34 protein-coding genes are annotated in these 44,464 nt (G+C 37.7%); 4 read left to right on the forward strand and 30 right to left on the reverse strand.

What is annotated here, in order from left to right; translation table 11 throughout:
• Window positions 1-523 precede the first annotated feature (523 nt).
• The 5 genes from AB3I12_RS12680 to AB3I12_RS12700 form a co-directional block, all read right to left on the reverse strand.
• Window positions 524-2,023, reverse strand: coding sequence for a HAMP domain-containing histidine kinase (locus AB3I12_RS12680; protein WP_010719635.1), 1,500 nt, complete (start codon window positions 2,021-2,023; stop codon window positions 524-526).
• Complete coding sequence (locus AB3I12_RS12685; RefSeq protein ID WP_005875038.1) at window positions 2,020-2,706, reverse strand: response regulator transcription factor; 687 nt, start codon at window positions 2,704-2,706, stop codon at window positions 2,020-2,022. The genes AB3I12_RS12680 and AB3I12_RS12685 overlap by 4 nt, the downstream gene beginning before the upstream one ends.
• Before the next feature lie 187 nt (window positions 2,707-2,893).
• Window positions 2,894-4,315, reverse strand: coding sequence for an NADP-dependent phosphogluconate dehydrogenase (gene gndA / locus AB3I12_RS12690; RefSeq protein ID WP_063626846.1), 1,422 nt, complete (start codon window positions 4,313-4,315; stop codon window positions 2,894-2,896).
• A gap of 209 nt (window positions 4,316-4,524) precedes the next feature.
• A complete protein-coding gene (gene rpmF / locus AB3I12_RS12695) occupies window positions 4,525-4,704 on the reverse strand; it encodes a 50S ribosomal protein L32 (RefSeq protein ID WP_010719637.1) in 180 nt (59 codons plus the stop codon).
• A gap of 56 nt (window positions 4,705-4,760) precedes the next feature.
• Window positions 4,761-5,330 (reverse strand): DUF177 domain-containing protein, encoded by a 570-nt coding sequence (locus tag AB3I12_RS12700; protein WP_010719638.1) that lies wholly within the window; start codon window positions 5,328-5,330, stop codon window positions 4,761-4,763.
• A gap of 505 nt (window positions 5,331-5,835) precedes the next feature.
• Here AB3I12_RS12700 and AB3I12_RS12705 point away from each other — a divergent pair.
• Window positions 5,836-6,738 (forward strand): LysR family transcriptional regulator, encoded by a 903-nt coding sequence (locus AB3I12_RS12705; RefSeq protein WP_010719639.1) that lies wholly within the window; start codon window positions 5,836-5,838, stop codon window positions 6,736-6,738.
• Between the two features lie 255 nt (window positions 6,739-6,993).
• On the opposite strand, the gene pyk is transcribed toward AB3I12_RS12705, so the two are convergent.
• From pyk to dnaE, 3 genes are all read right to left on the reverse strand, one after another.
• On the reverse strand, window positions 6,994-8,778 hold the full coding sequence (gene pyk, locus AB3I12_RS12710; protein WP_010719640.1) for a pyruvate kinase: 1,785 nt from the start codon (window positions 8,776-8,778) through the stop codon (window positions 6,994-6,996).
• A 120-nt stretch (window positions 8,779-8,898) separates the two neighbouring features.
• The gene (gene pfkA, locus AB3I12_RS12715; RefSeq protein WP_010719641.1) at window positions 8,899-9,861 is read right to left on the reverse strand and encodes a 6-phosphofructokinase; all 963 of its coding nucleotides are present in this window, start codon (window positions 9,859-9,861) and stop codon (window positions 8,899-8,901) included.
• Between the two features lie 167 nt (window positions 9,862-10,028).
• Window positions 10,029-13,343, reverse strand: a complete 3,315-nt coding sequence (gene dnaE / locus AB3I12_RS12720) for a DNA polymerase III subunit alpha (protein WP_063626844.1) — start codon at window positions 13,341-13,343, stop codon at window positions 10,029-10,031.
• Window positions 13,344-13,567: 224 nt separating this feature from the next.
• Between dnaE and AB3I12_RS12725 the strand changes: the two genes are divergently transcribed.
• Window positions 13,568-13,756 carry a YjzD family protein gene (locus AB3I12_RS12725; protein ID WP_010719643.1) on the forward strand — a complete coding sequence of 63 codons (189 nt, stop codon included), beginning with the start codon at window positions 13,568-13,570 and terminating at the stop codon, window positions 13,754-13,756.
• A gap of 272 nt (window positions 13,757-14,028) precedes the next feature.
• On the opposite strand, the gene AB3I12_RS12730 is transcribed toward AB3I12_RS12725, so the two are convergent.
• Both AB3I12_RS12730 and AB3I12_RS12735 read right to left on the reverse strand, forming a co-directional pair.
• Window positions 14,029-15,225: a multidrug efflux MFS transporter gene (locus AB3I12_RS12730; RefSeq protein ID WP_010738119.1), complete on the reverse strand. Its 1,197-nt coding sequence runs from the start codon at window positions 15,223-15,225 to the stop codon at window positions 14,029-14,031.
• Between the two features lie 352 nt (window positions 15,226-15,577).
• Entirely contained in the window at window positions 15,578-17,014 is a 1,437-nt protein-coding gene (locus AB3I12_RS12735; RefSeq protein WP_034700533.1) for an NCS2 family permease, read from the reverse strand.
• Window positions 17,015-17,324: 310 nt separating this feature from the next.
• On the opposite strand from AB3I12_RS12735, the gene AB3I12_RS12740 reads away from it, so the two are divergent.
• Window positions 17,325-18,134, forward strand: a complete 810-nt coding sequence (locus AB3I12_RS12740; protein ID WP_010738121.1) for a Cof-type HAD-IIB family hydrolase — start codon at window positions 17,325-17,327, stop codon at window positions 18,132-18,134.
• 71 nt (window positions 18,135-18,205) lie between these two features.
• Here the strand turns inward: AB3I12_RS12740 and AB3I12_RS12745 are convergent, their stop codons facing one another.
• The 6 genes from AB3I12_RS12745 to AB3I12_RS12770 all read right to left on the reverse strand — a co-directional run bounded on the left by AB3I12_RS12745 (window position 18,206) and on the right by AB3I12_RS12770 (window position 27,310).
• Complete coding sequence (locus AB3I12_RS12745) at window positions 18,206-20,359, reverse strand: penicillin-binding protein 2 (protein ID WP_010738122.1); 2,154 nt, start codon at window positions 20,357-20,359, stop codon at window positions 18,206-18,208.
• Between the two features lie 259 nt (window positions 20,360-20,618).
• Window positions 20,619-21,467 carry a MurR/RpiR family transcriptional regulator gene (locus AB3I12_RS12750; protein ID WP_034700537.1) on the reverse strand — a complete coding sequence of 283 codons (849 nt, stop codon included), beginning with the start codon at window positions 21,465-21,467 and terminating at the stop codon, window positions 20,619-20,621.
• A gap of 360 nt (window positions 21,468-21,827) precedes the next feature.
• Complete coding sequence (locus AB3I12_RS12755) at window positions 21,828-22,682, reverse strand: hypothetical protein (RefSeq protein WP_063626843.1); 855 nt, start codon at window positions 22,680-22,682, stop codon at window positions 21,828-21,830.
• A gap of 274 nt (window positions 22,683-22,956) precedes the next feature.
• The gene (gene thrS / locus AB3I12_RS12760; RefSeq protein ID WP_034700539.1) at window positions 22,957-24,897 is read right to left on the reverse strand and encodes a threonine--tRNA ligase; all 1,941 of its coding nucleotides are present in this window, start codon (window positions 24,895-24,897) and stop codon (window positions 22,957-22,959) included.
• 326 nt (window positions 24,898-25,223) lie between these two features.
• A complete protein-coding gene (locus AB3I12_RS12765; RefSeq protein ID WP_002287649.1) occupies window positions 25,224-25,403 on the reverse strand; it encodes a 2-hydroxymuconate tautomerase in 180 nt (59 codons plus the stop codon).
• A gap of 113 nt (window positions 25,404-25,516) precedes the next feature.
• Window positions 25,517-27,310 (reverse strand): heavy metal translocating P-type ATPase, encoded by a 1,794-nt coding sequence (locus AB3I12_RS12770; RefSeq protein WP_063626842.1) that lies wholly within the window; start codon window positions 27,308-27,310, stop codon window positions 25,517-25,519.
• A 198-nt stretch (window positions 27,311-27,508) separates the two neighbouring features.
• On the opposite strand from AB3I12_RS12770, the gene helD reads away from it, so the two are divergent.
• Complete coding sequence (helD, locus tag AB3I12_RS12775; protein ID WP_063626841.1) at window positions 27,509-29,788, forward strand: RNA polymerase recycling motor HelD; 2,280 nt, start codon at window positions 27,509-27,511, stop codon at window positions 29,786-29,788.
• A 111-nt stretch (window positions 29,789-29,899) separates the two neighbouring features.
• On the opposite strand, the gene AB3I12_RS12780 is transcribed toward helD, so the two are convergent.
• The 14 genes from AB3I12_RS12780 to AB3I12_RS12845 all read right to left on the reverse strand — a co-directional run.
• Window positions 29,900-30,538 (reverse strand): hypothetical protein, encoded by a 639-nt coding sequence (locus AB3I12_RS12780; RefSeq protein ID WP_010719653.1) that lies wholly within the window; start codon window positions 30,536-30,538, stop codon window positions 29,900-29,902.
• Between the two features lie 295 nt (window positions 30,539-30,833).
• A complete protein-coding gene (locus tag AB3I12_RS12785; protein ID WP_063626840.1) occupies window positions 30,834-31,553 on the reverse strand; it encodes a YebC/PmpR family DNA-binding transcriptional regulator in 720 nt (239 codons plus the stop codon).
• A 282-nt stretch (window positions 31,554-31,835) separates the two neighbouring features.
• Entirely contained in the window at window positions 31,836-32,990 is a 1,155-nt protein-coding gene (locus tag AB3I12_RS12790; RefSeq protein ID WP_010738126.1) for a nucleotidyltransferase, read from the reverse strand.
• A gap of 373 nt (window positions 32,991-33,363) precedes the next feature.
• Window positions 33,364-34,104: a class I SAM-dependent methyltransferase gene (locus tag AB3I12_RS12795; RefSeq protein WP_010719656.1), complete on the reverse strand. Its 741-nt coding sequence runs from the start codon at window positions 34,102-34,104 to the stop codon at window positions 33,364-33,366.
• Between the two features lies 1 nt (window position 34,105).
• Window positions 34,106-34,429 carry a ribosome silencing factor gene (gene rsfS, locus AB3I12_RS12800; protein ID WP_010719657.1) on the reverse strand — a complete coding sequence of 108 codons (324 nt, stop codon included), beginning with the start codon at window positions 34,427-34,429 and terminating at the stop codon, window positions 34,106-34,108.
• A 56-nt stretch (window positions 34,430-34,485) separates the two neighbouring features.
• Window positions 34,486-35,073 carry a bis(5'-nucleosyl)-tetraphosphatase (symmetrical) YqeK gene (gene yqeK, locus AB3I12_RS12805; protein WP_063626838.1) on the reverse strand — a complete coding sequence of 196 codons (588 nt, stop codon included), beginning with the start codon at window positions 35,071-35,073 and terminating at the stop codon, window positions 34,486-34,488.
• Complete coding sequence (locus tag AB3I12_RS12810; RefSeq protein WP_010738127.1) at window positions 35,063-35,710, reverse strand: nicotinate-nucleotide adenylyltransferase; 648 nt, start codon at window positions 35,708-35,710, stop codon at window positions 35,063-35,065. Before AB3I12_RS12810 ends, yqeK begins: the two co-directional genes overlap by 11 nt.
• Window positions 35,711-35,722: 12 nt before the next feature.
• The gene (gene yhbY, locus AB3I12_RS12815; protein ID WP_010719660.1) at window positions 35,723-36,034 is read right to left on the reverse strand and encodes a ribosome assembly RNA-binding protein YhbY; all 312 of its coding nucleotides are present in this window, start codon (window positions 36,032-36,034) and stop codon (window positions 35,723-35,725) included.
• A gap of 15 nt (window positions 36,035-36,049) precedes the next feature.
• Window positions 36,050-37,159, reverse strand: a complete 1,110-nt coding sequence (gene yqeH, locus AB3I12_RS12820) for a ribosome biogenesis GTPase YqeH (RefSeq protein ID WP_010738128.1) — start codon at window positions 37,157-37,159, stop codon at window positions 36,050-36,052.
• Window positions 37,156-37,683 carry a YqeG family HAD IIIA-type phosphatase gene (locus tag AB3I12_RS12825; protein WP_010719662.1) on the reverse strand — a complete coding sequence of 176 codons (528 nt, stop codon included), beginning with the start codon at window positions 37,681-37,683 and terminating at the stop codon, window positions 37,156-37,158. Before AB3I12_RS12825 ends, yqeH begins: the two co-directional genes overlap by 4 nt.
• A 276-nt stretch (window positions 37,684-37,959) precedes the next feature.
• Complete coding sequence (locus AB3I12_RS12830) at window positions 37,960-38,694, reverse strand: amino acid ABC transporter ATP-binding protein (protein ID WP_063626835.1); 735 nt, start codon at window positions 38,692-38,694, stop codon at window positions 37,960-37,962.
• 13 nt (window positions 38,695-38,707) lie between these two features.
• Entirely contained in the window at window positions 38,708-39,397 is a 690-nt protein-coding gene (locus AB3I12_RS12835; protein WP_010719664.1) for an amino acid ABC transporter permease, read from the reverse strand.
• 12 nt (window positions 39,398-39,409) lie between these two features.
• Window positions 39,410-40,237 carry a transporter substrate-binding domain-containing protein gene (locus tag AB3I12_RS12840; protein ID WP_010719665.1) on the reverse strand — a complete coding sequence of 276 codons (828 nt, stop codon included), beginning with the start codon at window positions 40,235-40,237 and terminating at the stop codon, window positions 39,410-39,412.
• 980 nt (window positions 40,238-41,217) lie between these two features.
• Window positions 41,218-44,464: BspA family leucine-rich repeat surface protein (locus AB3I12_RS12845; RefSeq protein ID WP_368015663.1), on the reverse strand; the 3,247-nt coding region annotated here is incomplete at its 5' end.

The raw sequence follows: 44,464 nt of genomic DNA on the forward strand, positions 1-44,464 counted from the left end.
ATTTTTCTTTCAACAACTCTTATATCTTAACATTTTCTTAAGGTTTTGTCAATAACTTTTTTCAAGTTTTTTGACTGAGTTGTTTGCCGTGTTCTTAACGACTTGATTATCATATCATTTAAATTGTTATTTGTCAACAACTTTTTTCATTGATATTTCAATCTTTTCGTCACTTCTTAATCAAGCGACTTCGTTATTATAACATGGTGATTTTTCATCGTCAATATGTTTTTTCAACAAATTTTAAAGTGAAATTCATCACGCTTTATCAGAACAAATAATAATATATCAAGGACTGTCGAAAAATGCAATAGAAAAAAACATATTTTTCACTATAATTTTTAAAAGCGAATATTCCTCTCGATAATTAGTATTTTGACGTTTTTTTATAGTTTTTTCAGCGCGTTTAACACCAATTTAGATACAAAAGTTCGGTTCCGCGTATTTACGTTTTTTATAAATTCGAGCACTTCCCTATATTGTTTGTTTTTTGAATAAAAAAAACAAGTAAAGTTAACCCCCTTTACTTGTTTTCTTCTTTTACAATCGGAATAAAGATCCTAAAAATGGTACCCTGCCCAACGACACTTTCTGCATTGATTCTTCCTTTATAATTTTCAACCAATTGCTTAGCGATGGATAAGCCTAACCCATTACCACCTTTTGTTCGTGCTCTGGCTTTGTCGACACGATAAAAGCGATTGAAAATCTTATTAAGGTCTTCTTGTGGTATGCCTTCTCCAAAGTCTTGAATCGCAATTTCAAATTCGCTCAATGTAGAAGAAATCGAAATATGCACTTCTTTTCGATTGGTTGAATACTTCACTGCATTATCCAAAATAATAATGATTAGCTGTTCAAAGTGGTTACGATAAATTTGCAGAGTCACTTCTTTTGCTAAATCGTCATCTAAAGTAATGACATAATCTGGATATAGTATTTTGAAGTTATTGTAAACCTGGTAAGTGACTTCTTTCGCTAATGTCGTTTCATTCGCATAATGCATATCCACTTGTTCTGCTCTGGAAAGATCAAGCATTTCCTGAACCAAACTCTTCATTCGGCTAATTTCCTGCATGCTTGCAGCTAGTGATTCTTCTAAGATTTCAGGATCATCTTTCCCCCAACGATTCAATAAACTCAAGTGTCCCTCAATGATTGCTACTGGAGTTCTTAATTCATGAGAAACGTCTTCCACAAATTGTTCTTGCTGTTCAATATAAAGACGCATGCGATCAAGCATCTCATTGAAGATTTCAGCAAGATCAGCTAGTTCATCATTCGTATCGATTTCCGGCATATGAATATCTGATTGTGGGTCTTTACGAATCGTATCCATCGTGTCTCGTAAGACCTTTAATGGTTTTAAGAAATAAGAGGATAAGAAAAACCCGAGTATACTACTTAAAATCAAGGAAACAACTTCTAATACGATGAGTGTCAATAATAACTTGTTCCGAATATCATAAAAAGATGAAAGTTCATAAAAACTTTGAGCATAACCAATCTTTTCTCTCGTTTCTTTAGAATAGATCGGCTGGACAGAAAGAAAACCAGTTTTGCCATCTAACGTAACGATCGTTGGCACTTTTCTAGTTGTTTGGATCAATGAACGATCTTTTTCATGCGTTTTAAAAATTAATTTTTCATCTAAGTTATAGACATATAGATCCATTGAAGATTGTCCTAATTCAGAAATGAACGAATCGATTTTCATCAAATTCCCTTCAATGATTGATGTGTCACTGATGCTCGTATTATTTTCTGCATTTGTTAAGTTGCGGTAAGTGTTGACTAATGTCAGCTCTTCATTTGCATTGGCTAATCGTGAAGCGACTTCTGAGATCGTTCGTTCGTCATTGTTTCGCTCTTTTGCCACGATTAGATTGATTGAAGACTTATACGTAATGACCGCAAAAATGGTAAAAACAACGAATATAAAGAAAGAACTTGCAAAGGCCCACTTGATTGTCAAGGAGGGACCTTTAAGTTCTCTTTTTTCAGAATTTTTCGGTTTTATCACGAGCGCATCACATAGCCTGTTCCACGGACAGTTTGGATATAACTTTCTTCTCCAGGAACATCAATTTTATTACGAAGATAACGAATATAGACATCCACAACATTCGTTTCGACTTCTGTTTCGTATCCCCATACTTTGTTTAGTAAAACATCACGGGCTAATACAACATTTACATTTTCCATCAAAGTAAGTAACAATTCATATTCACGTTTTGTTAACTCAATGACTTCACTGCCACGTCGTACGACACGATTTTCTTTTTCGATCGTTAGGTCACGATAGGTGATCGTTGTTTGTTTCGCTACATTCTTGTCTCCTTCAATGTCGATACGACGTAATAAGGCACGTAAACGAGCTAATAATTCTTCAATCGCAAAAGGTTTAACGATATAGTCATCTGCACCATGATCTAATCCTGAGACACGATCAATTACTGAGTCTCTAGCAGTCATCATAATGATTGGTGTATTTTTTACTTGACGGACACGACGGCATACTTCTAGTCCATTTAATTCTGGTAACATCAAGTCTAATAAAATAGCATCCCATTCATTGTTTAACGCTGCATCTAATCCTGTACGGCCATTGTAATGTACTTCTGCATTGTAGCCTTCATGCTTTAATTCTAACTCGACAAACCGAGCTAAGTTTTTCTCATCTTCAATGATTAGAATATTACTCATCAATTTTTTTCCTTTCTATTCTACGGGCTTTTCAAAACTCTATTATTATACCGATAATCTACTTAAAAATCTATAACCATTTTATCATGGATAACAATTTTTAAAAAGAGCTGAAGTCTTCTCTTTTCAGTTGACTCCAGCTCTCATGTCATCTTTTATTTTTCTTCATCTTCATGAAGCGAAAAGATTACTCTTCATGATACCATGAATAATGGAAGATTCCTTCTTTATCTACCCGTTCATAGGTGTGCGCACCAAAATAATCACGTTGCGCTTGGATAATATTTGCCGGTAAGCGTTCTGCTCTATAAGAATCGAAATAAGCAATCGCAGAAGAAAAAGTTGGTACTGGAACGCCTGCTTGGACAGCTAGTGCGACTACATCTCTTACTGCTTGTTGGTATTTATTGGTGATGTCGACAAAATAATCATCTAATAAAAGATTTTCGATATCAGAATCCTTGTCATACGCATCAGTGATTTTTTGTAAGAAACGAGCACGAATGATACACCCAGCGCGCCAGATCTTAGCAATTTCACCAAATGGCAGATCCCAACCATATTCTTTAGAAGCAACACGTAATTGAGCAAAACCTTGTGCATAACTCATAATTTTGCTGAAGTACAATGCTTCACGGATTTTTTCGATCAGCTCTTTTTTATCTCCAGTAAATGAAAACTCATTCGTGCGGGTTAGCACTTTGCTTGCTTGGACACGTTCGTCTTTGTACGCTGAAATGTAACGAGCAAAAACAGATTCTGTGATCAATGGTAAAGGAACACCTAGGTCTAACGCACTTTGGCTCGTCCATTTTCCTGTTCCTTTGTTACCAGCAGCGTCCATGATGACATCAACGATTGGTTTCCCAGTTCCTTCATCATCTTTTCTTGTTAGGATATCTGCAGTGATCTCAATCAAGTAACTGTCTAACTCACCTTGATTCCATTCTTTAAAGATGTCAGCCATTTCTTCAACTGATAAGCCTAAGATGTTTTTCATCAAGTCATAAGACTCTGCAATCAATTGCATATCGCCATATTCGATGCCGTTATGAACCATTTTGACATAATGACCAGCACCATTAGGACCGATGTAAGTCACACAAGGGGCCCCGTCTTCTGCTTTAGCAGAGATTTGCTCTAAGATTGGCGCAACCAATTCATAGGCTTCTTTTTGCCCACCAGGCATGATTGAAGGTCCTTTTAAGGCTCCTTCTTCCCCACCTGATACACCTGTGCCGATAAAGTTGATACCAGAGTTAGCTAGTTCTTCATTCCGACGAATCGTGTCTTTGAAGAAAGTATTTCCTCCATCGATTAAAATATCTCCTTTATCTAAATGCGGAAGTAATTCTTGGATGGTTGCATCCGTTGCCGGACCAGCCTTTACCATTAGAAGGATTCGACGTGGTTTTTCGATCGAATCGACAAATTCTTCGATTGAATAAGTTGCTTTAAATTTTTTGTCTGGGTGTTCTTCCACCACAGCAGTTGTCTTTGATCCAGTACGGTTAAAGAGGGCAACTGAATACCCACGACTTTCAATATTAAGGGCTAAGTTTTTACCCATTACGGCCATACCGACAACGCCGATTTGTTGTTTTGACATATGAACTCCTCCTACATATGGGATGTTCTCCCTAATCTCTATCATTATAGCTTAACATGGCGCTATTGCAAACCAAAGAAGCATATATTTTTATGACGTTGTTTCAATATTAATGGACGAGCTAGGAAAGTTTTAAAGTATCACAAAAAAATAAACCTCAAGGCTCCATGGTTAGCCTTGAGGTTTTTACATTTTCTAATTAAAATGTATTAAGCTTCTTTAGACATTACGTCCTTACCATCGTAGTAACCACAATTTGCACATACGTGATGGCTTTTTTTCATTTCACCACAGTTTGCACATTCGTTTAAACCTTTGATTGTCAATTTGTAGTGTGTACGACGTTTTGCTTTTTTAGCTTTTGATGTTCTTCTAGCTGGTACTGCCATTTTGCTACACCTCCTTGTAAAGTCTTGCACCTTAATTGATGCAATATATTCCAATCTTACGCTTTATCATCTTCATTTGATGGTTCATCAAAAAGTTCCGATAATTTTGCAAGACGAGGATCTACTTTTGTCTTGGCATCTTCTGATTTTCTACGCTCATATTCTTCTTCGGAAACGACTTCCCAATCTGTTCCTTTCGGTAGGTCAGTTGCGAGTTCTTCTTCCTCTGTTAATACGCGCATCGGAATTGCCAATAAAATGTTGTCTTCAATTGATTCTGTCAGGTCAAGTTTTGCATCTTCGATTAACAAAATCTCTTCTGCAGACAATTGGTCATCTCTGAGTTGATATTGTTCTTTTGTCATAAACAATTCGTCAACAGCAAAGTCCATCGGTAATTCAACCGGTTCTAAAGAACGCGTAGATGGAACAGTCAGAGTCGTCTGCACAGTGTAATGAACCAGATAGCCTTTTTTATCAACTGAGACTAACCCTTGGACTGCAACAGGCGCAACATCTAGTATTAAATTGTCTCGCTCCATGAGTTCCGCTTTAAGATCAAGGGTCTCATGAAATGTTAACGGTGTCTCTTGGTATTTTCTCAATTCGAGTAAGGACCATTTCATTTTTCATCACTCCTAAGCAACAAAAGCAATTATACAGGGCAAAAAGGTCCTTGTCAATGAAATTTTCTTGACACCTTACACTTCATTAAAAAACATTTTTTTTATTTATTCGTTATGTTGTCTTATTTTTATTTACGAACAAATTTCCATGGCAACTCGCAACAAATAGAGAAGCCATTTTTTTAACTAAACTTTTTCTCTATTACGTGAAAGACTCTCTGTAAATTTTGACTTTTTCTCCTTATTGTTTCGTAAACTATATGTTTACCCCAAAAATTAACTGATGATTTTTAGAATAACATTCGATCATTCCTACAGAAGAACGATTTTTACTAACCAAGAATGATAACTAACGATATAAAAACAGCAGTTTTGATCGTTTATCCGGCTAAATTCTTCTACAAGTTGTTCTGTGGCGTACATACTTGATGGTTTCTATTTGCTCAAGTATTCAAGATGAACTACAATAAACAATATTTATAAGAAAAAGGAGCAGACGCTTGTTATGAACACACGAGATATCGAATATTATGTTCAAATCGTCAAGCAAAAGAATTTTACCAAGGTAGCCAAGTACTTTCAAGTTAGTCAACCGACGATCACTTACGCACTTAAGCGCCTGGAAAAAGAACTTGACGCAGTTCTTATCACAAGAGATCGTTCACACCACGAATTAGTGATTACCCCTGCTGGCAAACAGTTATTTATCCATGCACAATCTATCTTGCAAGAGATCAAGATGGCAAAAGCAGAGATTACGCAATTACAGAAAAAGAAATTACGATTTGGAATGCCACCAATCATTGGCAATGAATATTTTCCGAAATTATCCAGTTATTTTATTAAATCTCAGCTAATGGACCAAATTGAGATTACAGATGGTGGCTCTAGAGATTTGTATGGCATGATCCACCAAGGAAGAATCGATTTAGCGATCCTAGGCTCCACCCAACCAATTATCGATCAAAAATTAGAGATCGAATTACTTTTAGACAAGCGTTTCATGATTGTTGTTGCTCCTACTCATCCTTTCGCTGACCGACAAATGATTTCTTTTAGCGACCTAACAGCTGAACAATTCGTTTTATTGAACGAGCATTACGTTCATCCTGCAGCTTTTAAAAAGTTAGCTAAACAGGCACATATTGAACCTAAAGTTGTTTACCAAAGCAATGACTTAGCCATATTGAAAAGCATGATTCGAGAAAATATCGGGATTGGTTTTTTAACTGAAATTGCTATTCACCCTGAAGATCATCTCGTATCGATCCCACTTTCCGATCAGCTCCAGCCGCACTTTCTGATTTCACTTGCTAAGCGTACTCAGCAAATTCCGACTCCTTTACAAGAAAATGTGGTTGAGGTCATCCAACAATTTATGAAAACTCAAAAGAAGAACAAATCTTAATTGAATGGCTATTAATAGAAATGAATAATAATTAACACTTTTGAATAAACAATAAATTATGATTGGACGGTAGTCTGCTGGTCCTCTCTAATTGACACCTTAGGTAACATCAGAAAAATTTCGTTTTAAACCCGTAGACTAAACACTAGAACGATCATTCTGCCACAATGAATGTTGTCTCATGATCCCTCTAAAAATCAACAAAAAAAGGATAAGACCTAGGTCTTATCCTTTTTTGATGATCAGCGGAGTCAATTAGATTGCTGTTGTTTCGCCACGGTATACAATACCACGACGTGAGTCTACAGTTACTAACTCGCCATCAGTGATTGTTGAAGTTGCATCTTGTGCACCAACGATTACAGGAATGTCTTGTGCAATTCCTACAACTGCTGCGTGTGAAGTCAATCCGCCTTCTTCAACGATAACTGCTGCTGCTTTTTCAATTGCAGGCATATATTCTTTATCAGTTGTTGGAACAACTAAAACCATGCCGTCTTTTGCTTTTTTGATTGCTTCTTCAGCTGATGAAGCAACAACTGCATTTGCAACGACTGATTTTTGACCAACGCCTTGAGCTTCTAATAATTTTGAACCAATCATTTGAATTTTCATTACGTTAGTTGTTCCACGTTCACCAACTGGTACACCAGCAGTGATCAAGATCAAATCGCCTTCTGAAGCAAAGCCTAAGTCAACTGCTTTTTGAGCAGCTAATTCAAACATTTCGTCAGTTGTTGTTGGTTTTTCAGCAACTGTTGGGTAAACACCCCAGTTAAGCATCAAACCACGTTTTGTACGTTCGTCAAAAGTAACAGCCAAGATGTCAGCATCTGGACGGTATTTTGAGATCATTTTAGCTGTATAACCAGATTCAGTTGCAGCTACGATTGTTTTAACGCCTAAGTTTTTAGCAGCGCGTGCTACAGATAGACCGATTGTTTCAGTCACATCAGTTTTATCAAATTCGTTTAATTGGAAAGTACCTAATTCTGATAATGCATTTTCAGCTTGTTGGTCAATACGAGCCATTGTTGCAACAGCTTCTACAGGGTAGTCACCGTTTGCTGATTCTCCTGATAACATTGTTGCATCAGTTCCGTCAAATACGGCATTGGCAACGTCAGAAGCTTCTGCACGTGTTGGACGTGGGTTTTCTTGCATTGATTCCAACATTTGTGTTGCTGTGATTACTGGGATACCAGCTGCATTACATTTTTTGATAATACGTTTTTGAACCATTGGAACTAATTCGGCAGGAATTTCAACACCCATGTCACCACGAGCGATCATTACACCATCAGAAACTTTGATGATTTCGTCGATGTTGTCGATTCCTTCTTGTGATTCAATTTTAGGGAAGATTTGAACGTGTGTCATATCTTTTTCTTCTAAAATTTCACGAATATCTAAAACGTCTTGCGCTTTACGTACAAAACTTGCAGCGATAAAGTCGATATCGTTATCTAGACCAAAACGAATATCATCTGCATCTTTAGGAGTAATCCCTGGTAAGCTGATTGAAACGCCTGGTGCATTAACCCCTTTACGAGATCCTAGCATTCCAGCATTTTTCACTTCTACAACTAATTCACGAGTTGCTTCGTCTTTTTCAATGATTTCCATATCGATCAAGCCATCATCGAATAAAATGTGTCCACCTACATGAACGTCTTCAAATAGTCCAGGGTAAGTAACAGCGATTTTTTCTTTTGAACCTACATGTTCAGGATCCATTGAGATACGAGTTTTATCTCCTACTTCAAATTTGATGTATCCTGCACGACCAAAATCAGCTTCAGTTGTGCCTTGAACAGTTGTACGAATTTCAGCACCTTTTGTATCTAAAAGGATACCTACATCTTTACCTGTTTTTTTAACTGCTTCACGGACCATTGTCATACGTGATAATTGTTCTTCATGATCACCATGTGAAAAGTTAAAGCGGAAGACATTTGCCCCAGATTCAATCAATTTAGAAATAGTTTCTACTGAATTACTTGCTGGTCCTAATGTACTAACGATTTTGGTTTTTTTCATTTTACAAAACTCTCCCATTCAATTTTGTTTATTTAAAGCTGGTTAAAGCCTAAATACAAAGATAACAAGCTATACCTATTTTTAACTATAGCTTAAATTTCAAATAACAGGCTTTCAATCTTAGAATGAAAGTGAGTTATTTAAGTCATAAAGTGATAAGTCTGGTTTGTGTTTGTTGCTTTCTAGTGTTTCGATGATATCTGCAGCGACCATTTCATTGTCGCGGATACCCACACATAGACCACCTTTACCTGCACGAAGCAAGTCAACAGCATAAGCACCAAATTTGCTTGCTAACACACGGTCACGTGCGCTAGGTGAGCCACCACGTACTACGTGTCCTAAAATGGATACACGTGTATGGTAATCACCATATTCAGAAAGTTTTTCGGCAAATTCATTTCCGCCCATTACGCCTTCTGCTAAGATGATCAAGCAATGTTTTTTACCACGATCGCGGCCTTCTTGGATTTTTTTAGCCACAGATGCCATATCAAAATCATGTTCAGGAATGATAATTTCATCTGCGCCACCGGCAACACCTGACCATAATGCGATATCGCCAGCGTTACGTCCCATTACTTCAATAACAAACGTACGAACGTGTGAAGTTGCTGTATCACGAATACGGTCGATTGATTCTAAAACTGTGTTGATTGCTGTATCAAAACCGATTGTGAAATCAGTTCCTGGAATATCGTTGTCAATCGTTCCTGGAACACCAACAGCTGGAAATCCACGTCTTGTCAATGCCATTGCTCCATGGTAAGAGCCATCTCCACCGATAACAACTAAACCTTCGATACCGAATTTTTTCAATTGTTCGATCCCTTTTAATTGACCTTCTTCAGTCGCAAATTCAGGGTAACGTGCAGAGTACAAGAATGTCCCACCACGTTGGATTTTATCACCCACATCTGCAACATCTAGACGACGAATATCTCCTGCAACTAATCCAGCAAATCCATAGTTGATTCCATATACTTCGAGCCCTTCATAAATCCCTTTACGAACAACGGCACGAATAGCAGCATTCATTCCAGGTGCGTCTCCACCACTGGTCAAAATTCCAATGCGTTTCATAATAATCATTCACCTCATTAAAATACTTTATCCTAAGCAATGCTTAGGTTAATAACCTTCTTTGCGTTAACCACGACTAACATTCTAACATTATTTTTAGCAATTGTCTTGATTTACTGATAAAAAAATGAAAAAAAATGAAAGCAAATAGTATATTTTACCGTAAGTTATTTGAAAACAACATTTTCTGGTTGGAGCAAGTAAGCTAATTGACTCTTCAAGCTCTTACTTCCATCGACCCAATAAGCTTCTGCCAGCACCACTTTCCGTTGATTCTTTTCATGGTACATCACGACTGGAATGTACCCAGAATGTTTCTGAAAAATAGTTTGCAATTGTTTCATCGTTTGCGGATCATCAAATTCTTCTTTGATTCGTAAGTAGCAAGTCTGATCTTGATATTGTTCTTCTAATTCTACAGGATCAGCAAAATTTTCGCCAATCAATTGCAACTCTTGGTTGTATTTACTCGTTTCTGTTCGTCCTTGAACAAAGATCACTTTATTCAACTCAAACAATGAACGAAATTGTCGATAGGATTTGGGGAATACAGTGATCGTGATTTCTCCACTGATATCTGTTCCTTCAACAAAAGCCATCAATTCCCCTTTTTTAGTTCTGATTTCACGGATATTTTTAATCATCACTAATACACTGACTGTTTGTTTCGGAATAACTTCAGTAATTAACCGGATTTTTTTAGCTAATTTCAAGCGTTCATAGCCTTCTGTTGGGTGCCCTGAAAGATAAACGCCTAAATATTCCTCTTCTAATTGCAGCTTTTCTTCTAAAGAATAGTCAGCCACTTCTTCTTCTTTTAAAGCCATGATCCCTAGGAGATCTAAGCTTCCACCACTATAAATGATGTTTTGTATTTTTCCTTCTAAATCGAGCATCAATTGTTTTCGGTTTGGTGCCAATTCATCAAACACACCTACTGCTACTAATGACTGGATCAACTCTAATTTTAGCCAGCGTTTATCTAAACGAATCAAGAATTGATCCACTGATTGATAAGCGCCATTTTCTTTTCGATCTTTTAAGATATCCTCAATGAAGTCTTTTCGGACACCTTTGATCGCAGTTAGACCAAAACGAATCTCTTCTGGATTAATTAGCTCAAAGCCATAATAGCTCTGATTAATGGAAGGTGCTGCTAGTTTTAATTTTTTCTTTCTTGCCTCAGCGATGTATTCTTTTAATTTGGTCGTATTGTGTCGAACCGAATTTAGTAAACTAACAAAAAATGCGCCTGGATGGTGGGCTTTGAGGTACGCCATTTGGAACCCAACGAATGAATAAGCAAACGCATGCGAGCGATTGAAACCATAATTGGCAAAACGTTCGATATAGTCATAGACTTCGACCGCTTTTTCTTTCGAATAGCCCTGACTTACTGCCCCACTGACAAAGTGTTCCCGCTCTTTGTCAATCACTTCTTTTTTCTTTTTACTGATTGCTCGACGCAAAATATCCGATTGGCCCAAAGAAAAACCAGCCATCTTTGCAGCGATTTGCATAATCTGTTCCTGATACACGATGACACCATATGTGTTTTTTAAAATAGGCATTAAGGAATCATCAGGATAATGGATCGTTTCTTTTCCTTTTTTGCGGGAAATAAACGTATCGATATTTTGCATTGGTCCTGGACGATATAACGCATTGACTGCCGCAATATCTTCAATTGTTTCTGGTCCTAATCGGCGTAAAACATTGCGAATACCTGCAGATTCAAATTGGAAAACCCCTGTAGTATCTCCTTGTTGAAAGAGAAAAAGTGTCTTAGGATCATTTAAAGGAATTTGTTTCAATCGAATTTCTTTCTTTTCTACTTTTTTAATAGCTTTCAATGCGTAATCAATGATCGAAAGATTTCGCAATCCTAAAAAATCCATTTTGAGTAGCCCGATCGCTTCCACGTCATTCATCGTATATTGAGTTAAAAATGCTTCATCTGATCCTTTTTGTAATGGAACCAGATCTAACAGATTCTTATCACTGATCACAACACCCGCTGCGTGAGTCGAGACATGTCGAGGCAATCCTTCTAAAATCGAAGCTGTTTTAAATAGTAATTGATTTTTTTCACTTAACTGAACTAACTCCACTAAGGGTTTCGATGTCCGATATGCTTCGGGTAAGGTAATTTTCAACTGATTAGGGATCGCCTTTGACCATCGATTGGCTTCGCTTTGTGATAAACCAAAGACACGAGCCACGTCCCTTAACACCATCTTAGCCGCCATCGTCCCAAACGTTGCAATTTGCGCCATATGGTATTGTCCATATTTTGCTCTGACATAATTCAAGACTTCTTCTCTACGATTATCAGGGATATCCAAATCGATATCTGGCATCGTATAACGTTCTGGGTTTAAGAAACGCTCAAAAAGCAAATCATATTGCAACGGATCGACATCGGTGATCTCCAAGATATATGCAACTAATGAACCAGCCGCTGATCCTCGTCCAGCGCCAGTCACGATTTTTTCTCGATGAGCAAACGCCATGACGTCCCACACGATCAAGAAATAATCATCAAAGCCCATTTGATGGATAATCGACAACTCATATGCTAGGCGCTCTTGATATTCAGGAGTGATTTCTTCGACTCGCTCTGCTAATTTTGCGTGGCACAATTCATCAAGGTACTGACCAGCACTTTTCTGATCTGGTACTGGATAATGAGGTAACAGCTTTTGATGAAATTGAAATTCAAAGGAAACCGATTGAGCTAAACGTTGCGCACCCTCTAGCGCATCAACCAACTGTGCTTCATTAAACCGTTGGATCATTTCATTTTCAGCAAGTAAAAAACCTGTTTTCGTTTCTATCTTTTGTTGGTTGATTGCTTCCACAGAAAGTTGGCTCCCAGCTCGAAGATGTTTCATCGTCTCAAGCGCAAACAGTTCTTCTTGTCTTAAGCTGGCAATAGGTTGTAATGCACATAAGGAATAATTGTTTTCTGCTAGGAACGTTACCCAACCACTTGGTAGTTCTGAGAAACTTTCAGTGATTCCAACATAAAAATCTTGTCGACCTACTTTTTCTTTGAGTGCTTGCCAATGGGCAGTAAAGGTCTCTGTTTGATTAAATTCAGCTACCACAGAATGTTGGGGAGGAACGACGAAGATCAAATGATCTGATTTCGTAAATTCTGATAATGCGAGACTTTCTTGAATCATTTTTTTACTCGACAGCTTCATCAATTGCTGGTAGCCAACGCCATCTTTCGCATATACCAATAAATCAAAAGCTTGGGACTCATAAGTATAAGTAAGGAGCATGCCGACAATTGGCTTTATTCCTTCTTTGATACATGTTTGATAAAACTCGGGTATCCCATACAGTACATCTTGATCAGTTATTCCTAGGACTGTATAACCTAGTGCTTTTGCCTTTTGGACATAATCTTGGATCCTGATCGTGCTTTGCAACAGCGAATAGGAGGTTTTTGTATATAATTGTGGGAAAAACATGGTCATTCCACCTTTTGTATAGTTAGACAATTAATCAATGCGTTCATTTATCTACTATGAATATAGGATAAACGACAACGCATTTGTAATCATTCTCTTTGATTTGCATTTTTATTATTTTATCACATGGACTGGTTAAATCATAAAACTTGTTTTTTTACAACTAGCTTTCTTTACATTCAGCAAAATTCTGGTAAACTAAGCTTAGAAAAGAGGTGTTCTTTATGCGATATATCGTCACATTATTTTGGTCATTTGTCTTAGGTCAAGTCGTAGGTTACATTGGTGGGGCTCTTACAAGCGGTGGCTATGATTTTACTTTAACAACGATTATTTCATTGGTTGCAGGCGTTGTTGTCATTTTACTTGGTGCATTGGCAACTCCTAGAAAAGAAGCCTCATCACATTCATAAAAGTCAAATGAGGGTGGGACGCAGTCTCATCCTTTTTATGTATTTTGATAAAATCATTTCGCTTTCCATTAACTTTTTGGAGTGGAAAAGTTAAGCCTGGGACAAAAGGTCGTCCCGGGCTCTTTATCATGCACAAAAATGAATAATTGTTGTTCCTTGAAATAAGTCTGAATTTCTCAAAATATGAGCGGTTGTTTCAACAAATTCTTCCCTACTGCCATCGGAGCTGCGAGGTTTTAAAGACAGCGACACATGATCTTTTCATCATCTGATCAGAAGCGTTGTCGAAGAACTTTTCTGAAGTTAAATAAAGATAATAGGATATTAGATAAAACAAAGAGGCTTGTGGCAATGAACACTGCGCGATAGTTAAAGGCATGCGCAACCGTCGAACCCACCATCGGTCCAAAGACTTGTCCAAAATTACTACACATTTGATTGTAACTATAGATTCGACTCACTCCTTCTGGCGGCGTGATCTTACTGATGAGTGTATTGATGGATGGCATTAACGCACCCGTTGAAAAACCAAGAATAAACCGTAAGATCCCCAACTGTAAAGGGGTCGCTACAATAGCCATGGGCAAGTAGCAACAAAAAGATAAGGTTAGCCCTGCAAGCAGTACTTTTTGGTTCCCTATTTTATCCCCTAATTTCCCTAGTTTAGGAGAGGAAAAAACTGCAGACACACCTGAAATCGAAACGATTAACCCACTAACAAATAAAATATTTCCTGAATTCCCGCTTAGCTCACGAATATATAGGGTCAAAATAGGACTGATAGTTGTGATACCAATTTGAAGAATCAAAGTGGTCACAAATAATCCGATTAGAATGGATAAATGATCCATTTTGGCAAAGATTTCTTTTGTACTGATCATATCATTTTTTTCTACTGGTTGAAAATCTTCTTTTACCAAGAAAATGGTTAAAAGTGTTGTCACAAGTAATAATACCCCAGTAATCAAGAAAACATTCTCCATACCAAACCACTGTGCCAGCGCACCTCCCATAGATGGCCCGATCAAACTACCGGCAATTGCTCCAGTCGATAAAGTTCCTAATGCCCAACCACTTTTTTCTTTTGGTGCTTGTGAAGCAATCATCGCAGTCGCGTTAGGAATATAACCTGATAAAATGCCATTTAAAAAACGCATGACCAGTAACCAATACGCATTGGGAACAAAGGCCAACGATCCCATCGTTACCGTCATCCCTGCGGCAGCTCGGATCATCATGAGCTTTCGCCCTTTACGATCTGCCAAATTCCCCCATATTGGCGCTACGATAGCTGAAGCAAAGGCAGTAACAGATATCGCTAGACCGGAAAACAACTCAACTTGATCACTTGGTGTACCCAATTGTTCTACATATACAGGAATAAATGGCATAACTAAACTAAAACTAGCCCCTGTAAAAAAGCAGCCGATCCAAGCCACGAATAAATTTTTCTTCCATTGTATCTTCATTGATCATCCTCATTTCTTTATGTTTCTTTGCAAAAAATTTCTTTTTGAAACAGCATAAATTATGTATTGTTACTATATAGACGAAAGGTTTTGTTCCGAGCAGTACTATCTTCTACTTATTTACTATCTTAACAGTGAAAATCTTATGTTACAAAAAAACACTCTTAACAACTATATAAAATCGTTAAGAGTGCAAATACTACTTTTTTCGAATCATTCAAATGGTGATGGCAAAAAGCGTTTTTTCTTATTAAATTTGTGCTACTTTTTATTGTAAACTTACTCATGTTGCTGTTTCCTGACTTTTTAGCTGGTTCTTTAAGAAAATAGTTCAGCTACCAGTTAGGCTGGTTTACATCGTTGCTAAAATAATAAAGTTAAGGATAAACAAGACCACAACGATCCATAATGGGATTGAAATTTCTTTGAATTTCCCTTTGATTACTTTGACGATCGTGTAAAAAATGAAGCCGACAGCAATCCCATAAGAGATGCTATAGCATAATCCCATAAAGATTGAAGCAAAGAATGCTGGTAGTGCTTCTTCCAGGTCAAGCCAATTGATATCTGTGAATGAAGCCATCATCATCACACCAACTAAAATCAATGCAGGTGCAGTTGCTTGAGTTGGAACGATAGAAATCAATGGTGAAAAGAAACTACTTAATGCAAATAAGACTGCAACCACTACTGAGGTCAAACCTGTTCGTCCACCAGCACCGATACCTGCAGCAGATTCTACATAAGTCGTCGTATTTGATGTTCCAAAGATTGCTCCTACAGATGTCGCAATGGCATCGGCAAAGAGCGCTTTATCCATTTTTGTCTTGAAACCTTTGCCATCTTCTAATGCTTCTTCATCTTCTTTTGAGAAGATCCCCGTACGGCGACCTGTTCCAATGAACGTCCCAATCGTATCAAATGTATCCGATAAACTAAACGCAATGATTGTCATGATTACTTGTGGAATCTTTGAAGAATCACTAAATAATGATTGCATCCCCTCTGGTCCAAAAGCAGCACCAAAAGTCGTGCCTAATTCTTTGAATGAACTTCCTAATGAATTGGCTTGCCAATCAATCGTACTTAAATCAACGACCCCCATCATAATCCCTAAGATAGTGGTTGCCACGATCCCAATCAACATCGCACCACGAACATTTTTTACCACCAGGATCGCTGTTAAAATCAAACCGATCACAGCTAATAAAATCGGTGCATTATTGAAGTTGGCTAAAGCTGGAACGATCCCACCATTGATTGTGACATTCGTTGCCTTGCCTCCGTCAACCACCGAACTAGTGATTGCTGCCTGATCAGCTGAAAAAGAGAGAAATCCTGCATTTTTGATCCCAACATAAGCGACAAAGATCCCGATCCCGCCTCCAATCGCATGTTGTAGACTTTCAGGAATGGAATGAATGATCAATTTTCGTATTTTGGTCACAGTAATAAAAATGTTGACCATCCCACAAATAAAGACCATCGCTAAAGCTTGTTGCCAAGAATAACCTAATCCAAAAACTACTGTAAAAGTAAAAAAGGCATTTAATCCCATTCCAGGTGCTTGCGCATACGGTACATTTGCAAACAACCCCATTACCAAAGTACCAATGATCGAAGCGATGATTGTTGCTAAGAACACTGCCTGAAAAGGCATCCCTGATGCTGACAAAATGGTTGGATTTACAAATAAGATATAACTCATTGCAAAGAATGTCGTAACCCCAGCCATGATTTCTGTTGGTACATTTGTCTTATTTTTCTTTAATTGGAAAAACTTTTCCATAAAAAATTTCCACTCCCTGAATTTTTTTGACGTAAAATCAAATAATAAAATAAAATAAGTCAACTATTCCGTTTACGTCGAACAATTATTGATTATAATTATAGTTCGTTCGCTTTTCAATAAAATCATTAAAAAAAGCAATAAAAAAATGCTTAACGTTCGTGTTTTACCTTATAAATGGTTATTGAACAAAATGTATCCGTTCTCTTTAATTTAAAAAAGACTTCTTTTTCCCTTACATTTGCACCTTGTTAAAAAAAATATATGTGCTAGACTGAAACACATACTAGCATTGAAAGGAATGACATTTTTGAATAGAAAGCTCATTGCCATTGATTTAGACGGAACAACTTTAAATCCGGATTCAATCATTACTTCAAAAACTGAAGAAACATTAAAAAAAGCGATTAACGCTGGTCACCATGTCAGTATTGCTACTGGGCGCCCCTTCCGAATGAGTTATCATTATTATCAGCAATTAGGATTGTCTACACCGATGGTCAACTTTAACGGTGCTTTAGTACATATCCCTAATCAATATTGGGCTCATGAAAAAGAAACCTCGATCGATAAACGCATCGTATTCGAGATTTTAGCTCAAAAACGCCAATTGAATTTAGATTTCATTGCTGCAGAAAATCGTGAAACTTATTTTATTGACAGCTTTGATTTTTTTGATGAAAAAATTTTTGCTGCATCAAATCCTAGCCCTCAAAATTTATTATCGCCTAAAAATCTGACAACTGATCCAACCTCTTTACTGGTTCGAACAGAAAAATGCTATGCTGAACAAGTTTCAGCTGAATTAACCCGTCAATTCGGTAATTTTGTTGATGTTCGTACTTGGGGAGGACCAATGGCTATTTTAGAAATCGTTTCTAAAGGAATTGAAAAAGCCAAAGGCGTTCATCGCATTGCCAATTACCTTGATATCGATCAAAAAGATGTCATTGCTTTTGGTGACGAACATAACGATTTGGAACTATTAGAATATGCTGGCTGGGGAGTTGCAATGAAAAATGGTACCGATCAATTAAAAGGCGTTGCTAACGATGTCACTGAACACACCAACCAAGAAGATGGCTTAGCTACGTATTTAGAAGACTTATTAGCCCTTTAAAATCAAAAAAGACCGTTCCAGAGAAAACAAATTGTATTTCTCTGGAACGGTCTTTTTAGTTGTTGGTCTTTTTATTTTGCCATGAACATATCGTAGTAAGTGTCCATGATTTCTTTTGCAATGACTAGATTCATATGATCTTTTTCATCTAATAAGTTCGGTAGAACGACACTAATTGCAATTTGTGGGTTATCACTCGGACCATAGGCCACGATATTACTATTTACTGTGGTAATATCTGGATGACCTTCAGCTACAGTTTCGGCTGTACCAGTCTTAGCAGACAAATCCATTTTTGCACTAGCTAAAGGTTTAGCTGTCGTATACGCATCTGTTCCATGAACAACTTGATGGAATCCTTCACGAAGGATCGACATATCAGCTGGAGAAATATCAACGGTATCTTCGACTTTTGTTTCCAGCTCTTTTTTCACCGGACCAAGGTTCCCATTTTCATCATTTCCATAGATTCCCTTGACTAAACGAGGTTGGATTCTCTTACCACCATTGGCTACAGTTGAAGCATATTGCGCTAATTGGATCGGTGTATAGGTATCAAACTGACCAAAAGCTAAGTCAGTAAAGTTACCTGGTGTGTACCATTGAGCACCATTATCTGCATTAAATTTCTTCATAAAATCAACAGAACGAGAAATCCCTGGTGATTCATTTGGTAGATCAATCCCAGTTTTTGTTCCTAAACCAAACTGTTTGAACGCTTTACGTAATTCTTCATAGGCTTTTGACTCTTCATTTAGTGAAGGAAGTCCCATATTTGGTGTATATTCCAATCCCAGCATTTTCAACGCAACTTTGATCATATACGTATTCGATGATAGTTCAAGTGCTTTGACTGCATTGATTGCAATACGCCCGCTTCGATTAAAGACCGAACTCTTTTCAGAAGAGCCTTGTAATTTGATTGGCTCATCGACTAACACTTGGTTACCTGAGATCACATTCGTTTGCCAACCAGCAGTTAACGTACCTGCTTTGACTACTGACCCTGGAGTAAAGGCGCTAGTAATATTCCCCAAAGCATTTTCTGTCAACTCTTTGGACCCTTCTTGGTGGCTAAATCCTGTCATAGCCAATATCTCACCGGTTTGTGGATTCATCGCTACTGCATACGCCCCTGGCGAATAAGTTGCTTTTCCACTATCCACTAATTTTTGGTAGTTTGTCTTTAAGATATTTTCGACTTTGGCTTGGAAATCAGCGTTAAGAGACAACATGAGGTTGGACCCTTTTTCACCAGCAAAGATTTCTTTTTGATTCGTTACATTCCCATTACTATCGAGGGTTACTTCATATTGGGTTTTTGTTCCTTGTAAAACATCTTCATATTGCTTTTCAAGGTAACTTTGTCCCACACGATCATTACGAGAATAGCCTTTAGCTAAGTATTCATCTACTTCATCAGCTGGTAAACCTTGTTTTTCTGTTGTCACACTACCTAAAATACTTTTGATTGAGTCAGCAGCCGTGTATTGACGTGTCCAGTCGGTTCCTGTGGATACTCCAGGTAGTTCTGAAGCATGTTCGGAAACAACCGCTAATTCTTGATCAGTCACACCTGAATTTTTGATAAATACCGTGTTCAACTCATACGCACTATTCATGCGTTTAAAAATCGTCGCGATTTTTAATTGTTCTTCATTGAAGTTGATTTCACTATCGGTTACTTTATCAACTAACGCTTTGTATTGATCGCTGGAATCAAGTTGTTTTTCCTTTGCTGTTAAGCGTTCCGTTGCTTCTTTCAAATGCTTAGGATCAGCTAACCAAAAGTCTTTTTTATCTCGTTCAGTTAAATTTTCATCAACTGGCACATTGATTAATTGATTTAGTCTTGTCGCTACTTTAAGCAGATCCTCTGCCGTCATTTTTGTTCCTCTGGTGAAAGTAATTGCTTGATTCGCTTGGTTCGTCACCAATGGTTTACCTGTCGAATCGTAAATCATCCCCCTCGGAGAACTGGTTTGGATCGTTAGTGTCGATGATGATTTCACTTTGGCTTCCATTGCTTCGCCATTAACGATTTGTAGATAACCTAATCGTGCAATCAATGCGACGAATAATGTAAATATGATGAAAAAAAGAAAATTCAACCGAAAAGGGACATGTGAACGTCGAAATGTTTTGTTTTTCGGCTCTTGTGCACCTTTTTTCAATTTATCCATCCATGAATTGTTTAATAGTTTTTTCATAAACTCTCTCATCATTCCTATCTTTTTCCTACTTACTATTATGTTTCATTGTACCTAAATTTCTTGAAATAAAAAAGAAGAAACGAAAATCACTAATAAATTCTTTAACTTATTTCAAGTTGATATTCTTTTTTTGTTTCACAGGATAAAATCGTGTCAAGTTTTCAAACAATTCAAACCTTTAAAAAATAAAGTTTTTTATTTAATTTATCATTTTCTTATCGTGAAACACAACAAATGATATTTTTACTGTGGAAAACTTTTTATAATGCTCTTACCGTTTTGAACCAAAGTATCCTTTAATTACTTGTCTGGTTTCACGAACTTTTTCCCCCAACTGTTCATTCTTTGTCATATATAAATAAAAAATAATATCGATAGTAACAAACTGAGCCAGCAAAGAATTTGTAGCAGCGCTTCGATTGGTAATTTCCTTTGGACGTGAGGTTTGTACAACAACATCCGCCAACTTACTTAAAGGATTATTTCCAAATTGCGTTAAAGCAATTACCTCAATCCCTAAATCTTTTGCGATTTCTCCAACTGCTACGACATCCGCGCTACTACCAGAATTGGAGACTAACCATAATACTTTTTTAGTTTCATTGCTTACTAATTGAGGAAGTAAAACATGGATATCTTTTTCAAAAATAATGGGTTTGCCTACTCTAGACCATTTTTGCAAAATGTCTTCCACCACTAAAGATGAAGCGCCCACGCCATATAGAAAGACTGTTTCAGCACTTTCCAGGGTCTCAACCACTTCTTGAATTTTTTCTTCATTTAAAATGTCCACCGTTTCTTTGATTGCCACTTGCGCATTATTTCCCAAAATGTGTTTGATCGAATAAAATGATTCGTTTGGATGAATATCACTGAAGCCTTCAACGATACCGGTTTGTAACTCGGTCGAAATATTTATTTTGAAGTCAGTCAAACTTTGAAACCCAATTTTTTTGGAAAATCGGACAACTGTGGGCGCACTTAACCCAGCAGCTTCTGCTAACTCGTTCGCAGTCATCGTGGGAATTTTTTCTACATTTTTGATGATATAATCAGCGAGCTTTTTTTCAGTTGAAGAATACTCCTCCATCATGCTCTCAATACGGCTAATAACGCTCATTTGTCTCACTTCCTTTTTCTCTTCCAGTCTAGCTAAGTATACCATATCCCACTAATAAGATCGTGACGTCTGACAAGAAATTTTGTCATCATCTGTAAATAAATGTTGGAGAAAAAGTATGAAGCTAAAAAATAATTGATGAGGTTCGGCTACAGCAATAGAGCCCAAGGCAAGCCTTGGACTCTTAGATAAAAGATTAATTTTTCAAGAAGAATGGACGATTGCAGCTCCTGGTTATCCTATCATTCATATGATAGTTGCACCCTTTATCATGAAAATTTTGTTGTCTCACGTTGAATACTTTTGATAGAAGTCACGAGTATTTAACTCCAATTTATAAATGATGTCATGATAGAATTTTTAGAGTTGGTGTTCCGCATGTGCTGCTCCTAATTGATTCCTAGAAGTTGAGAAGTTCATAGCATTTTGGATTTTCTCACTTATTTGTGCTAGTCTTTCTTCCTTAGTATTCTCGAATGGTTGTATTGATCGACTGAAAAGTTGTTCTGGCATATCTTTTCTATTTGACGATCTTGCTAATATTTGTTCCATTGTTAACAACACTTGTTTTTCTTCATATTTTTCTTGCTGTATTTTTTCTACTACTATTTTGTTTAGGTCTTGATTCCTCATTTTTTGGCTATTGGAATATAACAGTCGGTTGAAAAACTGCTTAAACAAATTTTTTCTGAGACCAAGTTTAGTCTGCTCTTCATTTCTTTGTTTCATTTTGATTTTCGTTATAGGTAAAATATTCTCCATTTCATTCTTAGCACGAGGAGCTATTTCGATTTGATTCGTAAAATTACTTTTATGAGGAATCAAAGTTGTTTTGAACGCACGAATTTTTGTTGCCATTCTTTTCCGATCGTTTCTTATGTAACTGATCATTTTTATTCTGAAAGAGCGGTCAAGCTTATGGATTTCCTGGTAAGTATTATTCAGTACTTTCTCAAGCATAGAAAAATCTCGCCTAATCAATTCCAACATTCGTTTAGCGGGACCAACGGACTTCGAATTTTTTTGATTCGTGGATTTATGTTGACTCCTTTGTTTAATCGCATGTTCAATTTTTACGATTAAATTTACTGCTAAGTTCTTTTTTTTACGATTGGCTTGTTTTGACTGCATTTCGTTTGTTTGCTCGCTTAACTCATTTTGAGCTACGTTATTTCCTTTTTTATTTAGCCTTTTATTTGTAAAAAAAGTTCCCATTTCCAGCCCTCCTTTTTTCCTTTTCAACCTAATAATAGCATAAGATGAAAGGCTTGCTTATTCATCTTTTCGTAATTTCAGAAAAAAAGATTCTCATTATCGCTTTGTTGTTTCAAATTGCATGCTTTAGCTTTGACTCTTAAAAAGATATGGGAGAAGCGTAATAATCCGCTTAGTAAAAAAACGATGGTATCAAAAATCGTTTTCGATTTTCGACACCATCGGTTTGATCTTACATTCTAGGGTAGTCAAGTCACTTTTCCGACTATTGAAATTAACCTTGTCTACTATAATTTTGGACTTCAGCAACCATCGCATCAACGAACATGTTGAGATCTTCTACTGAAGTTTCTTTGCTTCCATATCGGCGAATATTGACCGTTGCATCAGCCACTTCTTTATCACCAACGACTAGTTGATATGGAATTTTTTGTGTTTGTGATGCACGAATCTTATAACCCATTTTTTCATTGCGGTCATCTACTTCGACACGTAGACCTTTCATTTGTAGACGTTCCTTGATTTCATAAGCATAGTCACTATGCGCTTCAACTGAAACAGGAATGATCGTTGCTTGGATCGGTGCTAACCAAGTTGGGAAAGCTCCTTTGTAAACTTCAGTTAAATAAGCAACAAAACGTTCCATCGTTGAAACGATCCCACGGTGGATAACTACTGGACGATGTGTATTTTCACCATCTTCACCAACATAAGTTAAATCAAAGCGTTCTGGAAGCAAGAAGTCTAATTGGATCGTTGATAATGTTTCTTCTGTTCCTAAAGCTGTTTTGACCTGAACATCCAATTTTGGACCATAGAAAGCAGCTTCTCCTTCTGCTTCGAAGTAATCCAATTCCAATTCATCCATTGCGGCTTTTAACATCACTTGCGCTTTTTCCCACATAGCATCATCATCAAAATATTTATCCGTGTTGTTCGGATCGCGATAGCTCAAACGGAAACGATAGTCTGTAATATTGAAGTCAGCATAAACTGCGACCATCAATTCCAACGTACGTTTGAACTCATCTTTGATTTGATCAGGACGTACAAAGGTATGCCCATCGTTCAATGTCATTTCACGAACACGCTGTAAACCTGATAGCGCACCTGATTTTTCGTAACGGTGCATCATGCCTAGTTCAGCGATACGGATTGGTAATTCGCGGTAGGAATGGATCGCATTTTTATAGACCATCATATGATGCGGACAGTTCATCGGACGAAGAACTAACATTTCACCATCACCCATATCCATTGGTGGGAACATGTCTTCTTGGTAATGATCCCAGTGACCTGATGTTTTATACAATTCTACATCTCCCATGATTGGTGTGTAGACATGTTGGTAACCTAAGCTGATTTCTTTATCAACGATATAACGTTCAATTGTTCGACGAATCGTTGCACCTTTAGGTAACCAGAATGGTAAGCCTGAGCCAACTTGTGGTGATACCATAAATAGATCTAGTTCTTTTCCTAATTTACGGTGGTCTCTTTCTTTTGCTTCTTCACGTAGACGAATAAATTCTTTTAAGTCTTTTTTATCAAAGAATGCTGTCCCATAGACACGTTGCATCATTTGATTGTTTGAATTTCCACGCCAGTAAGCTCCAGCTACAGATAATAGTTTGAAGACTTGGATACGACCGGTTGATGGGACATGTGGTCCACGGCATAAATCAATAAATTCTCCTTGTTGATAAGCAGTGATTACTTCCTCATCTGGTAATTCACTGATCAATTCTACTTTATAAGGATCACTTGCAAAGATTTCCAGAGCTTCTTCTTTAGAAAGAACTTTACGTTCGATCGGTAAGTTTTCTTTCACGATTTTCATCATTTCTGCTTCGATTGCTGGAAGATCTTCGGCACTGATTTGGTTTTCACCGTTGTCTGTGTCATAGTAAAATCCTGAATCGATTGCTGGTCCGACACCGAAATGGATATTTGGGTACAAGCGTCTCATAGCTTGTGCCATCAAGTGTGCGGTTGAGTGACGTACCAATGCTAATGCATCTTCGTGGTCAGGTGTAACGATCTCAATTGACGCATCTTCTTCGATGCCACGATTCAAGTCAATCAACTGACCGTTCACTTTACCGGCTAATGCTTTTTTAGCTAAACTTTTGGAAATACCTGCAGCAATCTCAGCAGTCGTGATTCCCGCATCAAACTCTTTCACTGCGCCATCTGGAAAAGTAATTTTTATCATTAAAATAGCCTCCTTTGATTTTTTGATTGAATGAGTTGACACCAATAAAAAAGTCCCAGCACCTCATAAAAGAGATACTAGGACGAAAGATTCGTGGTTCCACCTAATTTCGAACGTTTACACGTTCCTTGAGCGTTATAACGGTACGACCGCCTTTGTTTCAACAAAGGTTTCGAAAGTGGTCATCCTTTGGTTTTCTTCTGGAAAAGTTTCAGCCTGGCTTTTCCTCTCTTATCGAAGACTCTCAAATTCAGTTGTCTTTCTCATCAATCAACTATGTGTTTATTTAACCACTAATAAAAAGAAAAATCAAGTGTGGGTGTGACTTATTTTTTCCATTCACCATTTACACCATAAGTGCCTTTTTTCATTTCATTGATAATCACATGGATATGTTCTTTTGGTGCTTGGGTATTTTTATGAACAGCTTCTGTAATATCTTTCATCATATTTTCTAATTGTTCTGGGCTACGTCCTTCAACTAGTTCTACGTGTACAAATGGCATTGTCTCGTCTCCTTTTAATGATTGCTATCTTAAATGTAAGTGGTCTTTCCAAACCTTCTTCTATGCTATGATCATACCGCAAAAAAAGCAAAGAGAAAAGGTCTTTTCTGATGTTACGTGTGGGATCGCTCATTTTTAGCCCGCAATGCACTTAAAATCGAAACAGTGTCTACTACTTCTTGGAGAACCGCTCCAAACAAAGCGGGGATTACCCCCGTACTAGCAACCAGCATTAAAAAAACACAAATAAAAATACCGATTAAAACAGATTGTTTCGCTACTTTCATCGTATCTCTGGAAATCGTTATAGCAGTAGCAACTTTTGTCAAATCATCTTTTAGTATCACCGCATCAGCACTTTCGCTAGCTGCCGTTGATCCGTGTGCGCCCATGGCTATTCCAACATCTGCGATCGTCAAAGCTGGAGCATCGTTGACCCCATCGCCCACCATCGTTACGGGACGTTCACTTTCGGGAATACTCTCAAGGATATTCAATTTGTCCTGCGGCAAACAACGAGCATGAACAGCCGTGAGCCCAACCTCCTTTGCAATTGATTCAGCGATAGCCGGTCCATCCCCTGTGATCATCATCAAATCCGCTACACCCATTGTTTTCAATTGTTCAATCGTTGCTTGTGCTTCTGGACGCAGCACGTCTGAAAATAAGATCGTACCCGAAAAATGGTCATCAATTGCAACATAGATAGCTGTTTTAGTAGATTGGCTTTCTTTGGCACCGACAAATGAAGCTCTGCCAACTTTAACGAAATGTCCATCTACTCTAGCTTGTATTCCTTGCCCCGTGATCTCTTTTAATTCATTCACTGGCAATAACTTTTCGTTATCGACTTCATGGACTAGTGATCGGGCTAAGATATGACTTGATTCTTGTTCGGCACTTGCCGCATAGACCAAGAGCGTTTCTGATGTTACACCAGCTTCTGGATGAATACTTGCTACTTCGAGGACCCCTTTAGTGATGGTACCCGTTTTATCAAATGCAACTGTCTTGGTTCGTGCTAATTTTTCCAAGGCGGTTCCTGTTTTGATGACGATTCCGTTTTTACTTGAACGACTCATTCCTGCCACTAAGGCAATCGGTGCAGCTAAAATCAAAGGACAAGGTGAAGCAACAACAAGAACTTCTGCGAAACGAACAGGATTCTTCGTGACCCACCAGGAAATACCTCCGATCAAATAAGCTATCAATGTAAAAGGCACCGCATAACGATCCGCTAAGCGTACAAAATGAGCTGGTTTTTCTTTTGATTCTTCGACCAATTTAATAATTTGTTGGTATTGACTATCAGCTGCTCTTCTTTCAACGATCATTTGAACGGAACCGTCCCCATTGACTGAGCCAGACATCAGTTCATCGCCTGCTTTTTTTAATACAAGTTTGGCTTCACCCGTTAATGAAGACTCATCAAATTGCGACTCACCTTTTACTACTTTTCCGTCAACGGGCACTAATTCTCCTGGTTTCACCACTAATAAATCATTGATCTCAACAGCTTCTACTGGAATATCTTTCAATTGGTCATTCATCAATTGATGCGCTGTGCGTGGTGTATTGTCCAATAACGTTTGCAATTCTCGACTAGCTTTTTTATTGGCATAGTCTTCCAAACTGTCTCCGCCAGTCAACATGATCAGGATCATCAAACTGGCCCAGTACTCTCCTACCACTAATGTCGCAACAATCGCTGTGATAGCAAGAATGTCCACACCATATTTACCTGAACGTAATGTTTTAATCATCTCAATAAACATAAAGAAAGCCAAAATACCACCCGTGATCGCGATAATCAGAAATGCAAGTGTGGGTCGTTTAAAAATAAATTCGCAAATAAGTGCCGTCATTCCTATCAAAACGGTGATTGAAAATTTTTTAAAATGTGTCATATTGTTCACTCCCTACAATTTTAGGATACTGACTTAGAACTAGAATGAAAATTATTTACACTTAACTGAAAACAACTCTCACTCTCATTGATTTTCTTCTTTCACTTTCCTTCAAACGAATAGTCAAAGATACCTTTTTCTCACTTTTTGTGCTATACTTTTAATTCGTTATTTACGGCGGAAGGAGTAATATACGCAATGAATGAAAGACAACTAGAACAACAACACGTGGATGAAACCATTCAGTTGATCCAGCTTGAACAAAAGCTATTAAACACTAAACAACAATCTCTTACCCAAGAGATGCAAGATTCTACGAAAGACACCGCCAGCCATAAGATCAGAGGTGGGTCTAATGAATCCTTTTATGAATCTGCTGTCGAATACCGCCAACATGAGCAAGAATTGCTTTTAAAATACCATACGCTTGAATCGCAGCAAAAAAGGCTCCAAACGTTAACAGTTATGGAAGACAACCCTTACTTTGCCCGAATCGATTTTAAAGAAGAAACAGACGCAGAGACACTTTATCTAGGAATCGCTTCTTTAAGAGATCTCTCTGAAGAAACAATCGTAATCGACTGGCGTGCCCCAATTGCTAACCTTTATTACGAAGGGGAAATTGGACCAGCCTTCTATGAAACAGATACTGAAAAAATCAATGTTGAATTACTGCTGAAACGTCAGTTTAAAATCTTAGACGGAAAAATTATTTCGATGGTGGATACTTCTGAAGTGATCAACGATGATTTCTTACTAGAGATCCTAGACGATGCCTCAAGTGCGCATATGAAAAATATCGTCTCTACGATCCAAAAAGCCCAAAATGCCATCATTCGTGATACAACAAGTCAAGTGATGTTGATCGAAGGAATCGCTGGTAGTGGAAAAACATCCGCTTTATTACAACGGATTGCCTTTTTACTTTATCACAATCGAAAATGGTTAGATGCCGAGAACGTTTTACTTTTTTCTCCTAATCATCTTTTCTCTGACTATATTTCGACTGTTTTGCCTTCTTTAGGTGAAAGTGGTGTACCTACGCAAACTTTCAAGTCTTATTTGGAACAGTTATTACCTGAATTTTCATTGTTAGAAGAAGAGCAACAAGAAGTTGGTTTTTTATCTGGAGACAAGGACCCGATCCAAACCTTCAAAAGCGGTCTTCAACTAATCCATCAGATTGATCGTTATATCGATCATATTACTGGTTTTGGTCCCTTGTTTAGAGATATGAAAATTAACGGCCGGACGATTTTAGCAAAAGAATCGATCCGCAAATGGTATCAAGAAACCAATGAACTCTTACCGTTACATCAACGTCTCTCCTTGTTGCAAACAAAATTATTAAAAAAATTGGGTGGACTCCAAAAAGATGAGATGCGTCAAAAATGGGTCAAAGAATTAGCAGAAGAACAATTGCAAGACTTATATGCGAATGATCCGAACCTTGAGTATACGGAGCAAAAAGAACAGTCTTTACGGAAAAAACTAGCGAATCAAATCGTGAAGAAAAGATTCCGTCGAATCTACCGCGGTATCAATCAGTTTCAATTTGTCAATTTGACCAAACAATACCTTCACTTTTTACAAACCGTACCTCAGGCGCTGTTGGCTAAAAATGACATTAGCGCAACGATGTGGAACGATCATTCAGCCTTATTAAAAGAGAAGCTTCGTCAACGAGAACTACGACAAGAAGATGCAGTATTATTCTTCTTGCTGATGCGTCGCATCCATCCAGTGTCTGTGATGCAAAAAGCTCGCTATATCTTTATCGATGAAATGCAAGATTTCGCTCCCGCTCAGGTAGCTCTTTTACAAGCGATCTATCCAAAAGCTAATCTCACTTTTTGTGGCGATCTAAATCAAAATGTTTTCGGCAATGAAACGATTACTGGCTCTTTGGATCAACTATTTAAAGACCAAGAAATCACACACTTCCAGTTAACGACCAGCTATCGTTCAACAAAAGAGATCACGGATTTTGCGAATCATTTTCTTACTGAGGAAAATCAAGTAGAAACGACGGCTCGCAAAGGTACGCTTCCTTCTATCGTGAAAGGTTCCTCCTTAGAAGAACGATTAAATTGGTTAAAAACTACGCTTGAAACGACTCAAGAAAATACCCGTTACTGGCGTACCGCAATCATTGGTAAAACACAGACTGAGTGTGAACAACTCTATGAACAGTTGCCCGAATACTTAAAAGATCGTATCCAATTGATCTCTGATGAAACAGATTTTATGAAACGACAAATCGTCCTACTACCAGCATTCTTGGCAAAAGGGCTCGAGTTTGATCGCGTTTTCTTATGGGGAATCGATGATACAAACTTTGCCACTGACCAAGATCAATTAGTTCTTTACACCATGTGTACAAGAGCCATGCACGAACTCGTTTTAGTTACTTCTGAATCTGAAAGTCCTTTGATTGAATCCATGGACCCAGCATTATATACCACTATCAATATATAAAAATAAAGGGTTGTGACAAAATTTTTGTCACAGCCCTTTATTCTTAATAAACGGTGTTAAAGAAGTAGCTTCAAGAATAAGAAGCTAACCACTTAGTCACAACCTCGCCTTTTAAACAAATGATTCAGTATCTGGATACTTTAATTTAACTAATGAAATAATCATTCGCAATTCTTCTATATTTTCAGGATACTCAGGATCAAAGACTTTACTATGACGCCCAATCCCCCCGTTATCTATCAGCCGATAAATTCGATTCCAATCAATAAACTGTTCGATTGATCGGAAGTTACTGATCGGATAGCCTCCACTATCAAGGATTTCTGATAAACGAAAAGCTAGATAAGCACTGTCGATCACTTTTACTTTTTTAGAATCATATTTTTCATTTTTTTCAATTAAGATTTTTGTTGGTTGATGTTTTAAGCTCCATTCTAACAAACGAAAGAAAGCTTCCATACGATAATTTTCTTCAAATAATCGAAAGGTTGAATCTGAACGTCTAAAAAGTAAAGGGATTAAATAATTTCTTTTGTAAATCAACATGGGGACGCGATCAACCATACATTCCAAATAGCGATTAAGGTAACCAGTACCTACGTAATTTCCTAAACGATAACCTTCTACACCATAATGGGCATATTTTTTTGCTAATTTTGAACAGTCTGTGATATTCACAGCTAGCTCTTCGATCTTTTGGTAACCGCTTAAAATACGTTCAAAAGGCTCTAAACTAATTTTTGCTTCCATAAAATTTCCCCGCCTACATCCACATTCCTATGTATCATTTTTTCAATAATACGTCTATATCAATAATAACACAGGACGAAACAGAATAAAAAATAAAACATACGAAAAAAAGATAAAATCATTGATTCGTCATAAACTACTGTTTTTTCAGAACGAATGATCTTCTTTTAAGCGTAAAAAAATAGTCTGAGAGACGAATCGTCCCAGACTATTAGCAGGTGTAAAAACGAAAAACGGATAAATCGCAAGTCGAAAGCTATCCGATGCTTTCACAACCTTCATTCGTTTTTATCGTTTAGTCTTCCAATGCTACATTATGGAAAACATGTTGAACATCTTCCAACTCTTCCAACGCATCAATCATTTTTTCAAATGTTTCTTGGTCTTCTGGTGAAAGTGTCACTTCATTTTGAGGAATCATTTGGATCTCAGCAATTGAAAAATCAGTGATTCCTTTTTCTTTCAATGCTTCTTGGATACTATGGAAATCAGCAACTTCACCATAAACGATGATTTGTCCATCTTCTTCCATGACATCACGTACATCAATCTCTTTATCCATCAAATATTCAAGGATCTCATCTGCATCTTCGCCGGCAAAACCAAAAATCGCTGTATTGTCGAACATGTAAGAAACAGCTCCAGAGACACCCATATTTCCGCCGTTTTTACCAAAAGCAGCACGTACATCAGCAGCTGTACGGTTCACGTTGTTTGTTAAGGTATCAACGATGACCATTGAGCCATTTGGTCCGAATCCCTCATAACGTAATTCAGAATAAGTTTCATCTCCCGCACCTTTTGCTTTTTCAATTGCACGGTCAATAATATGTTTAGGTACATTATAAGTTTTCGCGCGTTCAATGACGAAACGTAGTTTTTGGTTAGCGTGTGGGTCTGGATCACCTGATTTTGCTGCTGCATAGATTTCAATCCCGAATTTTGCATAAACTCGGCTATTATTTGCATCTTTTGCGGTTTTTTTCGCTACGATGTTTGCCCATTTACGTCCCATATTCTCACTTCGCTTTCTAATTTTGATCGTTCATTTCTGATAGTGGTTAAGCACAAAAACGTCCTGTTCCATTATACTTGTGAATCTGCATTCTGTGAAGTATTTTTTCTAAATCTAGTCATTTTTTAGGGAGGTGTTTCCTTGTATGATCGATTATAGTCGTCTCTTGGAATAGCTACTCAACAAGCTAGACAAAGAATTTTTTACAAAGCGACATATTCAAAATATTGAACTAAACTTTCATTCAGATTAGTCATTTCACTTTGTTCCCACCAACCAGGTTTATTTCGAAACATAAGGTCTTCTTCCAAAATTTTGTTCAGGTATCGCCCCACCGAGTTGATAGATTTGATCACTCCGAACCAAAAGGTGTGCCAATTCTGCTTCTTTTTTGCCGATTTTTGAGATCAAGGGTATCTCTTTCTTTTCTTTTAAAAACTGTTGTCCTGCCTTGGTGAATCCTAAAATATTCAAGTAACATTTGGCTTGTTGGTCATGGATTTCCTCATGATGGATGTTCAATAATACGTAACAAGCTAAACGTTGGATTCTCGTCCAAGTATATCTTTTCGTCTTGACTAAAGTGACAAATTCCTCGAAAGAAGTGGCTTTCTTCGCAGCCGATTGCATTCTCACTTCAAGTCCTTCCGTCATCTGATAGATAGTTTTCAAATTGGCTAGCTCCGTAGAAAGCAAACGATAACGTAACAAGGGCCAGTAATTCGCCCATGTTTGTTGCGAACCTGCTTCGATCATCGCTGCGGTGGCAGCAGGTATAAAATTCGTTACGGAGCGTTGTTCACTGAGCGCTTTGCGAATAGCGGTCGCACTTGCGATGGAGGAACTGCTCCATTCTTCATCGTGATAACCAGCACTTTTTCTGGTAATCGGTACTAATTTCATTGGCTGGGCATACTGGGCATTTTCTTTCGCATAGCTTAACCCTAAAATGTGATTAGGAGAAGAAAAATCGAGAGCGATTTCTGGATAAAGTGTGTTGAACACTGCTGTCATCTTCTGCGGATAGCTCATTCCTTGGTCAGATAAACGTTGAAATTCACGGTCAATCCTTAATTGGTTTTGCTGTACAAATTTCCCAAAAGCTTCGTAATTAAATGTCGACTCTTCTTCTGTACCAAAACAAAGATGTGTACAGCCGAGCATCTGTAATAATCGCACAGCTCCTTTGGCAAAGTAATCTGCTGATTGCACAGACCATTCTATCGGTAGTTCAATGACCAAATCCACTCCGTTTTGGAGGGCAGCAGTTGCTCTGGACCATTTGTCGATAATTGCAGGCTCACCACGCTGTAAAAAATTTCCACTCATCACTGCTATCACGATATCTGCGCCCGTTTGTTCACGAGCCATTTCCGCATGGTAGCGATGCCCATTATGGAAAGGATTATATTCAACAATAATGCCACAAATTTTCATCGCATTTCCTCCATTTCTTAATAGGAATAAAACAAACAGTTCATTCTTTCGGTCAATCCCAAAATGATCAATTCGGTTTTTAACTGTAAAAAAATAAACAGGAGAAATCGAAAAATCGTTTCTCCTGCTTTTCAAATGACGCTTCAGCTTATTTTTCATCAAGATATTTCTAAAGTATTTTTTTCGTTTTTTAGCAGAAAAACGTCACTATTTGGCGTAGACTTTGTTGATGATTTACTCGTCTTGGCCATTATTCGTTACTTTTAAACTATTATAATACTATCTGAAACAACGCGATTCACGGCAGTTTTTTTGCGATTACACCTCGCGATAAGGTAATATTTCGTATTCAACAAAAGACTTTTTTCGTGTCCTATTCCTTATATGCCACAAAAAAGAGACGTTTTGTATCTTCTTTTGGTTGTTCATCGGTGAAATCACCAAACGCTTCTACCTTAGAAAAGCCACTGTTTTCTAACATTCTTAAATAATTATCCAAAGAATAAGTTTGCTCTTGATGCAGTTCGTCTTCTCGAATGAACTTACCTGCTTCTTCGGGATCTTCCACGAAGAAAGTCAAGAAATGTTCAATACTATGCTTTTCCTTACCTGGGTAGCTATCCCATAAAAAGGCAAACTGATCATTTTGATAATGGTAACTGTATTCAGGAAAAACCGTGTCGATTTGATAGATAGAATGAACATCGAATATAAAACGTCCATTTTCTTCCAACGCTTGATACACTTCGTCAAATACTTGCTGCACTTCTTGTTCATTCTTCATATAGCACAAAGAATCTGAGAAACATGTGATTGCTTGGTATTGACCAATTTCTGACAGATCAAGCATGTTTCCTTCAACAAATTGGATCGGTGTTTCCTCTTCAAACGCACGTTGGCTAGCAATCATCAACATCTCTTCTGAAAGATCTAACCCTGTGACATGGTACCCAGCTTTAGCAAAGGCAACAGCTAGAGCACCTGTTCCGCAAGCTAATTCTAAAATATTACATGTTTCACTTGGTAAGTGTCGTTTTGAGAAATCTAACCATTGTTGATATAAGGTTTCATCCATTACCTCATCATAAACGAAAGCAAATGTTTCGTAAGCCATATTAATCGATCCATTCATTTAGGTCAACAAGTGGTGCATCTGACCATAATTTTTCTAAATTATAGAAACTTCTTTCTGGCGCATGGAAAACATGGATGATCAGATCTCCTAAGTCGATCAGGATCCATTTTCCGCCTTCTTTTCCTTCGATACGTTTTACTTCGTAATTGTTTTCTTCTTCTTTTTCAATGATTTCTTCTGTAATTGCATTTAGTTGTCGTTCACTGTTTGCCGAACAAATCATGAAGTAATCTGCTAGTAAAGATACTTCTCTCACATCTAAAGCAACGATATCTTCTGCACGTTTTGAATCGGCAGCTTGCACTGCAATTTGTAGTTGTTCTTTGCTATTTATAGTAATTTCCTCCTAATGGGTAGAGATTATTTTTTAGCTACCCAATGATTATATGTTTCAATTGTTTTTGGATAAATCTGTTGTTCTTGTTCAATCAAGTGAGCTAATGTGTGCTTTGTCTCAAAAGCTACCGCTTCGTCTAAATCAAGCAACGCTATTTCACGCGCATCTTGGACTCCAGGAAACGAACGACCAGGTTCAATATAATCTGCTACATAGATGATTTTATCTAATAAAGACATTTCAGCCGCACCAGTGGTATGAACCCGAATGGCATGAAGGATCTCTTCATCTGTGATACCAAGCTCTCTTTCAACAAAAGAGGCGCCAACTAAACCATGCCAAATCGCATTTCCATAATGAAGAAGCGCTGGGTCATAGTCATCTCGCTTGATAACTAAAATAAATTCATCATCAGGCCGTTCTTTCGCATAATCATGTGTCAAAGCAGCAATACTAGCTTTTTCTAATGAACAGCCGTATTTGCCGGCAAGGGCAATCGCCGTCTCTTCCACCCCAAGAACATGCTTGAAACGTCGTTCACTCATTCGCATTTGGACTTTTTGCATCAACTCTTCTCTTGAGTAAGTTGTGTATTTATTACTATAGTCCATCTTGATATAGCCCTTCTTTCTCGATATACTCAATGACCTTATCAGGTACTAGATAACGAACGGAACAACCTTGCTGGATCTTCTGCCGTATTTTAGTTGAGCTGATATCAATGGTTGGCACATCGACCCAAATCACTGGGTAAGGCGTTTCGGTTGAGTAACCTGCTCGACGAATACCAACAAAATTGACCATTGTCACTAGTTCATCGATTTTATACCATTTTGGTAGATATTCTACCATGTCGCCACCGATAATAAAATAGTAATCGGTATTAGGGTTGTTTTGTGTCAGAGCTTTCATCGTATCATAAGTATAGCTTTTGCCTTTTCGAGATAACTCGATCGGTTCAATAGCTAAAAAAGGATTATCTGCTATCGCAAGTTCAAGCATGTTTAAGCGATGATTGGCAGCGATTGTCGTTTTTTCATCCACATGTGGTGGTTGATAAGAAGGCATTAAATAGACCTCATCCAACCCTAAATTTTTTCCTGCCTGTTCTGCCATAACTAAGTGTGCCAGGTGAACTGGATTAAAAGTACCACCTAAAATCCCCACCTGTTTGCGTTTTTCAAAAATTTGAGGCATCTCTTGAGGAAATACTTGAGATTCGACAAAAGCTTCCGCTTGCGATTTCATATTAACCACTCCTTAAATTGCGTTTACTTCTTTAGAGATACGTTGATATTTTTCCTTTGAAGAGGGTTTATATAATACAAGAACTCGTCCAATGATTTGAACAACTTGACATCTGACTGTTTCTTCTAAAATACCAGCTACCTCTTCAGGAATCTCATCGGTATTTTGTAATAACGTTACTTTGATTAACTCACGTTTTTCCAGCGCTTCTTCAATCTGAACCATCATGGCAGAATTGATTCCACCTTTACCAATTTGAAAAATCGGTTGTAAGTGGTGTGCCTGGCTTCGTAAAAATCTTTTTTGTTTTCCTCTTAAAGTCATATTCTTCCTTCTTCCTTAAATCAAGGCCTTTCGTTTCATCACATTCACACCTTTTGGCGCCCAACCTGCTACGACTGCCGGTTGTGTCACTGTGATCCATCCTAAGCCAGCAAATACGATATCTGTTTTTTCTTTTACCGAAAATTCAAAACGAACCAATTCGGGAAATTCATTTACTTCATCGGGACGAGGTGGTTGTAATAATCCACCGACGTGTTTCACATAAAATTCATCGGCTTTTGCTAATTTCGTTCGATGAATAGTGACATCATTTGAAACATAAGCAATAAATGAACCGCGTTGCCCACTGATAAAATCAAACCTTGCTAAACCGCCGAGAAAGAGTGTCTGTCCTTCATTCAATTGGTATCCTTTAGGCTTGATTTCTTTCGTTGGTGCAATGATCCTTAAATCTTTTTTTCCAAGATAATGCGCCATTTGATGTCGATGGATAATCCCAGGAGTATCAATCAAGAAGTGACCATCATCTAAAGGAATCTCGATCTTATCTAAAGTTGTCCCTGGAAATTGAGAAGTCGTAATCACATCTTTGACACCTGCTGTGTTCTTGATGATTTGATTGATCAATGTCGATTTACCGACATTTGTCACACCAACGATATAGACGTCACGACCTTCACGATACTCTTCGATCTTTTTGAGTAGATTCTCCATTTCATTCGCTTTTTTTGCGCTTGTCAATAATACTTCAACTGGACGCAATCCAGCTTCATGTGCGCGCTCTTTCATCCATTGGATCATTTTGGGTTTCTTCAGTGATTTAGGTAAAATATCCACTTTGTTTCCGACCAAGAGCACCGGGTTATTACCTACAAAGCGATGTAGTCCAGGGATCAAAGAACCATTAAAATCAAAGATATCGACAACATTGACTATCAAGGCATCTTCTTGTCCTAGTTCATTCAGCAGGCGCAAAAAATCATCATCTGTCAGTGAAACATCTTGGATCTCATTATAATGTCTTAACCGGAAACAACGTTGGCAATAGACCTCACCTGATTCTAGTCCTTTTTCTAATGCTGCTTTTGGTGTATACCCTAATTCATTAGGATGATCGGTTTGGATCGTTGCTCCACACCCAATACACTGTAGTTCTTCGTTCATTCAATTCCACCTCGCCAGCCCATATCAGGATTGTGTGCTAATAAATAGGCCATGATTTTGCGTTCCCAAAAACGATTGAATCGTGTTTTCCAACTATCCGTTTCAATAATTGGTTTAACCAAGATACTTCTGATACCCGAACGATTAGCTGCTCGGATATCTGTCATGATTTGGTCACCGATCATCACAATTTCATCATCTGAAAGATTCAACATTTTTTTTGCTCGATTCATTCCTACGGCTAAAGGTTTTAATGCCCGAGCAACATACGTCAATTCAAATTTATCGATCGCTCGTGCTACTCGTTCAGAGCTATTGTTTGAAACAACCACTACTGGAATACCAGCATTTCTCATTTCTAAGATCCAGTCGAGTAATTCCTCTGTTCCATCAGGATTGTTCCAAGCGATCAACGTATTGTCCAAGTCAGTCAAAACTGCTTTAATCCCTAAGTTTTTTAATTGTGCAGGGGTTATCTTGTAGATGGCATCGACCATCCATGTTGGTTTATATTTTGAAAACATTTTGTCTCCTCATCTGCAAAAAATGAAGGAGCACGAAATGTACTCCTCAGCCCTATATTATACTTCATTCTTTCCAAAAAAACTACCTCTACACCTGAATCCTTCTGAATAAACAACTATTAACCTGAAATGATGAACAGACCGAAGTCACCAAACACTTTTAAAAGAGAAGAAATCATCCGTCTGACTACACTGATAAAATAAAAACTCTCCAAACACGAGAAACTGTTTCGAGAGTTTTCATTCGATTTTTTATTCTTTGGATGTTACTGACTTTTATAATATTTTGGATAAAAATGCGACTGTTCGTGGATGACTGGTTTGTTCAAAAATAGCCGTCGGTGTACCTTCTTCAAGAATGGTTCCTCCATCCATAAATAGAACTCGATCACTGACTTCTTTTGCAAAGCCTATTTCGTGAGTTACAATGATCATAGTCATCCCTTCACGAGCTAATTGCAGCATGATTTCTAACACTTCTCCGACCATTTCCGGATCAAGAGCTGAAGTCGGCTCATCAAATAGCATGACGTCGGGTTGCATGGCTAAAGCTCTCGCAATGGCGACCCGTTGTTGTTGTCCCCCAGATAAAGACTGAGGATAAGTATCGGCTTTTTCTAGCAGACCTACTTTCTTTAACAGATCTCTAGCAATCTTTGTTGCTTCTTCTTTTGATTGCTTTTTGACTTTGATTGGTGACAAAGTGATGTTTTCTAAAACCGTCATATTAGGGAATAGATTAAACTGTTGGAAAACCATTCCCATTTTTTCTCTTGTTTTAAAAATATCATTTTGCTTGTTGGTAATTGTCATTCCTTCAAACTTGATTTCACCAGAAGTTGGTATCTCTAATAAGTTGATGCATCTTAGTAAAGTGCTTTTTCCCGAGCCTGATGGTCCTAAAAGTACCACGACTTCTCCTGGATAAATTTCAGCGGAAACGTCTTTCAGTACTTCCTGTTCACCGAATTTTTTATTTAAATGTGTAATTTTAATCAATGATTTGACCATTTATTTTCACCCTTCATCCTTGGTATCCTTTACCTAATTTTTTCTCCCAGCGATTTAGTAACCGAGAAGTAGCAAACGTCATGATGAAATAAACGGCTGCTGCTATAAAATAAGGCTCTAATGGAACATACGAATTGGATATGACGATTTGCGCCGCTCCCATCAGTTCATTGATTCCGATCGCAGTCAACAGGGAAGAATCTTTAATCAACGTAATAAATTCATTGCCTAAAGGAGGCAAAATATTTCTTAATGCTTGTGGTAAAATCACGTAACGCATCGTTTGTGCTGGACGCAACCCTAATGAATAGGAGGCTTCTGTTTGACCGTTGTTCACTGCCAGGATCCCCCCACGGATGATCTCTGCCACATAGGCACCGGAATTTAAAGATAACACGATCATTCCTGGAAGCAGGCGGCCAAGATCAACAGTTAAAACACCTACTTCTAGATCTTTTGAAGGAAAAAATCCTTGAAGCAATAAAAAACCGATCATGATTTGTAGAAGCATCGGTGTTCCTCGTAACACTTCGATATAGACATTAGCTAAAACATTCAACGGTTTCTTTTTGGACAATTTTAGTAACGCCATAAGTAAACCGATACCCGTTCCCAAGATCACTGTGACGATCGAAATCATGATTGTTATTCCTGTACCTGATAAAAAATAAGGGAAATATTTATCTAAAAAAGAAAAATCCACTCTGCCTGACCTCTATTCTGCCGCTGTTTTTTCAGCTAATTCGTTATTTTGTTGAATAAATTCTTCAATTTTCCCTTCATCATTCAACTTTTTGATAATTTGGTTTAATTCTTTTTGTAGTTGACTGCTTTCTTTAGGTAACGCAATAGCAAAGGCTTCATCAGGAGCTGGCTCAAGTGAAATATCAGCGATCATCAGATCAGGATTTTGGGCGATATATGATTCGGCGATCGTTTTTTCAACGACTGTCGCAGCTAATGAGCCTTGGTTAACTTCAACGATCATGTTGGGAACTTTATCGATTGTCACAAGCTTCGCACCTTTCAGTTGCGTCTTAACTAATTCCTCTTGAATTGATCCCTTTTGAGCACCCACATTTTTATCTTTTAGGTCATTCGCATTGCGATAGATTTCTTTATTTTTTTTGTTGATGATTACCACTTGTGGTGGGTTGTAATAATTGTCTGTGAAGTCAAATTGTTGTTTTCTTTCATCTGTGGCAGAAATCGCAGAAATAGCGAGATCTGCTTTCCCTTCTTTTAAGGAAGCTAAAACGGTATTGAAATTCATATCTGATACTTCAGCTTTTACTCCTAGTTCTTTCGCGATTGCTTTAGCTAAGTCAATATCAGATCCTACGATTTTATCTTTCCCGTCAACCATCGTATGAAACTCAAACGGCGCGTAATCAGCCGACGTAGCTACTTTTAGTACCCCGCTTTTTTTAATCGCTGCTAACTGATCCTTTTCCTGACCTTGAGCAGTCGTATTGCTGCTGCCACATGCACCTAAAGTCGCTAGTGCAAACAGTACCGTTAACATCCCAAAGAATTTTTTCATGTCATTTTCCTCCTACGTTAAAACTTTTGTATTAAGTGAAGTAATTATAGCATGAAACTTTCAAAAAAAAAGCATTTTTTGTATATTTATTTAAAAAAATGTATTTTAAGGCGAATATATTGTATATAAAACAAATAAAAGAATAATTATTTTAGAATAGTTTTCAATAAAATGAAAAAGAGCTAAGAACGAAAAAGTCATCTTAGCTCTTTTACAGGTGTAACCACAGATAAGGTTAGTTAATCTCCCACAAGAAGATAAAAGTCATCAAACATTCAAGAAGGAAATTTTGGAAATTCTACTTCTTGATGCGAAACACTCTTTATGTGCAAATAATATTTATCAGAGTTCAATTAGATCTGGGAATCAAATTCCATGTCTGATTACTAGTATTTTTCATTGTTCTACTGATAATAGGATTAAAATCAGTTAGATTATTGTCTTCTAGATTTTATCTACACTCACATTAGAATCCTTATTTTGATAACAAAAACAGCGGGAATCTAGTCCGTTATAACCGCCGTTCACTCTGAGTGTATTCTAGTCTGCAGTTGGATTGTTTGCGCAAAATTCATTCACACTATTGGAATGCTAGTAGAACCTTGCACTTATCCAAAGAAAAGAAACGGAGACAAAAGTAGCATCTTCGGAAAATTAGTCGGAATTAATTGATACTAAACATGTTTGTTTCAACCCCTTCTGTGCTCAACTAAGTTTCCTATTCTAAGTAATTCTCAATCAGCTTGTTTGACCAACTAATTATGCAACTGATTAATTCTAAATAATCTTAGAATCATCGTATGGTCTCTAAACAGATCTTATTTTACTAAATATAAACCTCTGTACACATTCCGGTATTCCTCATTTAGCTCAACCTGTTTGAATTTTGAGCGTATCTTAAATCAAGAAAACTGAGACATTGATCAGATTTTTTCTAATCAATGCCCCAGTTTTTAGACTTACATGAATTTGTTTTTTCCTTAATTAACAGAAACTGTTTGGTTTTCAGCCAATAAGTTGCCACTTCCATCATAGAAATTCATTGTTACTTGATCATCAGCTTTGATTAGATCTGGCTTCACATAATAACTGATTGCCCCATCCTTAAAGCTCCCACCTTTACTGATCAGTTTACCATTGACAAACAAGTGTCCTTGGTGAACTTGAGTATCAGAACCATAGGCTCCTTTGATCGTTTGTGTGCCAAGTTTATAAGTCAATTCGTTGATTTCAGCTGTTGGTGTTTGAATAGTGACATCAATCTCTGATCCTGGAATTTGTTGTCCTCGATTGTTGGCACCCATCAAGACTACCTGATCGTCTTCTGATACTTTAAGGTTTCCTACATAATAACTGAACTTGCCATCTTTGAAGCTACCGCCTTGACTAACTTTTTCGCCATTGACCAATAAGATTCCTTGGTAAACATCGCCGGTGTAGCTTCCTTCGATCACTGTACTGATTCCCACACGATGGGCTTCTGTTAATTGACCCAGTTGTTCTCCTATAGTTACCGGTTGTGGATCACCTAGTGGTGTATCGAATTTATCATAGCCTTGAATCGTTGCTTGATCCCCTGCTTTGATGATTTGAGAGTTCACATAATAGCTAAACTTGCCATCTTTATAGGTTCCTCCCCAGCTAACGACTTCTCCGTTCACTACTAGTTTTCCTTTATGGATATCCCCCGTGTAAGTTCCAGTAATGGTTGAATCACCTAGCTTATAAGTGTCCACCTGATCAATTGATCCTGAAGATTCGGAAATCACTTCAATCTCTTTGGAATCTATCAGTTCCTTCTCTTTGTTGTAGCCATCTAATACGACTTTGTCGCCGACTTTTAATTTGCCAGCACCGACATAATAGCTGAATTGACCATCTTTGAAGCTACCGCCCCAGCTGACAACTTTGCCATTAACGGTTAATCGGCCGAGAGACATATCCCCTGTGTAGGTTCCAGTGATATTGACATCTCCTACATGATATTCTTGTGGTTCCAACTCACTTTTCACTAGTTCTGCCACATAAGTTCCTGCCGTTAAATCACCAGTGCCGTAATTTGCCATAAAGTCAGCAGGTGAATAGCCTTTGGACTGACCATCTTCACGAATCCAATTTCCTGTCAGCTGATCCCCTTCGTTCAGTGCTTTCGGTGCTGATAACTTAGTGTCTTCAACCGCTTTAAAGTGATCACCTAGAATTAATTTCTTAAGCGGAACTATAAGAAACATATCACTCATATCTGTTACTTTGCTGGTATCAAACCCACTTAAATCTAAACTTGTTACGCTACTCATACCTTCAAACATATAACTCATATCTGTTACTTTGCTGGTGTCAAAGTTGCTTAAATCTAGACTTGTTAAGTTACTCATATCGTAAAACATAGCATACATATCTGTTACATTACTGGTATCAAACCCACTTAAATCTAAACTTGTTACGCTCCTTAGTCCTCCGCCAAACATCCACTTCATATTTGTCACGTTACTGGTATCAAACCCACTTAAATCTAAACTTGTTATGCTGTTCATACCACGAAACATTTCACGCATATCTGTTACGTTACTGGTATCCAGCTGACTCAGCCCATCGATTTCAGTTACATTTTTAAGGTACGAATAAGAAAATAGGTTGCTAGAATCTTCTGGCGCCACTACTTTTCCAGCCAAGACAATTTTCTTGATGGCTTCACTATCTACTTTGTCGCTGTTCCAAGGTGATTCTTCATAGCCACTTAATTCACCTGCTTCGATCGTCAATACCCCTGTATTTTCATCAAACATATACGGACTAGTGCCCCACGTGCCTGTTTCAACGGAAACATACGTGCCAGCAGTCAGATCACCGGTGCCATAGTTTTTCATGAAATCTTCTGCTGTATAAACCTTCCCTGTGCCATCTTCTCGCTTCCAGGCAGAAGTAAGTTTTGCATTTTCGGAGCCTGATTCTACAAATTTAAAGGTATCTCCTAGAATTAATTTCTTAAGTGGAGTATCAACAAACATATCACGCATATCTGTCACTTTGTGAGTGTCAAAGTTGCTTAAATCTAGACTTGTTACGCGACTTAAACCTTGAAACATCATATACATACCTGTTACATTACTGGTATCAAACCCACTTACATCTAGGCTTGTTATGCTACTCATATTTTTAAACATATAATTCATAGATGTTACGTTACTAGTATCAAACCCACTTACATCTAGATTTATTACGCTACGCATATCGGAAAACATACAACGCATATCTGTTACGTTACTGGTATCTAGTTGACTCAACCCTTCGATTTCAGTTACATTCTTAAGTTGCTTACCAGTGTAAGTTGAACTAAACAAATAGCCAGAATATTTTGGAGCCACTACTTTCCCAGACAAGACAATTTTTTTGATTGCTTCATAATCCACTGTTCCGCTGTTCCATGGTGATTTTTCATAGCCACTTAACTCACCTGCTTCGATCGTCAATGTCCCTGTGTTTTCATCAAAATTATACGGACTGGTACCCCACCATCCCGTAGCAGAAACGTACGTGCCAGCAGTCAAGTCACCGGTGCCATAGTTATTCATGAAATCTGCTGCTGTATAAACCTTCCCTTTACCATCTGCTCGCTTCCAGGCAGAAGTAAGTTTTGCATTTTCGGAGCCTGATTCTACAAATTTAAAGGTATCTCCTAGAATTAATTTCTTAAGTGGAGTATCAGCAAACATAGCACCCATATCTGTCACTTTGCTAGTGTCAAAGTTGCTTAAATCTAGACTAGTTAAACTGCTCATACGGCGAAACATATCACCCATATATGCTACGTTACTGGTATCAAAGCCACTTATATCTAGACTGGTTAAACTTTGCATACCGAAAAACATAGAGTCCATAACTGTTACTTTACTGGTATCAAAGCTATTTAAATCTAGACTTGTTAATCTACTCATACTGTCAAACATAAACGCCATTTCTGTTACTTTACTGGTATCGAAGCCACTTACATCTAGACTTGTTACGTTGCTCATACTGTAAAACATAGCATCCATATTTGTTACGTTACTGGTATCAAAACCACTTAAATCTAGACTTGTTACGCTGCTCATACCGTGAAACATATACTCCATATTTGTTACGTTACTGGTATCCAGTTGACTCAATCCTTCGATTTCAGTTACATTTGTAAGGTACGAATAAGAAAATAGGCGTCTAGAATCTTCCGGAGCAACTACTTTTCCAGAC

The organism is Enterococcus sp. C65 (assembly GCF_040887165.1).
GTDB classification, from domain to species: domain Bacteria; phylum Bacillota; class Bacilli; order Lactobacillales; family Enterococcaceae; genus Enterococcus_B; species Enterococcus_B hirae.

Excerpts from the sequence above, each read along its gene's own strand:
- AB3I12_RS12825 (WP_010719662.1), bottom strand. The coding sequence starts at position 37,683 with ATGTTTTCAAAATATAAACCAACATGGATGGTCGATGCCATCTACAAG.
- AB3I12_RS12790 (WP_010738126.1), bottom strand. The coding sequence starts at position 32,990 with ATGAAAATTTGTGGCATTATTGTTGAATATAATCCTTTCCATAATGGG.
- AB3I12_RS12745 (WP_010738122.1), bottom strand. The coding sequence starts at position 20,359 with ATGATGAGAGAGTTTATGAAAAAACTATTAAACAATTCATGGATGGAT.
- pyk (WP_010719640.1), bottom strand. The coding sequence starts at position 8,778 with ATGAAAAAAACCAAAATCGTTAGTACATTAGGACCAGCAAGTAATTCA.
- AB3I12_RS12785 (WP_063626840.1), bottom strand. The coding sequence starts at position 31,553 with ATGGGACGTAAATGGGCAAACATCGTAGCGAAAAAAACCGCAAAAGAT.
- AB3I12_RS12730 (WP_010738119.1), bottom strand. The coding sequence starts at position 15,225 with ATGAAGATACAATGGAAGAAAAATTTATTCGTGGCTTGGATCGGCTGC.
- AB3I12_RS12685 (WP_005875038.1), bottom strand. The coding sequence starts at position 2,706 with ATGAGTAATATTCTAATCATTGAAGATGAGAAAAACTTAGCTCGGTTT.
- AB3I12_RS12840 (WP_010719665.1), bottom strand. The coding sequence starts at position 40,237 with ATGAAAAAATTCTTTGGGATGTTAACGGTACTGTTTGCACTAGCGACT.
- AB3I12_RS12810 (WP_010738127.1), bottom strand. The coding sequence starts at position 35,710 with ATGAAATCGCAAGCGGAAGCTTTTGTCGAATCTCAAGTATTTCCTCAA.
- AB3I12_RS12735 (WP_034700533.1), bottom strand. The coding sequence starts at position 17,014 with ATGGAAAAGTTTTTCCAATTAAAGAAAAATAAGACAAATGTACCAACA.
- yhbY (WP_010719660.1), bottom strand. The coding sequence starts at position 36,034 with ATGACTTTAAGAGGAAAACAAAAAAGATTTTTACGAAGCCAGGCACAC.
- yqeK (WP_063626838.1), bottom strand. The coding sequence starts at position 35,073 with ATGGACTATAGTAATAAATACACAACTTACTCAAGAGAAGAGTTGATG.
- AB3I12_RS12780 (WP_010719653.1), bottom strand. The coding sequence starts at position 30,538 with ATGGAAGCAAAAATTAGTTTAGAGCCTTTTGAACGTATTTTAAGCGGT.
- AB3I12_RS12705 (WP_010719639.1), top strand. The coding sequence starts at position 5,836 with ATGAACACACGAGATATCGAATATTATGTTCAAATCGTCAAGCAAAAG.
- pfkA (WP_010719641.1), bottom strand. The coding sequence starts at position 9,861 with ATGAAACGCATTGGAATTTTGACCAGTGGTGGAGACGCACCTGGAATG.
- AB3I12_RS12765 (WP_002287649.1), bottom strand. The coding sequence starts at position 25,403 with ATGCCATTTGTACACGTAGAACTAGTTGAAGGACGTAGCCCAGAACAA.
- AB3I12_RS12795 (WP_010719656.1), bottom strand. The coding sequence starts at position 34,104 with ATGGCTTACGAAACATTTGCTTTCGTTTATGATGAGGTAATGGATGAA.
- AB3I12_RS12770 (WP_063626842.1), bottom strand. The coding sequence starts at position 27,310 with ATGACACATTTTAAAAAATTTTCAATCACCGTTTTGATAGGAATGACG.
- gndA (WP_063626846.1), bottom strand. The coding sequence starts at position 4,315 with ATGTCAAAACAACAAATCGGCGTTGTCGGTATGGCCGTAATGGGTAAA.
- dnaE (WP_063626844.1), bottom strand. The coding sequence starts at position 13,343 with ATGTTTTTCCCACAATTATATACAAAAACCTCCTATTCGCTGTTGCAA.
- AB3I12_RS12750 (WP_034700537.1), bottom strand. The coding sequence starts at position 21,467 with ATGAGCGTTATTAGCCGTATTGAGAGCATGATGGAGGAGTATTCTTCA.
- helD (WP_063626841.1), top strand. The coding sequence starts at position 27,509 with ATGAATGAAAGACAACTAGAACAACAACACGTGGATGAAACCATTCAG.
- AB3I12_RS12755 (WP_063626843.1), bottom strand. The coding sequence starts at position 22,682 with ATGGGAACTTTTTTTACAAATAAAAGGCTAAATAAAAAAGGAAATAAC.
- AB3I12_RS12830 (WP_063626835.1), bottom strand. The coding sequence starts at position 38,694 with ATGGTCAAATCATTGATTAAAATTACACATTTAAATAAAAAATTCGGT.
- AB3I12_RS12725 (WP_010719643.1), top strand. The coding sequence starts at position 13,568 with ATGCGATATATCGTCACATTATTTTGGTCATTTGTCTTAGGTCAAGTC.
- thrS (WP_034700539.1), bottom strand. The coding sequence starts at position 24,897 with ATGATAAAAATTACTTTTCCAGATGGCGCAGTGAAAGAGTTTGATGCG.
- rpmF (WP_010719637.1), bottom strand. The coding sequence starts at position 4,704 with ATGGCAGTACCAGCTAGAAGAACATCAAAAGCTAAAAAAGCAAAACGT.
- AB3I12_RS12700 (WP_010719638.1), bottom strand. The coding sequence starts at position 5,330 with ATGAAATGGTCCTTACTCGAATTGAGAAAATACCAAGAGACACCGTTA.
- yqeH (WP_010738128.1), bottom strand. The coding sequence starts at position 37,159 with ATGAACGAAGAACTACAGTGTATTGGGTGTGGAGCAACGATCCAAACC.